Below are 52816 nucleotides of genomic sequence, written 5' to 3'. Positions count from 1 at the left end.
TGCTGTTGGTCCAGGCGCCGCCCACGGTGGGGGTGCCCCAGCCGTCGGTGACCGACCGGGTGAAGGTGTCCCGCACTGCGCTGTCGCAGGCGGTCACCCGCATCACCTCCCCTCCCGTGCGCACGTCGAAGGGGAAGTCGCTGGGGTAGGTCGGCGAGTCGACCCACAGGGAGAGGCCCGTGGTGAAGACGTCGACGCCGGTCTCCGTGGTGTCCAGGGCCTCGGCGAGCCGGCATCCGCCGGTGTCCGCGCGCCCGTAGGTGGCTGAGTCGGTCACGGCCGCGGTCCAGGGCTCGCCGGGCACGCAGTTGAAGGTGATGGTCCAGGCGTCCGGACCCGCACTCTCGGTGTACCCGGCGATCAGGACGTCGACGGCGTCCGGCCCGTGGTCGGCGGGCAGGGTGGTGAGGCGGATCTTGTCGCCGACGTCCAGGCGCAGGATGTCGTCGATCAGCGCGTACACGCGGGTGTTGGCGAGGTTGAGGGTGATGCGGGTGTAGCGCACGCCGGCGTAGGTGCCGAGGTGGACGCGCATCCCGGCGACTTGCCAGGCCTGGGCGTCCGTCTGAAGGCTGTAGGTGTAGGCCTGGTCGTAGCGGCCCACGCCGCCGTCCTCGGGATCCTGGACGTTCAGGTCGCCGGACTCCTGCACGACCCGGGCGGGCACCGATCCGAACTCGCGCTGCACGCTCACGTCGTTCTCGGTGAGCTTGTCGTCGTCGACCGGCTTGAACGGCGGCGAGATCAGGCCCGCGGAGAAGTCGAGGGTGAGCCCGGGCGGCTGGTTCCACAGCGTGGACTGCCCGCGGTGGATGACCTCGGCCCTATCCCGGGCGTCGAGCAGGTAGCCGAAGTTGGTGGCTGAGGCCTCGTTCATGAGGGCGAGCAGCTTCTTCGATCCCTGGATGCCCAGGCGGCGCTGGAAGGTGGACTCGCCGGCCACCGACGCCGTGTAGCCGGACTCGGCGGCCAGCCGGACGATGCGGTCGCCCGCCTTCTCTCCCTGGAAGCCGGTGTACGCGTTGTACATCTGCGCCGCGGTCGGGCCGGTGCCGTCCCAGTAGGTGACGAACCCCAGCTGCTGGTCCGCGGTGCCGACGCCGCCGCCGGAGACCAGGGACCAGCTCACCGCGACGTCGCGGACGGCCTTGACGACGATGCCGGACACGGTGCCCGACGCGCGGGAGACACCATCGAGGTAGACCGCGAAGGTGCTGTCGGTGGCGCCCGGGTCCACGGTGAGCCGGATGTGGTGGGGCAGGCCGTCGTTGAAGATGCCCGCCGAGGAGATGGACGCGATCAGCGAGGACGACGACGAGGTCTCCCCGAGGGAGCCGCGGTAGACGCTGATCGAGTCGGTGTAGGCGTCCATGGACACCTGGAAGCGGATCCGGTTGTCGGCGTCCGTGTACGCCCCCCGATCGTTGATCTCCAACGTTCCGGCCGCACCCTGCCCGCCCCCAGCCAGGAAGACGTCGACCGACCAGGCGGCCGCCGCCGAGGTGCTGTTCGGCACCCGCCCCTTGATGATGCCGGCGGTCTCGGCCTTGAAGGTGATGACGTCTTCGAGCCAGTCGGCGAGCTTGCCGCCCTGCCACTCCGGGTTCACGGTGCCGAGCGTGAGCTGGTAGGTCATGTCGCTGCCGCCGAGCAGGCTGGCGCCGCCCTGGGCGTTGGTCTGCTTGCCGTCGGTCAGCGGCCAGCACTCGATCGGGTCGTGGGCCTTGATGTAGCGCAGCAGCGCGGAGTCGGTGGGCTTGTTGCCCGCGTCCATACGCCGCAGCACACCGGCCGGGGTGACGCTGACGTAGTTGTCCTTGAGCGACAGGTCCCGCGTCGGCGGCCAGGCGGGTACCTCCCCGGACATGCGGATGTGCTTGTTGGTGAAGGCGGCGGCGCCCTGCTTGGTCCACGTCAGGCCGGTGGAGTCGACGAACGAGGTGCCGCCCACGGCGGCCGCCGACACGGCCATGGCCACGACCGCGGTTCCGGCGATGCCGTTGAGCAGCCGCAGCGCGTAGGCCTTGCCGCGCAAGGTGTTCAAGGTGCCGCCAGCCGGGGTCTGGTTGAACTCGGTGCCGCAGCCGAACTCCAGCGGGGCGCTGGTGCCCGCGTAGATGGACGTGATGGACGCGCTCCCGGCCACCGGGTCGCCGAGCAGGTTCCACTCGGTGTCGTTCACGGTGCGGCCGGTGTAGAAGCGGACCTCGTGGCCGCCGGCACCGTTGTTGACGTCGAGAGTGACGCGCACCGCCAGGCGCTGCCCGTTGTACGCCTTGAGGGTCTCGGTGGAGGTGACGTCGAGACGGCTGGCGAGCGTCCCGTCCGGCGACCACATGAACTCCAGCAGCCCGTCGATGATCTCCAGGGCCCAGCACCGGTTGTTGCCGGTGGTGTAGTACCGGCAGGCCAGCATCTGGTCTTCGGTGTAGTCGTCCAGGGCGATGTCGATGCGCAGGTCGAAGTCGCCGGTGACGTGCAGCGCGGCCGCCTCCGGGGTCTCGATGGCGTCCGTGCCGCCCAGGCCCCCCGCCAGGGCAGCCCACGGCGAGCCCGCCGTGTAGCCGAGCCGCATCGGGGTGTTGCGCCCGATCAGCCCGTACAGCGGGGAGGTGGGGTTGCGCGGGCCGTAGCGGTCGTCGCGGCTGTCCAAGTCGCACGCGCACGTGGTGGGTTCGGCATCCGAGGCCGACTCCGACGACAGACCGCGGGTGATCGTCACCGCCGACGTGGCGACCCGGACGTCGTCGGTGATCGTGTTCCAGGCGTTCGAGTAGAACAGCTCCGCCCATACCGGCGGCGGCAGGTTCGGCATGTCACCCCCCGGCGAACTTGACGACGTCGCCGCCCGCGCTGACGCGGACGGACTCCTGGAAGAACTCGCGGAACGCCCGCGATCCGCCGACCAGTTCCATCACGAGGCGGACCTGAGTGGCCTGTGCGCCGGCGGCGGCGCCCGCGATCGGCGCCAGGGCGGACGTGGCTTGCGGGTTGGGCCGGTAGGCGGCCGGGTCGACCAGGCCGCGCATGGCGGTGTCGACGACCTTGGCGTTGTTGTCGATGCCCATGGCGACGCCGGCCGGGATCCAGTGGCCGATCTCGTCCGCGGCGAGCTTGGACGGTGAGCCGATGTGCAGGAAGTCCTGGACCGGGTTGACGATGTGGTCCTTGGCGAAGTTGGACACCTTCGACCACAGCCAGCCGCCCATCGCGGAGATGCCGTTCCACAGGCCCTTCACGAAGTCGAGGCCCATGTTGTAGAAGCGGTAGCTCTGCGAGCCGAGCGCCCCGACCAGGCTGCCGGGCAGGCCAGCTGTCCATTTCACGAACGAGGCGGCCTTGGAGATGGCCGCGTTCTTCATGGACTGGAAGGCGCCGGAGGCGAGGTTGTACAGCATGGTGCCCAGCCCGGACAGGGCGTTCCAGATCTTCGCGGGCAGGGTGAACTGCCACATGACGAGCTCGGTGAGCTTGCGGATCGCGAAGTCCTTGGCCTCCCCGAACCAGCCGGCGAACATCTTGGGCAGGCCGGCGAACCAGCCCAGCGCGATCGAGATCCCCTTCACGGTCGCGTCGAACGCAGTCTGGATGGCGCCCCACACGGCGGACCAGATGGTCTGGAACCAGGTGGTCTTCGTGGCGATGAGGACGATGGCGGCGACCAGGGCGATGATGGCGAGCACGATCCACGTCATCGGGTTGGCGAGCAGGGCCGCCGTGGACGCCCAGATCTCCGCGTTCCAGATGGTCTGCGCGGCGGAGGCGATCGCCGTGTACGTGGCGTAGATCTTCTGGGCGACCGAGACCGCGAGGACGGCGGCGGCGACCCCGCCGAGGATCCCGATGAGGGGTTCGAAGGCGCCCTTGTTGTCCATGGCGAACGACACGAAGGTGCCGCCGACCTCGGCGAGCTTGACGGTGGCCTGCCGCTTGAAGGTCTCCAGGGCGGCCGACGGGCTGTCGCTGACGGTCTTGGACATCTTGTCCGCGGCCCCGCCGACTTTGCCCAGGGCGTCGACCGCGCTCGACGGGTCGAGGCTGTAGAGCGCGGCGCCCAAGTCCTCGGCCTGCGTGCCGAAGAGCTGGGTCGCCACCTGGGCCTGCTTGACCGGGTCCTTGATGCCGCGCAGCCGGTCGAGGGTCTCGTCGAGGGCCTGGGTGGCGCCCTTGCCGCCCTTGCCGATGCGTTCGGCCATGGTCTGCGCGTCCAGGCCGATGGCCTGAAAGCCCTGCGCCGTGGTCGTCGAGCCGTCGATCGCCCGGATCGAGAACTCCTTGATGGCGTCCGCGACCACGTCGGCATCCCGCGCGCCGGCCTTCAGGCCCTGCGAGAGCAGCCCCATGGCGGTCTGCCCGTCCAGGCCGAACTTGCGCCACTGGGTCCCGTACTCGTTCACGGTGTCCAACAAGTCATCGGCCTTGTTGGCGCCGGTCTGGAAGCCGCGGGTGAGGATGTCGAACGCCTCGTCGGCGTTCTTCGCCAGCCCGGTCTTGAGCATCTGCCCGACCGCGGCGGTCGTCGGCCCGACCTCCTGGTCGAAGGTGCTCGCCAGGGCCAGCGCCTTGGACGTGACGCCCTCCAGGCCGCCCTTCACCTTCGAGACGTCCCCGATGTTCTGGTAGACGCCCTTGATGGCCTCGTTGACCTGCTCGGTGGACTCGCCCCAGTTGTTGGCGTAGACGTCCGCGGAGACCTTGGACAGCTTCGCCGCCTCGGCCGGTCCGATGCCGAGCTGCGCGGCGAGCTTGGCGTTGGCCGCCGACATGTCCATGGACGCCGCGACCCCGACGCCGAGGGCGCCGGCGACCCCGGCGGCGATGCCGGTGGCGGCCGCGTCGAACTTCTCCTTGACCTTGCCGAGGGTCTCGGTGACCTGCTCGCGGGCGACCAGGTTGAACACGAGGGAGGTGTCGCTCACCGGCCCGCCTCCCTCCTGGGTAGCGGGCAGTCAGCGCCCCGACTTCAGCTTCTCGTTGGCCTTCTTCTGCGCCTCGATGTAGGCGTCGAGCCAGTCCAGGGCCTGGTCTTCCTGCTCCGCGGTCATCAGGTCCCACTCCCAGGGCCGGATGCCGAGCAGGTGGGCGGCGTCGCCGAGTCGCTTCAGCCGGCGATCGGCAGCTGGGCTTTTCCCTCCTCCTCCGGGTCCTCGAAGGCCGCCGCGATCTCCTCGTCGAACTTGGCGCGCACCGCGTCCAGCTGGCCGGGCGGGACGGAGTCCTCGGTGAGTTGCTCGCGCATCAGCTGCAGTTCGCCCTTGGAGTGCTCCAGGGTGAGCTCGTCCCAGGCGAAGTCGACGTCGTCGAACTTCAGGGTGGGGTGCTGCCGCTTCAGGTAGACGTACAGCAGGGCGCGCCGGCAGCGGCTGTTGCCCTTCTGCACGTCGACCGTGAACTCGGAGAAGTTCCGGCTGGTGAGCTTCTCCAGCAGCTCCCGCTCCACGCTCATGAGCTTCTTGGGCAGGTACTTCCAGCGCTGCGGCTCTTCACTGCCCTCGGGCTGGTAGACGAGATACATGGGTGTCCCCCTCAGCCGGCCCGGTTGGCGATGCGCCGGGCCATGTCTTCCATGGCCGCCTCGACGGCCTCCTTGTAGATCCCCTCGCGCCCGCGGAACGCCCGGTCGAACCATTCGAGCTTGCCGCGCTGGCTCACCCATACCTCGCGGTTGCCGTACACGGGGTGGCGCCAGCCGGAGGCGCGGTTGGTGCGCTTCGGGGCGTTGGGGAAGCCGCGGATGTTCTTGGTCTTGAAGGCCTTCACGCGGGCCCCGGACCAGCGTCCGCCGAGCTTCACTTCCGGCCTGATCTTCTTGGCGATCGACGTGCGCAGGGCGGGCGTCGCCCCGTGCACCGAGACCATGCCCATGATCGAGCCCTTGGCCTGCTCGGCTCCGGGACGCAGAGCGTCACGCATGTTGGCCGCCAGCTCCTTACGGAGCGCCTTGCCGTCCTCCTCGGCGCGGATGGCGCGCACCAGCGCGGCGAGGCCGGTGTGGGTCTCCACGCCCAGGGCGAACGGCGGGCCTCCGCTGGCCATCAGGACGTCGCTCGGGTTACGGCCCCCGACGTCGGGAAGCCGAGCGACACGGTCGCCTCGTCGCCGACCGACCCCGTCAGCGGGTTCCAGCCGTTGATCAGGATGTTGCCGGTGTACTTCGGGTTGGAGACGCCGACCGCGGCCTGGTCGGCGCGCACCTCGAACGGCACGACCGTCCCGAGCAGGGGCCACATGATGGCGTCCAGCTGGGTGGTGGCGAAGTCCTGGAGGAACTCGCAGCCGAGCTCAGCGGACTTGAGACCGCCGATGACTTCCTTCCAGCCGAGGCTGGCGTAGTTGGTGACGTCCTTGTCCTCGACCTCGACGGTGAGCTCGGCCTTGCGCGTGAAGGTGTTCAGGACGTTGGCGTTGATGGACAGGTACTCGGCGAGCAGGACCATCTTGGGCACGGCGGGCCCCCTTTCAGGGCATGACGGAGGGCCCGGGAGCGGGCCGGGGTGAGAGGCGTTACTGGATGCCGAGGGCGGCGGCGAACAGGAACGACGGCGTGGTGCCGGAGATCGTCCATGCCACGCGCCACCACGTATCCGTGATGGCCGTGCCCGCGGTGCGCATGATCTGCCCGCCGACCGCGGTGGCCGCGGTGAACGTCAGGCGGGTGGTAGGGCTCGCGAACGTGTTGTCGACCGAGGACTCGACGCGCGCGGTGATGGTCGGCGTGCTGGTGCCGGCCACGGACAGCACGTGCAGCGAGGCGTACATCCGCTTGTTCGCAGCGACGGCGCCGAGGTTGAGGCCGGTGCCCGTGCCGGTGGCGGTGCGGGCGGTGCCGGGCGGGTGGGCGAACTGGCCGCGCACCAGCGGCCATGCCGACTTCGCCGTACCGGACCAGGGGGCGACCTCGCCGACCTCGCCGAACAGCTTGTAGTCCGAGCGGAGCGCCGACATGAGGTAGGCGAGGCTGCCCACGCTCGCGTCGTTGTTGGCGCTGACCGACCAGGGGCCGACGCCGCCCAGCTGGCTCCAGCTCGCGTCGTCGACCTTGCTGGCGTCGGAGGCCTCCCACTGTCCCTCGCCGGACAGCTCCGCCGAGGCGATGCCGCCGACGAACTCCTTCCAGCCCTGCGAGCCGTAGTTGGTGGACTCCTTGGCCTCCACCTCGGAGGACAGTTCGATCTTGTTGGAGTTGCCGGTGAGGTCGGCGCCGACGGCGAAGCACCGCACGTTGGTCAGGACGGTCTTACTCATCGTCGCCTCCCCTGCGGGCCTTGCGTGTCCGCTTGGCGGTGACCTCTTCGGCGACGCCGGAGGCGACGAGGTGGGCGGCCTGCGCGGTCGGCAGGTCGATCTCGTCTCCCTCGGCGGGCCACGGCTCGCCGCACAACAGGGCGCCCTCGGGGGCACCTTGCAGGATGCGCAGTCTCATCAGGTGCTCCCACTTCCGATGACCTTGAGGACCAGCTCCGCGCCGAGGTACGTGGCTCCGGCGTGGTCGAACCAGCGGTAGCCCTGCACGCGTTGCAGGTGGATGTCGTCGGCCAGGCCGCCCAGGGCGTACTCGCCGGGGCCGCCGCGGGCCGCCTCGATCGCGGCCTTGAGCGAAGCAGGGCCCGCCCCGGACAACATCGCGTCGAGGATGCGCTGGGCGGCCCGGTCGTCCGATCGGCTGGCGTAGGCGCGGCAGGTGAACATCAGCTCGTCCATGCCGCGGCCATGCGCCCGGTCGAAGGTGATCTCGACCTCACCCACATAGAAGCAGGGGGCGACGACCGAGTCCGGGACGTATCCGGTGGACGTCAACTTCCCCACCCCGGTGGGCAGGACGACCGTGCGGGCGGCGTCCGCGATGGCATCGCGGATAGCGGAGATCTGCATGGCGCCCCCTACGCGAAGCCTGGAAGGGTGTACGGCTCGATGAGCGCCCACACGTCGGGGTCCCGACGGGACAGGTTGCGCACGCCCCACTCGGCGGAGCCGATGATGCCCTCGGGGGAGTCCTTGCGCTTGTAGAGGCGGGAGGCCTGGATGAGGCAGGCCTGCGCGATGTCGTCCGGGACGGCGGGCCAACCGAACTTGGCGGTGATCCGGATGCGGGTGCTGGACGTGCCCCAGACGCCGTGAGGCTTGAGCAGGCCGGTGATGGCGTAGCCGTCGGCCAGGGCGTTGTCGGGGGTCGTCTCGTAGCCGGTGAGGGCGGTGAAGGTGCCGCCCCCGGTGGTCCCGCTCTCCACCACCATGCCGGTGACGTCGCCGATGTCGTCGACCAGGAGTACGTCACCATCGCGCTCGCAGACGACGCGGTCCTCCAGCCGGTAGGTGCGCACCGTGGCGGAGGCGTCCAGCCAGAAGCGGCGGCCGGTGGCCCGGTCGATGCCGCGGGACGCCGACTTGAGGGCCTTGGTGAGCAGGGCGTCCCGGGTGGTGTCGTCGGCCTCGATGCCCATCTGCGACTTGAGGTCGGCGAGGGTGGCGTACTCGGCCATGTCAGGTGGTCTCCGTGCCTCGTGCCCTGCGGCCCTTGGGCGGCGTCGACCGGTCCGCCGACTTGGCGGGCTTGTCGTCCTTCGGCGGCTCGACGCCGCGCAGCTTCAGCTGTTCGTCGACCTGGGCGACACGGTCGTCCATGCCGCGGGTCACGTAGCCCTCGCGCTCGCGCAGCAGCGCGGCGACCATCGAGTCTTCCGTCTGGGGTGCGTCCGTCATCGCTCGCTCCCGGGGTTATGGGTGGACCGCGAGGGCCCGCCGGAGTCGTGGCGGGCCCTCGCGGAATGGATCAGACGCCGGTGAAGGTCGGCGCGATGAGGCCCGTACCGGCGATCTTGCGGGCCTGCGTGTAGCGGGCGTGGGTGTACGCGAAGTAGCCGTAGACGACCATCAGCACGCCGAGGCTGGCCGCGGCCGGCTGCTCCGCCCGGATGTACATCGGGGCGCTGGGGTCCTCCCACAGGTGGCACTCGTTGCGGTCCACGAGGTAGATCTCGTCCTCGGTGCCCGCGCCGAGAGTCGTGCCGACGTTGTTGTCGACGATGACCGGAGTGCCGTTGGGCAGGACGCCGCGCACTCCGCTGCCGTAGGTCGTGCCGAGGTTGGTCATGCCCATCTGTGCGGCGATGCCCGGCTGGCTGACCAGCGGCCACGTGGACGACAGGGCGTTCTGCATCCAGTACCAGCGCCGGGAGTGCATGACCGCGAGGTTGTCGCCGGACGCCATGTCCAGCAGCGCGGCCTCGACGCCCGACAGGCCTTCCAGAACCTTCGGGTACAGCTCCGCCACGGTGGGCGTGGCGTCCGTGTAGGCGACCGAAGTGGCCACGTTGGTCAGACCGTTGGTGGCCTGGTTGAGCAGCGTGGAGTCCAGCGTCGTCGCGTAGCGGCGGAACAGGTCGTCGAGGACGACCGGCTCGACGCCGGCGCCGCGCTCGATGGCCTGCCGGGACAGCGTCTGCTGGCCCGCGTTGGTCTGCACGTTGATCGTCATCAGCGTGTCGTCGATGTTGGTCTCGGACACCGCGGTGTTCTCCGCCGCCTGCAGCGCCGTGGACGTCGACGTGGTGATGCGGGACAGGTTGACCGTCATGCCCTGCGCGGGCAGGTCGTGCGGGCGGCACGCGTCCGCGAACGGGCGCCGGGCGGCCGCAGCCGGGGCGTACAGGTCGGTCAGGTACTGCGGCACGACCAGGCCCGCGAACGCGCCCGTACCGGCCGCACGCACCAGCTGGTCGCCGCGCTCGGCGCGCTCCTCGGCCATGTGCCGGGCGAGCCGGTCGCGGGCCTCGTAGTCGCCGAGGAACGCGGCCGCCACGTCCCGCTCGAAGTTGGAGCCGCGCCGGTCCTGGTCGGGCCGGTAGGTGCGCTCTTCCTGCCCGACGCGGTGCCGCTGGTCATACGGCGGCAGAGCCGGAGGGGCGCCCGGGGTGTTGCGCGCCTGCAGCGCGGCGATCTCCGCCTCGCGGGCCTCCTCGGCGAGCAGCTCGTCGAGGGCGCCCTGGCGGCGGGTGACCTCGGCGTCCGCGGCGTCGCGGCGCTCGACCTGCTCGCGCACGGCTTCCTCGGTCAGGTTCTCGTCGGAGCGGAGCGCGACCAGCGCGTCCTGCTCCCTCTGGCGGTTGCCGATCGCCGTGTCCAGCGCGGTGCGCGCCTGGGCGATCAGTTCGGCGAGCGTCATGGCTCGTCCTCCTTGGTCGTGGTGACAGGCGCCCCGTGTCCAGGTCAGACGGCCACCCGAGGCATGGCGCCGGGTGGGCTCGTGCGCGCAGAAGCGCAGGGCAGTAACTCCCGCCGGACGGCGGGAAGATCAGGGGTCAGCGGGCGAGTGCGATCTCAAGGAGCGCGCGGGCCCTGCTGCTCGTCGGCGCGGCCGCGGGCTGGCGCAGGCTCGCCCCGGTGTACGGGTTGGCGCCGTAGCCGACGATCGCGACGTCGCCGCGGTGGATGTCGTACCGGTTGATCCGGTACTCGGTGTAGTCCGGGGACCACTGGCCCGACTCGATACGGAACGCGAACGACATCTCGTCGATGAGGCCCGACCGCAGCTTCGGGGCGATGTACGCCACGTCGTAGTCGCTCGGATCCAGCGCGGGCGCGCGCACGGACAGGCCGGTCGCGTCCTCGCCCAGGATCAGCGTGCCGGTCGTCGTGCGGGCCATACGGCGCAGCTGGTCGTGCCCGAGCACGAGGGGCACGTCGAGGTCGGCGCGAGCGAGCGAGTCGGTGCCCGCACCCTCGGAGACGATCTCCGTGTACGGGCCGAACATGTCCCACATCTCGTAGGCCTGCTCGTACACCGAGGCGTGCCCGAGGAACTCCAGCGTCCCGCCGTCCGCGGAGTCGCGGACCTGGACGCCGGACAGGGTGGCGCGCACCGTGGCGCGGGCGTTGGCCTGCTCCGCACAGCGCCTCTGCGACGGGCGGTCGCCGCGCTGGCGGACGTTGTGGGCTCGTTCCGCCGCGGCCGCGGCGAGCGTGATGGTCATGACGATGCTCCCGGTACGGCGGTCGTGGGTTGCGCGGGGACGGAGCGCGAGCCGAAGAGGCGGTCGAACTCGGCGAGCTGGTCCTCGGTGAAGGGCGCCCGGTCCTCAAGGGCGCGCGCTTCGGACGGCGCCAACGTCCGGCTGTTGATCTGCGAGGCGATCGTCGAGGCCCGCGTCTGCGGGTCCATGCGCAGCAGCGCGTCCGTGTTGAGCTTCACGTAGCGCGGGCCCGAGACGAGCTTCCGGCTGAACGTGTCCTCGCGGCGGCCCACGGCCGGCCCCAGATGCATGATGAGGAACTGCAGGTTGCGCTGACCGATGTTGGCGTAGGTGACGCTGCTGCCCGAGACAGCCGCGTCGATGAGGTCGCCCGGGCAGCCGAAGAACCGGGCGATGTCCGCATTGCTGTACTGCTGCGCCTCGATGAACTGGGCCTGCTGGTTCACAGCCTGGATGGGCTTGTACTCCCAGTCGACGCCATGGACGAACAGGTCACCGTTCGAGACGGCCGCCCGGAACCCGTCCTTGACCTCCCGGGCCTGCCGCTTGTCGACCGTCTTGTTCGTGTTCTTCAGCGTGCCCGAGGGCACGATGCCGGCGCCGAACCAGTCCCGGGCGAACTGCTGGGCGTTCAGGGACTCTTCGATCGACCAGGCGGCGTAGGCCACGGGGGACAGGCCGAGCGGCAGACCGGCGACGGTGTACTGCTTCTCGTGCCACACGTCCCACGGGTCGTAGTCCTTGCCCCCGATCTTGAACTTCGTGATCTGTGACCCGGTCGCGCGGACGGTCACGGTGCCCAACTCCACCAGGTCGATGCGCCCGGGCAGGCCCCGCCCGTCCGGGCCGATCACCCCAGACCGTTCGGTGATGATCCCGAAGCAGTTGCCCGCCCGGTCCAGGTCGAACTCGGTGGAGTACATCCACTCCTTGATACCGACCTCGCTGCCGCCCGGGGTCACCAGGACGGGAGGCTTCGGCACCTCCACCTGCAGGCCCTGCACGCGGCGGTACACGTCGATCGGGAACGTGGACACCAGGTCGGCCCGCAGCCGCAGGCACGCCCACACCGCGGACTGCCGCAGCGCCGAGTCGTTGGTGACGTGCACGCCCTTGCCGCCGGTGCGTTCCCCGCGGGCCAGCGCCAGCAGATCCTCGGCAGTGACGATGTTCGCGTCCCGCTGGGTGAAGGCGCGTCGCATCCTGTCCCAGACGCCCATGCCGTGCCTCCCTACGCGAACGAGTCGCCGATGTCGTAGTCCTCTTCGACCTGCGGGCCCCGGATGAGCAGCGCCCAGCGGGCGAAGGTGACGGCACACAGCGGGCTGATCTCGGTCAGCGAACTGGTGCGGTCGAGCGTCCAGGCGTCGCCGTTGCGGCGCGTCCGTGCGCCGTTCACCGCGGCCGTGAGCGGCACCTGGTCGAGGTGGACGACCGTGCCCTGGTTCATGGCGTCGGCCATCTGCCCGCACGCCTCGGTGATGTCGCCGGAGCGCATCACGGCCAGGTCGCCGCGCTCCGGGTGCTCCTTGTCCTTGGGCACGTCGATGCCCGCGGCGGTCAGGTCGTCGATGAGCGAGCCCGCCGGTGCGCCCGCGGAGGCGACGGCGACGGCCACCGGCTTCCACAGCTTGTGCAGCCGGACCATGGCGGGCACCACCCAGTCCGTACCGGCACGGCGGGCGACGACCTCAAGGTGCACCGTGCCGTCCGGCCGCAACGAGGCCGCGGCGATGGACGCGTGCTTGCGGTCCTGCGACACGTCGAGCGCCAGGGCGACGCTGGACGCCACCGGCTTGCTGCCCTTGTCGACCAGGCCCGGCCACTTGCCCTTGGGCACGTTCGGGTCCGTGGGCGGGGTCGGCTTCCGCGTCCGGTTCAGGTAGGCCCGGTCGAACTCGGCCGGGTCCATCTTCTCCAGCTCGGCCTGGATGATGGCCTCGGTCACCGTGTGCCCCAGCGCGGGCAGCGTCGCCCGCCACGTCGCCGGGTCCGAGCGGTCCATGTCCTCCGGGGCGAACCACTCGAAGTACGCCGCCCGCGGCCGGACGGCGGCAGCGTCCTCGGCGAGCGCAGCCCACAGGGCTTCGATCAGCGCGCGGCCGTTCTCCCGCTTCTTGTTCAGCCACACCGACTTCGTGGTGCCGCCCGCGGACGCCCACCACAGCTGAGCCATGGCCCGGGTCAGCATGGCCGGGCTGAACGCCTGCTCCAGCCGGTCGTCCTCGTGCGCGAACGCCTCGTCGATGAACCCGAGGTCGAGTGGCGGCCCGTGGCCGGCCTTCTCCGTGTTCGCGGTGATGCCCATCTTGGAGCGCGTGCGGCCCCACAGGATGGCCTCGTTGCCGTTCGACTTCCGGATGCGGGCCAGCTTCGCCAGGTCCGAGCCGCTGATCTTCTCCCAGAACTCGTCTTCCCACCGCTGCCGGGCCATGCCCCGGGTCTGCGCGGCGTACACGATGTTCTGCCGCTGCCAGGCGAGCGCACGGTGCACCTGGGCGCCGAGGCACAGCTCCGTCTTGCCCTGCTGCCGGGAGACGGACAGGCCCACCTCACGGTGCGCGAACAGCCCGGTCTCCGGGTCGATCTCCAGGGCGACATCGGACACGTACTTCTGCCACGGCATCGGCGGGGCGCCGAGCTTGGCCATGACCTTCCACAGCTTCGGCCCGAGCGACGGCCGGCCCGGATGACGGGGCGTCCCCCAGCGCGGCGGGCAGGTCAGCCCGTACCGCTCGTACAGGTCCTCGGCGAACTCAGTCGGTGGAGCCCAGGTCTCCGAGGTCGTCGTCATCGTCGGGCGCCCGTCCCTCCAGGAGCTGGGCGAGCGTCTGACGGAGCTCGCGGTTCAACTGAGGGAGGAGCTTGTCCTCGACGGCCACGGCCTCCCCGCACGTGTCGCACTGGCCGGTCGACGCAGCGTCGATCCGCTTGGCCAGCGAGTACGCCATCTCGGACAGGGACGGCTCGATGCCGACGAGGTCACCGAGCTGCTCGACGTCGTCCCGGACGGCCTTCTCCACGGGCCCCATGCCGGCCCCCTTCCATGATCATCCGGACGCCATCGGGCCGGGGGGAGAAAAATGAAAGCTGGGCGCGGGGTTGAGAAGTGGATCTTCCCTAAAGATCGCCCGGAGATCCCGGCCGGATCGATCTGATCAACTCGGATTGATCGAGCTTGCAAGCCTCTGACCTGCATGTTTGTCCCGTTCTGAGGCAGGCTCGCGTGTTGCGCATCGTGCCTGGTCAGAGCGTTGTGATTGCCGCGCCGAGGCGTCGATTTGGCGGCCGCCCGGGCATGTGCTGGTGCACTCATCAAACCGTGCGCCGCGCGCGGGAGTCGCAAGCCTCTGACCTGCACGTTTACGCAGTCGCCTGCATCGTCGCAGGTCAGAGCCATGTGGTGCCGATGAGTCTGGGGGTGGCGTGCAGATCGACCCAGTCCGGGTCGCGCCCCTGGTCTGGGCCCGCTCCGGGAGTTGCACGTTTGTGCAGGTCAGGGCGTTGCGGATGTCGTGCGGTGTGCGTGATTTGGCCTCGCGTCCACCATGTGCGGAGCAGGCGGGCAAACCGTGCAGGGTCGCGCGCCATCTGCACCGTCCCTTCCTACGGGCCGGCGAACCAGTCGACGCTGGTGTGCAGCTGCACGACCTCGGCGAGCGGCCGGTTGCCCTTCTCCGAGTTGCACTTGCGCAGGCACACCAGACATCCGGCCACGCCGTGGATGGGTGCGAGGTTGTCGGGGTCGCGGCGGGCGCCGCCCTTGCTGGCGGGGTGGATGTGGTCGACGGCGTCGGAGGCTCCGTGGCCGCAGACGATGCAGACGTCGGAGGCGGCGAGGATGCGGGCGCGTGTCTGCCGGTAGTCGTAGCTGGTGAGTTCGTCTCGCTCGGTGGCCACGGTCACCCCCTGGGCACGACGAAGCCCCGGCCGGGGGGACCGAGCCGGGGCTTCGTCGTGCGTCTGTGGTGCCGATTGAGGGCACAGCTGTTCACCGAGATCGTGACACTCGCTGTGACCTGCGGTCAAGCGGCGTTGCGGGTGCGTCGTTCGGCCTGCAGCTCGGCGACGTCCCGCCAGGCGTACCAGGGTTGCCGGGGCGTGCCGCCGGAGCGCTTCAGGCGGCCGCGTCGGACGAGTTGGCGGACGCCGTCGAGGCCGATGCCGAGCTGCTGGGCGGTCTGGTGCGCGGTGAGGTGGCCGGGCCGGATCATGTGCGACTCCATGGGCCCATGATGCGGCAGGGAGGGAGGCGGCGAAGGGGAGGCGGACACCCCGTTTGCGGCCGAGTCCGGCTCGGTCGCAACATGCCTCCCTTGCCTCCCTGACTGGCCATTTCTGCAGGTCATGTACAGGGAGGCAGGGCAGGGAGGCGGGTAGGGAGAACTCCCTCAGTCTTCGGCGCCTCCCTCGTCGTCGGGATCGTCTTCGTCGCGGGCTGTGATGGCGTCAAGGATGCGGTCGAGGGCGACGTGCATCTTGCCGCCGGTCTTGTAGTCGCCGTGGCCGGCCTCGTCCAGGACGCGCTTGAGGTCCCGGAATGACCAGCTGCCGTACTCGGCCGCGTTGAGGTCCTGGAGGCCGCGAAGTACGTCCTGCGTGAGCATCCGTGGCTCGTGCCCGAGCACCTTGGCGATGTCGGCGAGATGGTCGACGGGGGTGAAGGCGGGGGCGTCCGCCGGGCCTCCCTCGTACATCTGCATCGCCCGCGCGACGACCGGCGAGATCTCGTCGATGCCTGCCTCTTTCCGCACGAAGTACGAGCGGATCAGTCCGGGCGTCTTTCCGAAGCCCGCGGCCATGGCGGTGCCGACGTCTTCACCTGCGACGAGAGTGGTCGCCGAGTAGCCGTTCTTGTGCATGCCGGTGCCGAGGATCGCGTCGTTGCCCTGGTGGTCGTTGATCGCGAACGCCACCCGGTGGGAGACGGTCTTGGAGATCCCGCGCGGGAGGCTCGCCGCATCCGCGTCCGGGGTGATCCACAGCAGCATGATGGCCGTCTTCCTGGCCTTCTTGGTGACCTTCAGCGCCAGCTCCTTGGCCTCCTTGCCGTGTTCCTTGTGGGTGAACAGCTCGTGGACCTCGTCGAACACGACGATCCGGGGCCGCATCGACGGGTCGCGTTCCGCCATCTCGCGAGTGACCTTGGTGTCCGTGCCCAGGCGTTCCAGTTCCTGCCCGCGGCGGGACACCTCGCCGGCGAGGGCGCGCAGGGTGTCCATGGCCGCGACCACGTGCTCGTCGTCGTCGCCCTTGACCAGGCTCCGCAGGCGGGGCCGCATCGGGTCGTAGTCGGAGTTGTAGGCGAGGACGTGCACGTCGATCTCGACGAGCGGGTCGAGCATCGCGCCGAGGAGCAGGGCGATGACCAGCGACGACTTGCCCGATCCCATGATTCCGGCGACCAAGTAGTTGGCGGCCATCAGGCGGCCGATGACCTGGTCGCCGCGGGCGTTGAGGGCGACGGGCACGCCCTTGAAGAAGTCGGTCGTGCCCTCTGTCAGGAGCGGCCAGGGCGGTACGGGCTTGGTGAGGACGCCGGGGTCGGCGACCCACAGGTCGAGGACGCCGGCCTGGTCGCGTGGTTCGGTCGGCCACACCTCGATGGGCTTGCGCATCAGGTTGTGCGCGAGCACGTGCTTCTTGTCGGCGATCATCTCGACGGGCACGCCTTCGGGGAGCTGCAGTTGGGCGTGCCAGCCGTTCCCGGAGCGGGTGGATGGCTGCACCCAGCGGGCCTTCCAGCCTTCCTTGAGGGCCGCGTTGAGCGGGGCGATGCCGAGCTTGCCCAGGGCGCGCATGATGGCGTTCTCGTCGGGTACGACGTCCCGCTCGTCGCCGTCGTCGGGCAAGGCCCAGCCGGGTGCGGTGCGCTGGTTGTGGCCGACTGCCCACGCTCCGGCCAGGGCGACGAATGGCAGGGCGTACAGCAGCGGGTCCCAGATGACGGAGGCGAGGAAGCCGAGCCACCACACCAGCCGGACCACGGCGTTGAGCGGCGCGAGGATGTCGGCGACGTCGTGGTTGTGCCAGGCCAGCAGGACGCCCAGGAACAGCAGCACGCCGGCCGCGCCGGCGACCGCGTTGAAGATGGCTTTGGGCAGGTTGAGGGCCAGCTGGAGGAGGTCCATGCGCCGCTTGTGGCGGGCGAACCGGTAGGCGTAGGCCCGCTGTTCCCACTTGGTCACCATCTCTTCGTTGCCCGCGGCCTCGGCGATGCGCATCATCCGGTGGTGCATGGCCGTGGTGCGGGCCTCCCACGCGCGGCGGGAGAGGATGCGGGCGCCGCCCCAGATGTAGGAGCCGTGCCGGACGGCGGTCCTGTAGGCGGGGTTCTGGCGGGCTTCGACGATGATGCGGCGGATCCTGGCGAGACGGCTGGACGGTGTCGCGTCCTGGGTGGGGCGTGACGCCTCCGTGGTGTCCTGGGCTTGAGGGGTGGCGTCCTTGGTGAGGTTGACGGTGTCGCTCATCGGTGGCCTCCGCGGACGTCGCGCCATATGGAGCGCAGGACGAGCAGGCAGGCGGTTGCGCAGGTGCCGCCGACGGCGATGGCGGTGGCGGCCAGGGCGAAGGCGAGCGCGAGAGCGCAGGCCACGCAGCCGCCGACGGTGACGAGAGCGCCGATGGTCCACCACTTCTTCGCGTTGAACTCCGGCTGTGGGGCGTGGTGCTGGCAGGTGTGGGCGGGCTGCTGGCCGGCGAGCTTGGCGAGTTCGACGGCGGCGAGGGCGACTTGTACGGCGGCGGTGTCCGTCGCGGCTTCTTTCGCGGCGGCCTCGGCTTTCTGGAGGGCGTCGCTCATGTCGCCCACCTGTGGAACTTGCGGGTGATGGCTGGCCGGAGGGCGAAGCCGAGGGCGAATGCGATGACGAGGGGGTTGGCGGCCGCGGTGAGCAGCAGTTCGGGGCAGAGGACGAGGAGGAGGCCGAGCAGTGCGCCGAGGGCGATGTACCTCACGAGCGGGCCTCCTGGGGGAGCTTGTCGGGGTGGAAGAGGTTGTGCCCTCGGGGCGTCTTCTCGTGGACTTCGAGCGTCCCGCTGGCGACCCAGCTGCGGACGGTGGAGGGGTCGACGCCGAACCGGTCGGCGACGTCCCGGGACGTGAGAAGACGCGGCGCGCCCTCGACGTCCTGGCCCGTCCCGGGCGGGAGTTCGGGCGTCTCGGTGGCGTCCTGCTCGGTCATGCGGTCGAGGGTGACCTCGGCGCCCCCACTCGTCTTCTCGGGAAGACCACTGGACGGCGGTTGGACGGGCGGGACGGTGGCGGGCCGGGTGGCGGCCCGTGGCGTCTGCCTGGCGAGCGCATGCGTCCGCCAGAGGCTGATGGGGACGAGGAGCGAGACGACGGTGACGAGGTTGAGGCTGACCTTGAGGACACCCGCCTCCAGCGCGTGAGCGGCGACCTGCGCGGCACCCATGAGCGTGAGGCTCAGGAAGATGTCGAACGCGCGGAACCAGCGCAGGGCTGCGATCACGTAGCAGTCGAGGGCGAGCGGCAGCATGACCGCGATCGGGGGCTTGGCGCCGAGGCGGCGGGCGAGTTCGTACTCGGCGGTGGCCGTGAAGGCGATGCCGGCGGCGAGCGAGCCTCTGCGTACCCAGGTGCCGACCTGGTTGAGGTTGCTCACGCGGTGCCTCCGTCGAGGATCTCGGCGAGGTTGCGGCCGAGGGTGCGGAGCCGGGTGGCGGTCTCGGTGAGGGCGTCGGCGAGTTGCTCGACCTCGTCGGGGGTGTACGAGCCGGTGATGTCGCCGTCTTCGACGTACAGGACCGGGGCCGGGCTGGAGGTCTCGGAGTAGGGCGACTGGGCGAGCATGGCGCGGCAGGTGGTGATGCCGTTGATCTCGATGGAGTGCTCGGGCCCGTAGTGGGTGATGTCGACCTTGAACTCGGCGCGGTCGCCGGCGTGGCCGACACACCAGTCCGGTTCGTCGATCTTCAGGCTCTTCGTGACGAGCACTTTGACCTGCGCCGTGCGGTGGTCGTCGGGCATGGCAGAGTGAGCCATAGCCGTCCTCCTGGTTGTGTCAGGGGTGGCGGTCAGGGCCTCGTTCGGTGTTGGTAGCACCGGCGGGGCCCGTCTTCATTTGTGAGTACAGATTAGAGCTTGCCATAGGATCTGGCGGTTCGTACAGGTCTGTTATGGAATCAGCGCGTTCAACTCGCCTGCGTCTGTGGCGCGTTGCCCGCGTCCTGGTCCGTCCAGGCGCCGGACGCGAGGGCGAGCCACGACTCGGGCGGGTACACGGTGTTGCACCACCGGCACTCGACCTTGGTGGTGCCGTGCGGGACGCGCAGGACGGCGCCGCACACCGTGCCGTCCTCGTACACGGCCGGGCAGTTGCCGAGCCGCAGCGACGGGACGGGCGGGTTGACGATGGATGCGACGTCGCGTTCGAGGTCGCGGATTTCCTCGGCGAACGCGCCGGCCATCGGCCAACTGGCGGCGATCCAGTCGAGGTTCATGGACAGGGCTCGGGCGGCGACGGTGATGCGTCGCTCGGTGTTGCCTGCGATGGCGGGCTCGCCCCAGCCGCGATCGGCCTGCATGGCGGAGCGCCAGTCTTCGAGGACGCCGACGATGCCGCCGGGCCCGCGGAGGTTGAATGCGGGCTCGGCGATCGGCAGGGGTGCCTCGGCGGGCCGGGACCGGCCGAGTTCGGGGCGGCGGCCGCTGGGGTGGAGGAAGGCGGCGAGGGCCTCGTACAGCTGCGGCGCGCGGTCGAGGCGTTTGGCGGTGCCGAGCGTGCACCCCGGGCACAAGTAGCTGTCTGGGATCTCGCGTTCGCACAGGCCGCAGGAGGCGCTCATACCCGGCTCCGGTGCTGCAGCTGGTAGATGCGGAGGCTGTGGAGGTAGCGGTCGCCCGCCGAGCGCTTCATGTCGGCGCGGGTCCGGGCGGCGGACCGGCGATCGTCGCGCCAACCCCAGTAGGCGTGCATGGCGTTCATCAGATGCATGCCGAGGGTGAGGCCTACGGCGAGCATCAAGAGTTCGTTCGAGGTCACGTCGATCTCCTTGATCAGAACGGGGGCTCGTCGGAGTAGCCGGCGCCCTGGGCGGCGGGCTGCTGCTGGCCGCCACCCCATCCGCCGCCCTGCGTCTGACCGTTGGCGGGCTTGGCGCCGGCCCACGGGTCGTCACTGCCCTTCCGCTGGGAGGGCTGTCCGCCGCCCGCCGGATTCTTGGTGATCTTGGCGGTGGCCCGGGCGAGGGTGGGTCCGACCTCGTCGACGTCGAGCTCGTACACGGTGCGCTTGACGCCCTGGCCGTCCTCGTAGCTGCGCTGCTTGAGGCGGCCCTGGACGATGACGCGCGTGCCGCGGGCGAGGGATTCAGCGACGTTCTCGGCGGCCTGGCGCCACACCGAGCAAGTCAGGAACAGGCTCTCGCCGTCCTCCCACTCGTTGGTGGTCCGGTTGAAGCGGCGTGGGGTGGAGGCGATGCGGAACTTGGCGACGGCGGCGCCGGCCGGGGTGAAGCGGAGTTCGGGGTCGTCGACGAGGTTGCCGACGACGGTGATGACGGTCTCTCCGGACATCAGTGGGTCTCCTTCGAAGTGGTGAGGTTGAGGGCTGCGGTCGATGCGCCGGGGTCGTGGTTGGGCCGGTAAACGACGTGGCGGGCGTAGCTCTTGAACGAGGCCTCGTCGAGCACGAGGGGCAGGCAGTAGCTGCCGCCGTCGACGACGGGCAAGAGGGTGTCCTCGCCGCCGCTGGTGACGGCGGGCTTCCATGCGAGGACGGGGTCGAGGTCGATCTCGCCGTCGATGTACTCGGCGACGTACCAGCCGGGTGCGGCTGGGATGTACTCGGGCATGGGGCGCCTCCTGTGGCTGGTGGTGTGACCTCGTCCCGGCGGCTTGCTCTCTCGTGGGGCCGTTGGGTGACCTCGTCCTCGTCCCACCTAAAGGAGTGGGACGAGGGACGAGGTCACGCCACCTCGTCCGGGACGAGGTCGGACGAGGTCGGACGAGGTCATTTACGGGGGGTGTGGATCACGAGCGATAGTCAAAGGTGGACGGATTCGGACAATCGACCTCGTCCCATGCCCGGGACGAGGTCAAGCGGCCTCCGGTTCGGGTGGGTTGTCCGCTTCTGTTCCTGCGGTCGGCAGGCTGTGAAGCGTGGCTCCGCGAGCGCCTCGCTCGGTGTTGATCCGCCCCTCGTCGACCAGGGCGGCGACGGCCTGGCGGACGTCCACTGCGCGCCCGCTCACGCGGTCCTCGATGCCCTTGCCGGTGAGCGGCTCCCGCGCGCCAGCCAGGGCGTCCAGCACCTTGCGCTTGAGGGCGTTGAGACGCCGCAGCTCCTCGTCCGCCTCCCGGTCCTCCTCGTCACGCTGGATGGGCGCGTACAGGTGGGCCTCGGCGAACTCGGCGGACTCGGACTTGACGACGAGGTCGGCGTACCAGTGCATCCCGCTGGAGTGCGACAGGCCGTTCTTGCGGATCTGGCCGGGCCGGTCCTTGGCGACGCGGATGGTGGACTTGCCGGTGACGCCGATGCCGAAGGGGCGCCGGTTCTCCAGCATGTACATCACGCCGTTGAGGCCGTTGAGCTTGTGGACGCCGCCGATGCTGTACCGGCCGCGGTTCTCGCTGGACTTGACGACGTGGTCGAGGGTGACGACGGCGGCCCCGGAGTTCATGAGCGGGCGCAGCAACTGGCGACCGAACTTGGCGACGTCGGTGTTGTCCTTGAGCTCCAGGCCGAAGAGGCTCATGCCCTCGGTGACGCCGTCGACGATGGCGAGCGTCGGGCTGTACTCCAGCACCATCGCCAGGTCGAGCAGGTCGATGTCGCTGGGGCTGTTCTCCGGGCGGACGTAGTGGAAGCGCTCCAGGACGTCGTCCGGGCGGGCGCCGAGGCACAGCAGCCGGCCGACGACGCCGCCCGCATCGTCCTCGAAGTCGAGGTACAGGACGTGATGGCCGTCGTTGATCTCCTGCAGGCAGGCGATGAGCGCGAGCCACGTCTTGCCCGCCTCGGACTCGCTGGCGACGCTGTTCATCCGTCCCGGGTAGAACAGGCCGACGCCGTCGTCACGGCGGCCCACGGTGGGCTGCGGCGGCCGGTAGCTGCCGTCGAGGACCGACGTCAGGTCTTGGGCCGCCCACGTGCGCGGCGCCGGCTCCTTCTCGGCGGCAGGCGCCGCGTCGACGTCCTGCCAGTCGACGGGCGGCTCCTCGCCGTCCGGGCCGAAGTAGGCGTCCATGGCCTGGTCGAAGTCGGTCGTCACGCCACCCACCCCCGGTCGCTGGGGCGGGTGGATGCGCTGTCGAACGAGGCGCGGGTCTCGGAGTCGGTGAGCCCCATGGCGGACGCCGCGGACAGCAGACCCATCTCGGCCTCGGCGAGGTCGATGAGGTTCTGCTCGGCGAGCTCGTGCGCGCGGCATGCGGCGAAGAAGAAGGCGTTGTTGCGGTTGCCCTCGTGTGAGTCCATGACGTGCTGGACGAGGTCAGCGACGGTCCACATCCGGCCCCCGCCGGGCCGCTGCTGGCGCCGCTCCTGGAGGGGAAATCGGTGCCGGGGCGTGGCGCGTGGCGGCGGCAGCAACTGACGGCGCTGCTTGCGCGGCAGGAGCGCCTCGGGCCAGGCGACGCTGGGCGCGATGTACGAGCCGTCCCCCGCCCACTGGTAGCGGCCGCCGGAGGAGTGCCCCGACGGGGCGAGCAGGATGTAGCCGTTGTGCTTGAAGTCGATGCCGGGTCCGCCGAGGCCGGGCAGGTCGAAGTCGGGGGAGCGGTACAGCATGTGCAGGCCGCCGCCGCCGGTGAGCTGCATGGTGGTGCCGGGCAGAACTCCGACGCGCTGTTCCAGGGCCTGGTACGACTCCTTGCCGCCGTTGCGCGGGTCGACGTCGACGACGGCCCAGCCGTTGAGTTTGCAGGGGGCGCCGATGTTGGCGTCGGGTTCCTCGCGCCACCAGCGGCGGACGAGGTCCAGGTCTGTGCTGGCGGCCCAGAAGCCGTGACAGGTGGGCACGCCGCACTGGCAGTCCTCGGGCCGGTGCTTGACGTACAGGCTGGACTGCCGGTCGCAGCGCGGGCAGTTGGCGTAGGGGGTCTTGTTCCGGCGGACGCGAAACACCTTAATGCCCGCCTCGGCGTAGACCTCGGCGGCGGCCGGGAGTTTGGCGGGGATTCGGAGGCCGACGGTCACGAACGTGCTCTCTTCTACGAGCTGGATCAGAAGTTCGCGGAGGTGCTGGCCGGGCGCGGCGGGGGGATGGCGGCGCCCGGCCAGCGGCTCATGCGGTACTTCGCTTCGCGCGGGCGATCTCCTCGGCGGCCGCGGTGATGCGTGTGCACCAGTTGCGGGCCGCCGTGACGACCGTGAGCGGGCTGGGCTGCTGCTGAAGGTCGTGCCGGATGGAGTCCATGACCATCTCGTGCAGGGCTCGCTCTTCGGAGCGGCGTACATACAGGTCATCGAGGACCTGGTGCGGCAGATCCACGACCTCAAGAACGCCGTCGAGGTCGACGGGCTCATCGACCGGCCACTGGCCAGGGCCGCGCTCGGTCATAGCCCCTCCTCGCGATCTTCCGCGCGCTGGATGCGGACGAGCTCGACGTAGGCGCCGAGGATCTCGTTCGTGTACCGGGCCTGCTGCTCGCCGTCGAGGAGGCCCCACATCCGTACGCCGGCCACGACCGGCAGTTCGCCGGGGTAGCGCTGCTCGACCTGGAGGAATGCCGCGTACAGGTCGGAGTGGTGGAAGGCGTCAACCACGTTCGCGAACTGCGTCTCGTCATCGGCGGGCAGGGCGCGCGCGATGGCGGTGTCACCTTGGATGCGCCGGCCGTCCGGGGAGTCGGGGACCGTGGTTGCCGCGCCCACGAGGCGCAGCAGGTTGCGGATGATCGCCTTCGTTTCGGCGTTGTTGAACCGGGACGGGGCGCGCTCCAGCTGGTGGGCGAGGGCGAGCCAGGCCTCGTCGGCGGCGGTCGAGCGGAGGTAGGCGGCGCCGCAGGTGGCGTGCCACCACACGTAGAAGATCTTGGTGATCTTCTCTCCGGCGGCCGGGACCTTCTCGCAGCCGGGGCAGGTGCTGCCCCAGCCGACGGTCTCAAGGATGTTGCCGCCCGTCGACTCGACTGTGCCGCCGGGGATGGGGCCCTGGGATTCGGAGATGGCAATGCGGATCGGCTCGCTCACGCCGCCTCCTTGATCGTGGGGGCGCAGAAGGCGGTCCTGATCACGGCCCGCTGGTAGTCGTCGAGCGGGGGAGCCTGGTTGACGATCGCGTCGACGCGCTCCCAGTACCCGGCCGGGCGGGCCGGGCGGCCGGGGGTGCCCACGAGCTGTGCACCCCTGGCCGTCGCGGTGGCGGTGCACGTTTTCACGACGTCGCTCCGGCCGGCATGGCGAGCAGCTGCTCCGCGGTGGCGCCGCCGAGGGCCGCGAGGATGATGTTCATGCAGCGCATCGGGTCGTGAGTGACGCCGAGCAGTAGCACCATGTCGTCGACGAACTTCTCGACGGTGGGCGTCGCCTGGCCGATGGCCCGCATCTGGGAACGGAAGTGCTCCATCGTCGCGATGTGCGGAGCCGCCAACTGTTGCCTGTCGTGCCAGGCCTTGCAGTCGGCGCACAGGCCGTAGCGGGCACCTGCTCCGCCCGTCACCACGGCGGCCGCGGGGCCGCATCCGTAGACGCACACGGTGGTGTCGTAGGTCGTCATGCCGTCACCTCGGCCTTGTTTTGGCGGAGGGCACTGAGGACCTGTTCGGCGGCGTAGTCCGCGCGGGCACGGACCAGGTCGGCGTGCGTGCGGCGCAGAGCGTCCAGCCGCTCGGCGAGCGTGTTGATGACCATCTCGAGGCCGTCGGGGTCGAGGCCGCCGATCCAGTGCTCGTCGACGACCTCGACGACGGCGAACGGGAGACGGTGCGAGAGAGCCCTGGCGAACGGGTGGACCTCGATGCGGCTGCTGAGCACGCGGAACTCTTCGGGGGTCCCCGTGGTGTCGATCGGCAGCGTGACATCGTCGCTCTCGCCGATCCAGCAGTAGATGTCTACGGGGTGCGAGGGCGTCTCGGCGTCCCGGGTGTGGTCGATGGTGCAGCCGGGCATGCAGGTGATGGCCACCTGTTCGCCGGTCACGCTGCTGGTGAAGGACCAGGTGCGCGGGGTGCCGGCAGATTCGTGGGTCGACGGCGCCGTTGCCGTCGTGGCACTGTGGGTCATGAGCTGTTCCGTTTCTTACTTGCTGGTAGTGGCGGATTTGCTCGACAGAGGCGACCCGGCTGGACCCCGGGTCGCCTCGTCGTTTCCGGCGGGCGCTTCCGGCTGGACCCCGAAAGCGGTGCCGGTCTCCTGCGGGACGAGCCCGAGGAAATTCCAGACGTCGACCGTGCGCACGTAGCGCTTACGGCCCAGGCGGATGACCTCCATGGGCAGACGCCCCTGTGCGGCCAGCTGATAGATCGTGGACTCGGCCTGCCCTGTCATCCGCCCGAAGGTGGGCAAGTCGGTCAGGGCCGACTCGTGGCCGAGGATCTCGGCGATGGTCAATGCCGGGGCGGTCATGCCGATTCCCTGGCTGAACCTTCGGCGAGCTCCTTCTCAAAGCGCTGGATCTCGGCAGGTGCGTAGAGGATGCGGCGCCCGACCTTGATGCCCTTGGGGCCGTACCCGATGTGCCGCCAGTAGCGGACTGTGCTGGGCGCTGTGCGGTACCTGGCTGCCACATCCTTCGTGGTCAGGTACCCATTCGCCTCAGAAGCGAGCAGCTCTGACACCGCTCAACCCCCTCACGGTGTTGGCGTTGAACACCATGAGTATGTACCCGGTGGCGGTGTATCGCAACAACAACATCAGGATGTAGCGTGTTCTGCATGAAGGACGTTGATTGCGTTGGATGACGACGAGCTGGTCGGCGCCGGCCACATGGCCGAGGACATCTTCGTGCGGCAGATGAAGCGCCTGCGGGTAGCGCAGGGGCTATCCCAGGCTGAGCTTGCGGACCGGGTGGGAGAGCTTGGCGGGAGTCTCTACCAACAGACGATCGCGAAGATCGAGTCAGGGCAAAGGGCGCTGCGCCTACAAGAAGCCGACCTCATCGCCAAAGCGCTCAGGTCGTCTGTTTCTGAAATGCTGGCTGCCGCAATCGATAAGGCCGAAGCGGACCCAGAAGCAAATCCCGAAACGATGGACATAGAGAATCTACTCACCCGAGTGAAAGCGGTCCAGCGCCGCCGAGACGGACTCGCGGCGAACCTTCATGACGCTCGGCGTGCTGAGACAGAAGCCCGGTTCGCACTGGAAGCCGCAGAAGCTAGGGCAGCCGCCGCCATGGCCGAGGCGACGCGGGCTCAGGCACATCACGACGAAGCGCAGGCGGAGCTTAACTACTTGACTAGAATCTCCATTAACCGGCAAGCGGAATTCAACCGGGTATATGGGCCGCAGTGGCGACAAAAGTTGAGCAACAATCCCCCAATCACCGTAGAAGAACTGACCCGGCACTTCGAGAAAGAACCATCCGACCCAAGTGAGGATGATGGTTGATGAAGGGTTCGACGTACCGCCGTTGCTACTGCCGCGACGCCGACGGCAAGGCGCTGAACAAGTCGTGCCCGCAGCTGTCCAGCCGGCGGCATGGGGTGTGGGCGGTACGGCAGGAGCTGCCGCCGCGTGAGGACGGGAGCCGACGCTCGTTCTCTCGCTCCGGCTACGACACCGCCAAGGACGCCCAGGGCGACCTCGACAAGGTCCGCGCCCTCCTCGACCTCCCCGACAGCGACGACGCTGAGGGGCAGGTCCGGATCGGTGATCTCCTGGAGGAGGTGTCGAAGAATAAGAAGGCGTCCCTGCCGAGCCTGGAGGAGACGCGCCGCCGGTTCCGCAGCGGGCAGAAACTCACCGACGTGATGACCGTGTCCGACCTGCTGGACGAGTGGCTGGAGGCCAAGTCCAAGTCCCGGCGGGCGACGACCGTCAACGGGTACAGGTCGCGGGTCAACTACCACCTGCGCGACGGCCTCGGACACCACCGCCTCGACCGTCTCAGCGTCGGGCACGTGCAGGCCTTCTTCGACGGGATCGACGACCGCAACGAGGTCATTCGGGCGGAGAACGAGGCACGGCGCGAGCAGGTCGCGCGGGCCACCTGGGGTAAGCGGTCCCGGCCGCCGGCCGCCGAAGCTGAGCGGCTGGCCGAGGAGAAGGCGAAGCTCGCGGAGATGCCACCGTTCCGCCGGATCACCGGGCAGTCGACGAAGCACGACATCCGCCGCGCGCTGCGGACCGCGCTGAACTTCGCGATCGGCCGCCAGTACATCACCTTCAACCCGGCGGCCCACGTCGACATCGGGTCGGCGAAGCGGCCGAAGGGGATGCTGTGGACGGCGGAACGGGTGGCTCGCTGGCGGGAGACCGGGCAGAGGCCGGGCCCGGTGATGGTGTGGTCGCCGCAGCAGCTCGGGCAGTTCCTCGACGCGGCCGAGGGGCACCGGTTGTACGCCTTCTACCACTTGATCGCGCATCACGGGCTGCGCCGCGGCGAGGGGGTGGGCCAGGACTGGACGAACGTCGACTGGGAGGCCCGCACGATCGCCGTGGCGAAGGAGATCGTGACGGACGGGTGGACGCCGATCGAGACGGACCCGAAGACGGACGGGTCGGCGGCCGCTGTGAAGCTGGACCGGGAGACCGTGGCGGTCCTGCGTGCGCACCGCGAGCGGCAGATAGCGGAGCGGGCCGCGCGGATGGAGGCGCGGCTGCCGTGGACGGACACCGGGAAGATCTTCGTGCAGGAAGACGGGACGTGGCTGCACCCGGAGATGGTCAGCGACGCGTTCCGGGAGATCGTCGCCGAGGCGGATCTGCCGCCGATCAACTTGCGGGACTTGCGCCACGGGGCGGCGGCCCTGGTGAAGGCCGGCGGCGGTGACATCCATGACGCGAAGGCGAAGCTGCGGCACGCTTCGATCAGCCTGACCAGCGACACGTACATGGAGTTGTTCGAGGAGTACGAGGAGGATCTGGCGGAGCGGTCGGCGGCGGCAGTCCCTCGTGCCCGGAGGCCGGTCTCTGACACGTCCGCTCACGCATCGCTCACGCAGGAGGGCGAAGAAGAAGGGCAGACCGGGGGCGAAACGCCTCCTGACCTGCCCTCTAGCTGAGCCCCCTGTCGGATTCGAACCGACGACCTACGCATTACAAGTGCGTTGCTCTGGCCAGCTGAGCTAAGGAGGCCTGCGCGTGGTGTGAGCTACGCGCCCGTGCAGTGTACCCAGGTCCCGACGGGCCCCTGTCGAAAATTTCCGCGAAGTTCACATGCCCACAGGTACTGACAGACCGGGAAACGCCAGGTACCGTCCTGACCCAGTTCGCTCATGTGGACTACACCAACCACCTTCCTACAACGGATCGTCCGGCACGTTCCTGCCGGTAGAAGGGGGCCCATCACCATGGCCACTGTCTCGTTCGACAAGGCGACCCGGATCTACCCGGGTTCCGAGAAGCCCGCCGTCGACTCGCTGGAGATCGAGATCGAGGACGGAGAGTTCCTCGTTCTGGTCGGCCCGTCCGGCTGCGGCAAGTCCACCTCGCTCCGGATGCTCGCGGGGCTCGAGGACGTCAACGCCGGCGCCATCCGCATCGGTGAGCGCGACGTCACGCACCTCCCCCCGAAGGACCGGGACATCGCCATGGTGTTCCAGAACTACGCGCTGTACCCGCACATGACCGTCGCCGACAACATGGGCTTCGCGCTCAAGATCGCCGGCGTCAACAAGGCGGAGATCCGCAAGAAGGTCGAGGAGGCCGCGAAGATCCTCGACCTCACCGAGTACCTGGACCGCAAGCCGAAGGCCCTCTCCGGTGGTCAGCGCCAGCGCGTGGCCATGGGTCGCGCCATCGTCCGTGAGCCCCAGGTCTTCCTCATGGACGAGCCGCTGTCGAACCTCGACGCCAAGCTCCGCGTCTCCACCCGTACGCAGATCGCCTCGCTGCAGCGCCGCCTCGGCATCACCACCGTCTACGTCACCCACGACCAGGTCGAGGCCATGACGATGGGCGACCGGGTCGCCGTGCTCAAGGACGGTCTGCTCCAGCAGGTCGACAGCCCCCGCAACATGTACGACCGCCCCGCCAACCTCTTCGTCGCCGGCTTCATCGGCTCCCCCGCCATGAACCTGGTCGAGGTCCCGATCACCGACGGCGGTGTGAAGTTCGGCAACAGCGTCGTCCCGGTCAACCGCGACGCCCTGAAGGCCGCCGCCGACAAGGGTGACACCACGGTGACCGTCGGTGTCCGCCCGGAGCACTTCGACATCGTCGAGGAGAACGGCGGCGCCGCGAACGCCCTGTCCAAGGACACCGAGGACAAGCCGGCCGGTCTCGCCGTCTCCGTGAACGTCGTCGAGGAGCTCGGCGCCGACGGCTACGTCTACGGCACCGCCGAGGTCGGCGGCACCACCAAGGACCTGGTCGTCCGTGTCGAGGGCCGCCGCGTCCCGGAGAAGGGCTCCACGCTGCACGTCGTGCCGCGGCCGGGCGAGACCCACGTGTTCTCGACCTCCACGGGCGAGCGCCTCACCGACTGACGGCGTCACCGACGGACACCACAATCCCGGGTAATTCACCCAGGTTGACGAAGAGGGCCCCGCAGAGCGCTGCGGGGCCCTTCTCGTTGTCGACAAATACCCCGGCAGACCGGTCATTTCGAGCACCGTACGTCAACGCGCTACCCAAAAAGCGGCACCACTTCATCCCCCGAACCGGTGACTAAATGTCGCCAAATCATTACCGGGCGCTACCCTCACTCGCGTGAAGCACTCCACTAACCAACAGACGCGACGCGGCCGGGGCCCCGCCCGCCGGATCGGCCGCACGCTCGCCCTTGTCCTGCCCGTCGTCCTGGTGCTCTCCGGGACCCTCGCGGTCACCCGGGTCAACTGGACGGGGAACCCGTCCGGCTCGGTGCTCACCGCCTCCGACGCGATCGACGACGCCAAGGGCGCCGCGGCGGTCCACCGCGCACCGCAGGACGTGCTGCGCGACCAGCTGCTGGCCGAGCTCCAGGAGGACGACCCGGGCGTCGTCCTCACGCACCTCCAGCAGGCCGTCACGGAGCGGCCGTCGCTCGCCGGGCACTGCGCCTCCATCGCCCGCGCCCTGGGCCGCGCCGCGGTCCGCGTGTACGGGCCGTCCAAGGCACAGTCGTACGCCCGCCCCGTCTGCGACACGGCCTTCGCCTCCGGCGTCGCCGCGGCGCACAGCTGAGGGCACCCGCCGGCCCTCCTCCGGACCGGGTTCGGAGGAGGGTAACGGCTGGTTAAGGATCGGTTGCCGGGTTCGGTGGCGCACAGGACGCGCCGTACAGTTCGGTCATGACCGATCCGAACGCCGCATCCCGCCCCGTTCAAGCCGTCGTCCTGGCCGGAGGCCAGGGCTCGCGGCTGCGCCCGTACACCGACGACCGGCCCAAGCCGATGGTCGAGATCCCCGGTACGGGGACGCCGATCATCGGCCATCAGCTCGTCTGGCTGGCCGAAGAGGGCGTGACGGACGTCGTGGTCAGCTGCGGGCATCTCGCCGAGGTGCTGCAGGACTGGCTGAAGTCGGCGGATCTGCCGGTGCGGGTGACGACGGTCGTGGAGACCGAGCCGCTGGGCCGCGGTGGCGGCCTGCGGTACGCGGCCGAGCATCTGCCCCACCCCGACAAGCCCTGGTACGCCACCAACGGCGACATCTGGACCCGCTTCTCCCTGCGGGACATGGCCGACTTCCACACGGAGCGGGACGCGGTGGCGACGCTGGCCCTCGCCCGGCCGCGGATCCCCTGGGGCGCCGTGCAGACGGACGGCTTCGGGCACATCACCGACTTCATCGAGTCACCGCCGTCGACGTTCGAGATCAACGCCGGTGTGTACGTCTTCTCCCCCGAGTTCGCCGAGCTCCTCCCGGAGCGCGGGGACCACGAGCGGACCACGTTCCCGCACCTGGCCCGAGAGCGGCGCCTGGCGGGCTTCCCGCTGCCGCAGGGGGCGTACTGGCGGGCGATCGACACGGCGAAGGACCTGACGGAGGCCGCGAAGGAACTGGCGGCTCTGGGCCGCTGAGAGACTCTCCGAATCCGACACCCTCTCCGGCTCCGAAGACCTTTCCCGTACGACGAAGGGGTCCCGTACATCCATCTGTACGGGACCCCTTCGTATGGGCCGGGTCTCTCTCAGCCGGTGGGCTTGCCCAGGATGCTGCCCACCGGCTCGGCTACCCCAACAGGCCGCCCACCAGGCCCGGTTGGCCGGAGGAGGAGCCTCCGGAGCCGGTGCCGGATGTCGAGCCGCCGGACGTGGAGCCGCCCGACGTGGGGCCCGCGGTGGTGGTGGGGGCGCCGCCGGTCGGGGAGGACTGCTGGGGCGGCGTACGGCCCGCGCTGCCCTGCGTCTGGCTGGGCGCCCCGCCGGTCGCGGTGGCCGCGCCCGGTGTCGTCGCCGCGCCGGACGGCGAGGAGCCGGCCGTGGCGCCCTGGGTGGGCGAGTTCGCGGCGGACGGCGACTGCTTGTGCCGCTTGCCGGGCTCCTGCGGGAGCGGGGAGCCGGGGAGTTCGTTGCGCGGGGCCTCGCCGGGCCCGGGGACGACCACGCGGTCCGCGTCCCGGACGGCGCCGCCGAGGAGCGAGCCGATGAGCAGGGTGAGGCCGGTGACGATGGCCGTGATCAGGGCGCCGCGGCGCAGTACGTAACGGCGCAGCTCCCAGATGTCGGCGCGCGGTCCCAGGCGCCGCCAGGCGCTGCCCGCGAGGCGGCCGTCGACGGAGTAGACGGGGGCACCGGCGATGATCAGCGGGGACCAGGCGGCCAGGTAGATGATGTCGGGGGCGTCGTAGGCGGGGACGGTCTTCCAGCTGACGGTGACGATGAGCGCGGCGGAGAGCAGCGCGCCGAAGACGGCGGCCACCCGCTGCCAGCAGCCGAGGACCGTGAGGACGCCGACGACGACCTGGGCGAAGGCGATGACGAGGCCGGAGCCGACGGGGTGGTGCAGCGCGAACTGGCGCAGTGGCTCGGCGACTTCCCAGGGGTGCAGGGTGTTGAGCCACTTCACCATGGAGCCGCGCTTGCCGCCGTCGAAGTAGACGGGGTCGCAGAGCTTGCCCATGCCGGCGTAGATGGAGATGAAGCCGAGGAAGATGCGCAGCGGGAGGAGGACGACGCCGAGGTTCATACGGCGGCCGGGGTAGTACGCGTGCCGGGCCGGGTCGTCGCCGTGGCGCCTGGCGGTGCGGTCGTCCGGGTCCGTCCCGTGCGGGTCGAAGTCCTCGAACTGCTCGCCGCCGTAGGCCTGTTCCTCGTCGTAGGCGCTGCCGACGGTGCGCATGTCGGGGAGGAGGCGGGTGCCGGCCGTGTCGTCGTGGCGGCGCTGGGCGCCGACGACGGGGGTCTCGACGGTCGCCTCCAGCTCGTCGTAGATCTCGTCGTAGCTGCTGCCGCCGACCTCGACGCGCGGGATGACCTGGGTGGCTCCGGCGTCGGCGGACGGGTCCTCGCCGTGCCGGACGCTGCCGCCGCGCACGGCCTGGAGCAGGCGGTGGGCGCCGGTGTCGTCGGGCGCGGACTTGCCGCTCCACACGACGGGCCGGCGCCGGGCCGCGCCCGCGGCGGGCATCCGGGCGGTGTCCTCGGTGGCGGGCAGGTGCCGAGCGATCCGCGGGGACTGGGCGCGCGTCGACGCGCCGAGCTGCACGCGGAAGCTCGCATGATTCACGATGACCTGCGCCGGATCGCTCGGCACCTTCACCATGCTCAGCGCGGGGGCGTCGTCGAGCCCGGAGTCGAATCCGGAACCGAATCCGGGGTTGAATCCCGGCGAGCGGCCCCCCGTGGGTGTGCGGGGTGTTCTGGTGTCCACACTCATCTAACCGAGTGACGTGTGTTTAAGACACTGCTTTGACCTGCCGGATGTGTCCGGACCCCGTCAAGCTTGTCCGTGACGCCCAGATTGACCCGTACGAGTGAGGATGGGCACGCGTGTTCAGCCGCGCCGGCGAGCCGCCTCGACCCCTCCTTTCTGCCGCCCTCGCAGCTTCGCGCTTCGGACGGCTGCGCCGGCCTCCGACCGGCGGGCTCCACCTGGCCTGTGCCGATCGCCGATGCGGCGCGGCGAGCTCCTCAAGCTCGTCGGCGAGCCGCCTCGTACAGCACGATCCCCGCCGCCACACCCGCGTTGAGCGACTCGGCGCCGCCCGGCATCGGGATGCGGACGCGGAAGTCGCAGGTCTCGCCGACCAGTCGGGACAGGCCCTTGCCCTCGCTGCCGACCACGATGACGACCGGGCCGTCCAGGGCCTCCAGTTCGCCGATCTCGTGCTCGCCGTCGGCGGCGAGGCCGACGACCACGATGCCCGCCTTCTTGTACGACTCCAGCGCGCGGGTGAGGTTGGTGGCGCGGGCGACCGGCGTGCGGGCCGCCGTGCCGGCGGACGTCTTCCAGGCGCCCGCGGTCATGCCGGCCGCGCGCCGCTCGGGCACGACCACGCCGTGGCCGCCGAACGCGGAGACGGACCGCACGACGGCACCGAGGTTGCGCGGGTCGGTCACGCCGTCGAGGGCGACGATGAGGGGGTCCTCGCCGTCGTCGTAGGCGGCGTTCGCCAGGTCCTCGGGGTGGGCGTACTCGTACGGCGGGACCTGGAGGACCAGGCCCTGGTGGTTGAGGCCGTTCGTCATGCGGTCGAGCTCGGGGCGGGGGGCCTCCATGAGGTTGATCCCGCCGCGCTCGGCGGCGAGCTGGAGGGCCTCGCGCACGCGCTCGTCGTTGTCGATGAACTGCTGGACGTAGAGGGTGGAGGCCGGTACGCCCTCGCGCAGCGCCTCGACCACCGGGTTGCGGCCGACGACCAGCTCGGAGGAGGACTTGCCGCCGCGGCCGCGGGGCGCGGGGCGCCGTACCGTCTGCTTCGCCTTGGCGTTGGCCACGCGGTTCTTCTTGTGGCCCTTGCGCATCTCGGCGGGCGGGGTCGGACCCTTGCCCTCCAGGCCCTTGCGCCGCTGGCCGCCACTGCCGACCTGCGCGCCCTTCTTGCCGGACATGCGGCGGTTGTTGGTGGCCATGACCTACCCGTCTGTCGTGAAGCGTGCGTGGTTACGTCTATGAAGTGTGCCGCCCGGAGGCCCGGACGGCACAATCGATCTTCCGTTCGGCGACCGGGCTCAGCGCGGGCCGAGGCTCCAGCGCGGACCCTGGGGGCCGTCCTCGATGGCGAGCCCGGACTGGTTGAGCTGGTCGCGGATGGCGTCCGCGGTGGCCCAGTCCTTGCGGCCGCGGGCGGCCTCGCGCTGGTCGAGGACGAGCCGTACGAGGCTGTCGACCACGCCGTGCAGGTCCTCGCCCTTCTCGGCCTCGCCGGCCCAGTGCGGGTCGAGCGGGTCCAGACCGAGGACGCCGAGCATGGCCCGGACCTCGGCGAGACGGGCGACGGCGGCTTCCTTGTCGTCGGCGGCGAGGGCGCTGTTGCCCTGGCGGACCGTGGTGTGCACGATCGCGAGCGCCTGCGGGACGCCCAGGTCGTCGTCCATCGCCTCGGCGAACGCGGGCGGCACCTCGGCGGAGGGCTCGACCACGCCGGCCTTCTCGACGACGCGCTGCACGAAGCCCTCGATGCGGGCGAACGCCGACTCGGCCTCGCGCAGGGCCTCCTCGCTGTACTCGATCATCGAGCGGTAGTGCGGGGTGCCGAGGTAGTAGCGCAGCACGATGGGCCGCCACGCCTTCACCATCTCGCTCACCAGCACACTGTTGCCGAGCGACTTCGACATCTTGTCGCCGGCCATGGTCACCCAGGCGTTGTGCACCCAGTACCGCGCGAACTCGTCGCCGAAGGCCTTGGCCTGGGCGATCTCGTTCTCGTGGTGCGGGAAGATCAGGTCGAGGCCGCCGCCGTGGATGTCGAAGGCGGAGCCCAGGTACTTGTGGGCCATCGCCGAGCACTCCAGGTGCCAGCCGGGTCGGCCGCGGCCCCACGGGGTCGCCCAGGTCGGCTCGCCCGGCTTGGCGGACTTCCACAGGGCGAAGTCGCGCGGGTCCCGCTTGCCGGCCTCGCCGTCGCCGGCGGGCAGCAGCTTGTCGAGGTCCTGCCGGGACAGCTCCAGGTAGCCCGGGAAGGAGCGCACGTCGAAGTAGACGTTGCCGTCCGCCTCGTAGGCGTGACCGCGCTCGATGAGGCCCTGCATCATCTCGACCATCTCGGTCACGTGCCCGGTGGCACGCGGCTCGTAGGTCGGGGGCAGGCAGCCGAGGGCGGTGTAGCCGTCGTTGAACGCCCGCTCGTTCTCGTACCCGATCGACCACCACGGGCGGCCCTGCTCCTGGGCCTTGGCGATGATCTTGTCGTCGATGTCGGTGACGTTCCTGATGAAGGTCACGTCGTAGCCGCGGTACTCGAACCACCGGCGCATGATGTCGAAGTTGAGCCCCGACCGGATGTGCCCGATGTGCGGGGCCGCCTGCACGGTGGCACCACAGAGGTAGATCGAGACACAGCCCGCTGTGAGCGGGACGAAGTCACGGATCTGCCGGGCGTTGGTGTCGTACAGGCGAATAGTCACGAGACCTAGGGTAGTGGGCCGGAGGGGGTGCGTGGAGCAGTCCCTTCGTTCAGCCCGCGCGCACCACCAACGCCGTCGCCACCGCCATCAGTCCCTCCCCGCGTCCCGGGAAGCCGAGGCCGTCCGTCGTCGCCCCCGACACCGACACCGGTGCGCCCGCGGCCTCGGAGAGGAGCTTCTGGGCCTCGTCGCGCCGCTTGCCGATCTTCGGGCGCGGTCCTACGACCTGTACGGCGATGTTCCCGATCCGGAAGCCGGCGTCGCGGACGATGCGCGCGGCCTCGGTGAGGAGCGTGACGCCGGACGCGCCGGACCACTCGGGGCGGCCCGTGCCGAAGTGTTGGCCCAGGTCACCCAGCCCGGCGGCGGAGAAGAGGGCGTTGCAGGCGGCGTGCGCGACCACGTCCGCGTCGGAGTGTCCGGCGAGACCGGGCCCCTCCCCCTCCCACTTCAGGCCCGCGCACCACAGCTCGCGGCCCTCCTCGAAGGCGTGGATGTCGGTGCCGATGCCGACCTGGGGAAGCAGGCCACCCGGCGGCAGCCGGACATCAGATGCCTCAGAAGCCATCGTTTAGCCTCCTGCGGGCCAGGACCGCCTCCGCGAGGACCAGGTCCAGCGGGCGGGTGACCTTGAAGGCCTCCTCGTGGCCGGGGACCAGGAGAACCGTCTTTCCCAGCTTCTCGACCATGCTCGCGTCGTCCGTGACGTCCTCGGTGACCTCCTCGTGGGCCCGGACCAGCGTGGCCCGGTCGAAGCCCTGCGGGGTCTGGACGGCGCGGAGGCGGGCGCGGACCGGGGTGGCGACGACGGGTTCCGGCTCGCCGGGGGCCGACGCGGGCTCGACCTCCTTCACCGTGTCGGCGAGCGGCAGCGCGGGCACCACGGCCGGCGCGCCCTCCCGTACCGCCTCGATCACCGCGTCCACGGTGTCCACCGGCACCAGCGGCCGGGCGGCGTCGTGGACCAGCACGATGTCGTAGTCGGGCGGCAGCGCGTCGAGGCCGAGCTTCACGGACTCCTGGCGGGTCTCGCCGCCGGGCACGACCAGGAAGTCCGTGCGGTCGGGCAGCGCGTGCGCGTCGAGGAGCGACTTGACCTCGGGGGCGCCGTCGGGCGGGGCCACGACGACGACCAGGGAGACGGCGCGGGACGCGGCCATCGCGCGCACCGCGTGGATGAGCATGGGGGTACCGCCCAGCGCACGAAGCGCCTTGGGGGCGCCCGGACCAAGCCGTACGCCCCGTCCGGCGGCCGGGATCACGGCCGCGGTGCGGGTTCCCGCAGGCGAAGGGCGCGAATCGTCAGACATCGGTTCCTGTCAGGTTTGTGTGCTCGGCCTACTTGGGTATGGCCTGGGAAGTGCCGGGCGCGACGCCCCGACCGGACCCTTCCGTGACGCCGGTCGCGCCAGCTGCCCGGGCCCGGCACGCCAAGTATCGGGGGTTTCCCCGAGAGATCGCGTACGTACGGGGTTCGAGTACGAGTGTTCCGCGTACGAACATGCCGCAGCGCCCGGCGACAGTGGAGATGTCATCGGGCACCGCGGCATTTCGATGTACTGAGTGCTGAGCGGGCGGGTGCCTGCTTCAGTGGTTCAGGACGCGAGAACCTCGTCGAGCAGGGCCTCGGCCTTGTCCTCGTTCGTGTTCTCCGCGAGGGCGAGCTCGCTCACCAGGATCTGGCGGGCCTTGGCGAGCATCCGCTTCTCACCGGCGGAGAGTCCGCGCTCGCGCTCACGACGCCACAGGTCACGCACGACTTCCGCGACCTTGATGACATCGCCGGAGGCGAGCTTCTCCAGGTTTGCCTTGTATCGACGGGACCAGTTCGTGGGCTCCTCGGCGTACGGCGCGCGCAGCACCTCGAAGACCCGGTCCAGCCCGTCCTGACCGACCACATCACGCACGCCGACGAACTCCGCATTGTCCGCTGGCACACGTACCGTCAGGTCACCCTGGGCGACCTTCAGCACCAAGTAGGTCTTGTCCACGCCTTTGATCTGGCGAGTTTCGATGGCCTCGATCAGCGCGGCCCCGTGATGGGGATAGACCACGGTGTCGCCAACCTTGAACGTCATGTGACAGGTACCCCTTCCGTGGCTATCCAGGGTAACACGGAAACGGCGGTTCCTGAATGGCGTTTTCGCAGGTCAGGGCATATCTCGGGGCTTGACAACAGCAACACGAACGTGCTTCGCACACCCAGTGGAGGAAGGTATTCGCAGGTCGGAGCGGCTGTCCGGGGGAGGTGAAACGCGCACGTTACACACATCCGGAGCCCCCTCCAACTGGACGAACGTCCACATATGTCTGGTTCCAGGTGTGCGACTTCCGCTACTCCGTTCGGTGCCCCGAGTGACTTCCGCGCCGAATCCGGAATTGATCACCGACGGCCGGCCGGGTGGCCGGATGATCCTTTTCCGGAAGGGCCGCGCATTCCTTCACGGAAAATTTGCGCGGCGCTGCCCCGTCCGTCATGCGCGAAGGACTTATTTGAATCCTCCCCCTCATGGATGAGGGGGATTCCTGGCTCAGGCAGCCTCCGGGAGCGGCGCTCCCGGGGGTCTTGTGCCGTCGGCGCCGGCCGGGTTGAGACCAGCCCGGTGGAGCATGACGCGGGCGGAGTTTTTGTCTCTGGGGGAGACGGTTCCGCACGCGGTGCACGTATAGGTGCGTGTCGACAGCGGCAGGGCGTGCTTGGTTCTCGCTCCGCACCGTGCGCAGTCCATGGTGGTGTGGGCCGGGTGCACCAGGTGTGCGATCCGGCCGTGTTTGCGGGCCATCTCCAGCAGCGCCTGCTTGGTGGCGCCGATGGCCGCGTCGGCGGCCTTGCGGGCCATCGACGACTTGGCGAGGAACCGAGGATCGAAGTCCTCCACCGCCAGCGCATCGTGGTCGCGGACCACTTTCTTGGCCCACTTGCGGGCCGTGTCCTGGCACTGCCGGGCAATCTTCGCGTAGATCTTCGCCCGGCCCTGCTTCGCCTGGCGGTAGCCGTTCGAAGCGGCCTGGCCCTTCTTCGGCTTGCGGCGGGCCATCATCCGGTCGTACCGACCCAGCCGGGCCTGGGCCTTCTTCCCGTGCTGCGGATGCGGCAGGTCGTGGGCGTCGGACGTGGTGGTAGCGATCTCCTTCACGCCCCAGTCCACACCGATCACCCGGCCGGTCTCAGGCAGCGGCTGTACCCCGGCCGGGACCACGAAACTCGCATTCCAGCGCCCCAAGCCGTCCTGATACACGCGCACCGAGGAGGGCTCGGCAGGCAACTCACGGGACCACACCGGCGTCACGACGATGCCCCCGGCCAGGTGCAGACGGCCGTCTTGCAGACGGAACCCGCGCTTCGTGTAGTTCAGGCTCGCCAGCGCCTCGCGCTTGGTCTTCCAGCCCGGCATCCCGGCCCGCTGCCGCTGCGGCAGACGTTCCTTGATGTCCTTGAGCGCCTTCGCCCGGGATTTGCCGAAGTCCCGGATGACCTGCTGCTGCGGCACCGAGCTGCCCGCCCGCAGCCACGGGGTGCGGGCGCGGGCCTCGGTCAGCATCCGGTCCAGCTGTGCCGGACCGCACGTCTGCTTGTCAGCGCCGTCAGGCCGGGTCCTGTTCTGCGCGTGGACCTGCCGGGACTTGGCCACACTCTCGTTCCACACCCACCGGCACCGGTCCCACTCCGCCATCAGCGCGGCGCGTGCGGTCGACGACACCCGCAGCCGGAACGTCCACCGGGCATGCCCGGCATCCTCCGTCGCCCCCCCCGCGCCACACCCTCACCTCTTCCACGCCCCCCGGACCGAAAATCCGCAGCCTGCCGACACCTCGCGACGGGACCGTACGTGCGACAGCCGCACACCCGTACCCCGATCACGCGACCACCACCCCAACCAGTGATCACCGGCACACTTGTTCGCATTTCCTGGCTCCGCGGCAGCCATGCGGGCGTGGAGCGCCCGCATGGCCGGAGGCGAATGCCAGACGGGTGCCCGGTCCACCCCCCTGCTGAGGGAAGCCGGGGCCACGGGGGAGGGTCGGGTGCGGTGCCGCGGGAACGGCTCGGTAACCTAAGGCCGCTGACAGACACTTAGGGCGGCTTTATGAGTCGCCACGCTCGAGTCAAGGAGTTGCCGCCGCCGTGAGCAGCAGCCTTCGACGCGGCGCACTCGCCGCCGCCGCCATCGCGTTCTCGATCGCCTCGCTCGCCGCGTGCGCCGCCGGCAGCGACGCTCAGACGCTGCAGGTCAAGCCCGACAACGCGGCCGTCACGGTCGGCGACATCAAGGTGCAGAACGCCCTGATCATCACCCAGCCCGACCGTGAGGCGACCGGTCCGGCCGTGATCTCGGCGACCCTCTTCAACAACGGCGCCACCGCGCAGACCGTCGACTCCATCACCCTCCCCAACGTCAGCGAGACCGCCGAGGTCAAGCCGGCCAAGGGCAACGGCAAGCTGGTCGTCCCGGCGCACGGTTCCGTGGTGATCGGCGGCAAGGGCAACGCCAGCGCGGTGCTGCCCAACGGTCGGGAGGCGGTCCAGGACGGCAGCGTCCGCCAGGTCACCTTCACCTTCAGCAAGACCGGTGACGTGAGCCTGCGCGCCTTCGTGGTGCCGGCCGACAGCTACTTCGAGAAGTGGGGCCCGAGCGAGATCCCGACGGCCACCCCCTCCACCACCCCGAAGCCGGGCAAGAGCGGCGCTACGGGCTCCCCGAACCCGAGCAACTCGGCGTCCACCTCGGCCACGCCCACCAGCTCGGCCTCCGAGAGCGCGACGACGAACCAGTGACACACGCCGAAGGGCGGGACCTCACGACGAGGTCCCGCCCTTCGGCACAGCTACGGGCTGTTCGGTCTACGGCTCGAACTTGTACCCCAGGCCGCGCACCGTCACCAGGTACCGCGGCGCGCCCGGGTCCGGCTCGATCTTGGCGCGCAGGCGCTTGACGTGGACGTCGAGGGTCTTGGTGTCGCCCACGTAGTCGGCGCCCCAGACCCGGTCGATGAGCTGCATACGGGTCAGTACCCGGCCCGCGTTGCGCAGCAGCATCTCGAGCAGGTCGAACTCCTTGAGGGGCAGGTCGACCTTGGAGCCGGAGACCGTGACCACATGGCGGTCCACGTCCATCCGGACCGGGCCGGCCTCCAGGGCGGCCGGGGTGACCTCCTCGGGCTCGCCGCGGCGGCGCAGGACGGCCCGGATACGGGCGACCAGCTCACGGGACGAGAAGGGCTTGGTGACGTAGTCATCGGCTCCTATTTCCAGGCCGACGACCTTGTCGATCTCGCTGTCCTTGGCGGTCACCATGATGACCGGGACGTTGGAACGGCCGCGCAGCTGGCGGCAGACCTCCGTGCCGGGCAGGCCCGGCAGCATCAGGTCGAGGAGGACGAGGTCGGCGCCGTTGCGCTCGAACTCGTCGAGTCCGTCGGGGCCCGTGGTCGCCACGGCGACCTCGAAGCCCTCCTTGCGGAGCATGTAGGACAGGGCGTCGGAGAAGGACTCCTCGTCCTCGACGACGAGCACTCGGGTCACGGAAGGACCTCCGGGGCGGGAAGCGGTTCGTACGGGGATGAATCGGGGGTGGGTTCGCCGGCCTCGTCGTCGAGGTCGTCGAGGTCGGGGTGCTGCTGGGCGCGGTCGCGGGCCGCACCCGCCTCCGGCAGCCTCAGGGTGAACGTGGAGCCCTGGCCTTCCGCGCTCCACACCGTGACCTCCCCGCCGTGCGAGGCGGCCACGTGCTTGACGATCGCGAGCCCCAGGCCCGTACCACCGGTGGCACGGGAGCGGGCGGGGTCCACGCGGTAGAAGCGCTCGAAGACGCGCTCCTTGTCCTTCTCGGAGATGCCGATGCCCTGGTCGGTCACGGCGACCTCGATCAGGTCTCCGCCGGGCGCGGTCACCCGGCGGGCGGCTATGCCGACCCGAGTGCGGGCCGGCGAGTAGTTGACGGCGTTCTCGACCAGGTTGCCGAGGGCGGCGGCCAGCTGGCCGCGGTTCCCCCAGACGTGCAGGTCGGCGGTGCCGCCGGCGGCCATGGTGATCTGCTTGGTGCCGGCCTGGTGACGGCAGCGGTCGATGGCCTCGGCGACCAGCTCGTCCACCCGGACCGGCTCGGCGTCCTCCAGCGGGTCGTCGTTCTGCACCCGGGAGAGGTCGATGAGCTCCTGCACCAGATTGGTGAGCCGGGTCGCCTCTATCTGCATGCGCCCGGCGAAGCGCTCGACGGCCTCCGGGTCGTCGGAGGCGTCCATGACGGCCTCGGAGAGCAGGGAGAGCGCGCCGACGGGGGTCTTCAGCTCATGGCTGACGTTCGCGACGAAGTCGCGCCGCACCGCCTCGATCCGCCTGGCCTCCGTCAGGTCCTCCACCAGGAGCAGCACCAGCCGGGAGCCGAGCGGCGCCACGCGCGCGGACACGGCGAGGGCCTCGCCCCGCCCGGTCCCGCGCCTGGGCAGATCCAGCTCGACCTGGCGTATCTCTCCGTCCCGCCGGGTGTCCCGGGCCATCTGCAGCATCGGCTCGACCGAGAGGCGGCCGCCCCGGACCAGGCCCAGGGCGTACGCCGCGGAGCTGGCCTTGACGACCGCGTCGGCCTCGTCGAGGACGACGGCCGAGGACCGGAGCACGGACAGAACGGTGTCCACGCCCGGCGGAAGCACCGGGTCCGTGTGCAGAGAGGTGCGGGTCGGGCGCTTCTGCTCCCGCTCGCTCCAGCGGAACGCCAGCATGGCGATGACACCGGTGAGCACCCCGGCGATCGCTGCCGCTGCGGCGACCGCCGCGTTCACGTCCATGCAAACAGGTTAAGCAGGGGGTACGACATCCCCACAGCCGTCGAGGTGCGAGCTCGAACACTCGTCGCCCAGAGTTCACCTAGGAGCCAGTGATGGTTCATTTGGGGTGACGGAAACCGACGCGTTCCGGCCGGATCGTGGGAGCGTGGGGTGCGAAGCGCCTGTTTTCACGGCGGGCACCGGCCCCGGCAGCCCCCGATGAACACGTACGAGAGGGAACCGAAGATGCGGGACGCGTACCACGAGGAACTTGACTCGATCGGCGACAGCCTGGTGGAGATGGCCCGGCTGGTCGGGTCGGCGATCGGGCGCGCCACGACGGCCATCCTCGACGCCGACCTGAAGCTGGCCGAGAACGTCATCGAGGCCGACCAGAAGATCGACGAGCTCCACCACGACCTGGAGGCCCGCGCCATAGCGCTGCTGGCGCGCCAGCAGCCGGTGGCGACCGACCTCCGTATCGTCGTCACCTCGCTGCGGATGTCCGCCGACCTGGAGCGCTCCGGCGACCTCGCCCAGCACGTGGCGAAGCTGGCGCGGCTGCGCTTCCCGGGCACGGCGGTCCCCCGCGACCTGCACGCCACCATCCTGGAGATGGGCCAGCTCGCGCAGCGCCTGATGGCGAAGGCCGCGGAGTGCATCATCACCAAGGACGTCGACCTCGCGCTCCAGCTGGAGCAGGACGACGACGAGATGGACCTGCTGCACCGCACCCTGTTCCAGCACCTCATCGACGACCGCTGGAAGCACGGCATCGAGACGGCGGTGGACGTCACGCTGCTCGGCCGTTACTACGAGCGGTTCGCCGACCACGCGGTGGCGGTCGCCAAGCGCGTGGTGTTCCTGGTGACGGGTGAGCACGCGGACGACCTGCAGCCCGACGTCCAGCCGGAGATCGCGCCGACGACGGGCGCCGAGGGGGCGTAAGGCCTTCAGCGGGGGCGCTCAATCGCCTCTGTGCGCCGTTGATGCGCCCAGCCGGGCGGGCATGCAATGGGCGAAGGCACCACCTCGAAAGGCACCAGCCTCCAGGAGGACCCATGGCCGAAGCCCCCACCACGCCCGACCCGACGCAGGAGCGCGAGACGGACCAGCCCGCCGAGATCAAGAGCCTCCCGCTCTTCGGCGCGTGCGGCTGCGGCTCGGGCTGCGGCTGCGGGTGCCAGTCGGGCAATCCGTGTCAGTGCGGCTGATCGCATACCTGAGTGATCGCATACGTGAGTGAAGGGCCCTGGTGCCACAGTGCACCGGGGCCCTTCGCTGCCGGGGCCCTCCGCTGCCGGGCTCAGCCCCGGAGGGGTGCGTTCCGTACGGTGATCAGGACGTTCGTCGGGGTACGGATGCTGCCCGGGAAGTCGTCGGAGAGCTGCAGGGCGATGTCGACGTACTCCTCGGCGCCGCCGAGGTCCACCTTCTTCTCGATGTCGGCGGCGGGCCCCAGGATCACCGGCACTCCCCCGCACAGCCCCAGCGTCTTCGGGTCCGCGCCGACGTCCCCGTTCTCGAAGCGTCCGTCGTCCAGGGCGTCGAGGTCCTTCGTCACGATCCGGTTCTCGCTCAGATACGACTGCATCGCCCGCCGGGTGCTGCGGAAGGCCACCGCCACCCGGACATCGCCCTCGGGCGCGGACGAGTGCGTGACGTAGTGCACGTCCTCGGCGTCGGCCGGAAGCCCGAGCCGCACGCCGTCGAGCGCCTGCCGCAGCGGTACGTCGCTTCCCGCGCAGGCCCGCTCGTCGCCGAACGGATGCCCCTGGTCGCCGTACGCGATCCACCAACCGCCCACGAGCAGCACCCCGACGACGGCCGTACCGCCGACCGCCCGTCGCATCCGACGCATCTACGTCCCCTCCCCGTGATCGCCAGGTCACGGTAGCGCTCGCCGCGGTCGGTGGAGGGGCGCAGCATGGAGGGGGAAAGGGCTAGGTGGAAAGGAGGTGCGGGTCATGGCTCAGTTCATGGACGTGCACCACGGGATGAAGGGCATCACGGCCGACCAGCTGCGGGAGGCGCACCAGGCCGACCTGGCCATAGAGAAGGACGAGGGCGTGCACTTCGAGAAGGCCTGGGCGGACCCGGAGTCCGGCACGGTCTACTGCCTCTCCGAGGCACCGTCGGCCGAGGCGGTGCAGCGCATTCACGAGCGGGCGGGGCATCGGGCGGACGAGGTCGTGCCGGTGCCGCTGACGGTATGACGGCATGAGACGGCATGACGGTCTGATGGTCTGACGCCGAGCAGCCCCCCACCCACCCTCGGCGGGCGGGGGGCTGTCGGCTGTTGTCACCAGATGCCCTGCTGCCGGGCCGCGGCGCGTACCACCTGGGGGGCCTCGCGGGAGACCTTCTTGTTGGTGGCGAGGATCGAGGCCTGTGCCGCGGCGACCGACGCCGCGTCCTTGAACTTGGCCGTGGGCCAGAGGTTCTGCAGTGTCTGGTACATGATCAGCGTGCCCTCGTCGATGCCGATCTCGCGGCAGACGAGATAGAACCAGCGGTTGGTGATGCCGGACATCAGGTGCGGGTCCGCGGGCTGGAAGTAGCCGCTCATGTCGCGTGGCTGCGGGTCGCGCCCCATGACGGGGTTGTCGTACGCGGTGCCGGGCTCGGCCATGTTGCGCAGGGCCTCGCCGGTCAGCTTCGGGGCCATGATGTCGTCGCCGATGAGCCAGTCGTGGGTGTCGGCGTCCTTGCCGTTGACCCAGGCGTCGATCGCCGAGCCGAGCATGTCGCTGAACGACTCGTTGAGGGCGCCGCTCTGGTCGTTCGTGTAGTTCAGGGCGCTGGTGAACTGGGTGACGCCGTGGGTGAGTTCGTGGGCGGCGACGTCGATGTCGGCGGTGAGGTCGCGGAAGACGACATTGCTGCCGTTGCCGAAAACCATGAGGAGGGCTGCCGGGTCGAAGAACGCGTTGTCGAAGCCGACGCCGTAATTTACGTTGGCGATGACGTTCAGCCCTGAATTGTCGAGGGAATTACGTCCGAGCTTTTCCCGGTAGTACGCCAGCACCCTGTGCATGTGATCGTAGGCGTCGTTGGCGTTCTGCCCCGGGACGGCGGGGTCGCCCTCGCCGCGGACGGCCTTGACGTTGTACTTCCACTGGTTGAGATCGTCGTATACGACGACGCCTGCGGTGGCGGGCTTGGGGATCTGTATCCCCGCGACCAGGCCTTCCCGCAGCTCGTGAATCTCTGGCGGGGCGGGCGAGTTGGGTGCGAGCACGGGGGCCTGGAGCCGGGCCCTGCGGAATTGCTCGGACACGACGGCGGACCGTTGGGCATCGGTCGGATCGAGTCCTTCGCGCGCGTGGACCTGCGCAATGTGATCCAACACATGAGCGGGAACGAACGAACACACATACCGCATGAAGAATCCTCCCCCAAGAATATGGACTGCCTCCTGGCTTACACCCCGCACCACCCCCTGTCGACGCCGTCCCCCACCACAAAATTGACCGACTTTCCGGAATTCAGAACTCCTACGCCCTGACACCCGGTGGTGGTGGGATCATGCGGGAATGATGGAGGGGGCGCTGGCCCTGCTCCAGATCCTGATGCTCTGCCTCGCCATTTCGGGAGCGCTGTACGGCGGTGCCATCCGGGCAAAGCTGTACGGCCTGGCCGGCTTCGCGGTGCTCCGCCTGCACCGAGGGGAGGTTGAGAGACGTGGGTCTTCCTGCCGTAGTCGGCATCCCGCGTCTGATCAGATCATCCTCACCGCCGCCCGCTAAGTTGCCTGCCATGAGTGAACTCGGTCCCGTCGCCTGGCCGCCCGCGCCGATCAAGACGGAACGGCTTGTGCTCCGGGAGTCCGAGGCGTGGGACCGGGCGGCGTACATCGAGTTGTTCGCCTCGGTGGAGGTGGGGGTCTATCTCGGGGGGTCCAGGTCGCGCGACGAGCTTGAGCGGGTCGTGCCCGAGGTGCCGGGGCGGCGGCCCGGCGTGTTCGTGATCGATCTCGGCGGGGCGATGATCGGCACGGTGAGCATCGACCGGCGCGACGCGGCGCGTCCGGGGCATGTCCGGCCGGGTGGCGGGGAGGCCGAGCTGGGTTACATGCTCCTGCCTCGGGCGTGGGGGCACGGGTACGCCGCCGAGGCGTGCGCGGCCGTACTGGAGTGGTTCGCCGAGACCGCCCCCGCCGAGCCGGTGGTCCTCTGCACCCAGTCCGCCAACACCCGCTCGATGCGCCTCGCGGCCGGGCTCGGGTTCACCGAGGTGGAACGCTTCGAGGAGTTCGGCGCCGAGCAGTGGTTCGGCGTGCGGGACGCGGGCGCGCCGTACGGCGCAGCACGGCCGTGAGAACGCCCCCGACCACGCGCCATTGTGCGCAGGTCAGGGGCGTTGTCAGGAAACCTACTTCTTCTTGCCCTGGGTTTCGACCGCCCGTATTTTGGCGCTGATCAGCGGGGCGGATACTTCAACTGACCTGCGGTCGATTGGTTGTTGGTGGTTGTTGTCTGTCGTTGCTTGTTGACCTCGGAGGTTCCAGACAGGTTCCGGGCCCTGGCTCGCTCATGATCTGCGGCCGATGAGGCTATCCGCCTCTCCGCCCCTCATGTGTCTGCCTGAAGGGCATCGGCTCGGGATAACAGGGCGAGGTTTCCGACCGTGTGCCGCTACCGTCTTCGACATGACGACCGGCTCCCGCCCGCGCTTCTCCGTCCGTGTCGGGCTATCCGAAGCGCCCGAACACGACGGCCCCTTTGAGGACGTCCCCCGGCACCTTCTCACGCCGCTCCAGACCTGGGTCAACGACTCACTCCGCTACCAGGGGTATGCGCAGGAGAGTGAGGCTCGTGCCATCTGCCTGCGGCTGCGCATCTCTGCCGACCAAAGCGTGCATTCCCATTACGACTCGGCTTACCTCCGGTCGCTTAGGGAGGCGGTTGGCACCCAGTTGCTGGACGTGGTGGACGAGATTCTGCGCCTCCCGGACCTGGAGGGGTGGAAGGTTGACGGGCTCAGCAGCATCCTCGACGACGCCGGATCGGCATACCGGGTCAACCAGGCCGGTGATGGGCTGGAGGAGCGGGTAACGCCAGCCGTGCGTGACGCGGTCCACCAGACGATCGCTGACGCTGCGACTGGGTCTAATGCTGGGTCGGCCGCCGACCATCTCAGAGAAGCCTGGCAGGCAGCCTACGGGCGTGGCCCGGACCCGGTGCGCGCGTACAGCGAGGCGATCAAGGCGGTGGAGTGCGCGGCACACGCCGTCATCCAGCCCAACCACGCCAAAGCCACCCTCGGCACCATGCTGGGCGAGATCAAGAACGCCCGGCACAAGTTCAGCGCGGCAATCCCCTCCCCGACCGGTGATTCGATCGTCCCGGCGGAGGCCATGATGCGGGCACTGTGGGAGGGACAGACCTCACGTCACGGCGCCCAAACCGCGACCGTGCCCGAGACCCTGGAGGCCGCCCGAGCCGGAGTCCACCTCGCCGCAGCCCTGGTGCAGTGGTTCGTCTCCGGATCCGTCGTCCGCACACCCTGAGGTTTTGTGCTGAGACGCGGCTCCCCTGCGTCCACGCTGTTGCCCCCTACCGGGCTGCCCGCCGCGCACAAGCAAGAGGAGCACCCGCGCACGGCGTGCTCCTCTTGCTTGTGCGCGGCGGCCGAGCCGCCACCGCGAGTCGTTAGGCCCGCTAACGTTAGCGGCTCCGCTAGCAGGCATCCCTTACATTTGAGCCGCTATCGCTAGCGGCGAGGGTTGCTAACGATAGCGACCCTGATAGCGACCAAAATCGCAGGTGACCAGGGCGTTAGCAGATAGCGGCCGATCGTCACACCCCCCGAACCGGCCCGATGCGGGCTCCCGAGAGGGCGGCCCGCGCTGCTATCGCCCGAGGCTTTCTCCCGACGACTCAGGCATCGCTCTGGGCTGCCCGGTACGCCTCGTACTGAGTCCAGGCGCGTTCGAGCGTCTCGATGGCCCGATCAATGGCGCCGCAGTCTTCAAGGTAGTCAAGTTGGCCCTGCCGTCCCTTGCGTGAGGGCCAGTCTGGGTCAGCGGAGACGTCCCGAGCGAGATCCCCGATGGCGTTCTGCTGGTCGGCATGGGTCTTCAACCACACTGTGAAGCTCTTCGGCTTGGGCATGTCGGCATCCTTCCGCCGCCGTGCCGCAACAAACCCAATGAGGAGCGGCTTACGGCCGCGCATCCCGTGGCGCTCGCTCCGCTCGCGCGTCGGCCGCCGTCGAAGGCGAGCACCGTGCGCGACTCCGACACCCTCCCACGCAGCCGCGTTCGGTCAGGTCGAGGACGGCCAGTTCAAACCTCCGGCATACGCACGTCTCAGGGCTGCGTTGGCATCCGCGTAGACAGACTTCTTGCGACCCCAGCCGTATTCGACGATGTAGCCGTTTCCGTCCACGATCGTCCAGGACAGGGTGTTGAACCACCAGAACGGCATCCACGCCAGAGTGCGCACTTGTAGGTCGATGTGGAACCAACCGACCGGCGGCGAGGAGTCGGGCGCCGCATCTTCCACGGGGATCGTTCCTTTCGGACGGATCGGCGGGCGCCTATAGGCGGGGGCCCGATACGCCTTCTCCCATGGTCACTCTGAGCAGGCGACGAGAGGGAGGGGCGCGCCGTCGTAGTCGCCGTGGATGCCCAAGACGAAGGAAGGCGCTCGGCAAGGCACTCCGGCCCCAAGATCGGTCGGGCTGAGGTTCCAGGGAGGTTCCAGGGCACGAAAATGCCTCCCATCCGCGCCGTATACGCAGGTGGGAGGCATGATCACAAACCCTACTTCTTCTTGCCCTGGTTCTTGACCGCCTCGATCGCCGCCGCGGCCGCCTCCGGGTCCAGGTAACGGCCGCCCGGGGTCAGCGGCTTGAAGTCCGCGTCCAGTTCGTAGTACAGCGGGATGCCCGTCGGGATGTTCAGGCCCGCGATGTCCGCGTCCGAGATGCCGTCCAGGTGCTTGACCAGGGCGCGGAGGCTGTTGCCGTGGGCCGCGACCAGGACCGTGCGGCCGGCCAGGAGGTCGGGGACGATGCCGTCGTACCAGTACGGGAGCATGCGGACGACGACGTCCTTCAGGCACTCCGTGCGGGGGCGCAGCTCCGGGGGGATGGAGGCGTAGCGGGGGTCGGCGGACTGGGAGAACTCCGTGCCGTCCTCGAGCTGCGGGGGCGGGGTGTCGTACGAGCGCCGCCACAGCATGAACTGCTCCTCGCCGAACTCCGCGAGGGTCTGCGCCTTGTCCTTGCCCTGCAGGGCGCCGTAGTGGCGCTCGTTCAGGCGCCACGAGCGGTGGACCGGGATCCAGTGGCGGTCCGCGGCCTCCAGCGACAGCTGCGCCGTGCGGATCGCGCGCTTCTGGAGGGACGTGTGGACCACGTCGGGGAGAAGGTCGGCGTCCTTCAGGAGCTCGCCACCGCGGACTGCCTCCTTCTCGCCCTTCTCGTTCAGGTTCACGTCCACCCAACCGGTGAACAGGTTCTTCGCGTTCCACTCGCTCTCGCCGTGGCGGAGGAGGATCAGCTTGTACGGTGCGTCGGCCATGGGTCAGAGCGTAATCCACGCATTCGCCCCCGTGGCGGGCCAGCCCAGCAGCCGGACGATTGACGGCATCTGTTAATTCAGTGGCCAGGGACGACCCCGTCTTCGTAAGTTCGTCGTAAGTCACGCTTGCCGCGCCTGCCACTTACACCAGCCGAGCCGTCCGGGGGTCCTCCATGTCCACAGCCAGTCTCAGACGCGCCGCCCGCGAGACCGTATCCGGGCTGCCCCGGGCCTTCTGGTGGCTGTGGACCAGCACCCTCGTCAACCGCCTCGGCGCCTTCGTCGCCACCTTCATGGCGCTGTATCTGACCCTCGACCGCGGCTACTCCGCCTCCTACGCCGGGCTCGTCGCCTCCCTGTACGGCCTCGGGGGCGTGGTCTCGTCCATCGGCGCGGGTGTGATGACCGACCGGCTCGGGCGGCGGCCCACCCTCGTCATCGCCCAGTCCTCCACCGCCGCCTCCGTCGCGCTGCTCGGCTTCGTGCGGGATCCGGTCGCCATCGCCGCGGTCGCGTTCCTGGTCGGCATGGCCTCGAACGCCTCCCGGCCCGCCGTGCAGGCGATGATGGCCGACATCGTGCGGCCCGAGGACCGGGTGCGGGCGTTCTCGCTCAACTACTGGGCCATCAACCTCGGCTTCGCCGTCTCCTCGGCGGGCGCCGGCTTCATCGCCGAGTACAGCTACCTCGCCGGCTTCCTGATCGAGGCCGGCATGACCGCCGTGTGCGCGCTGGTCGTGTTCCTGAAGCTGCCCGAGTCAAGGCCGCAGCGCACGGCCGTCGAGAAGGCGGCGGATCACCGGGTCGGGCTCGGGACCGTGCTGCGCGACGGGCGCTACATGAGCGTCGTCGGCCTGTCCTTCCTCATCGCCCTCGTCTTCCAGCAGGGCGCGGTCGGACTGCCGGTCGCGATGGGCGACGCCGGGTTCACACCGGCCGACTACGGCATGGCGATCGCCGTGAACGGCGTACTGATCGTCGCACTGCAGATCCCCGTCACGCGCTTCATCGAGCACCGGGACCCGCGGCGGCTGCTGGTCGTCTCGGCGCTCCTCGCGGGATACGGCTTCGGGCTCACCGCCTTCGCCGGGTCGGTCGGCGTCTTCGCGCTGACCGTCTGCGTCTGGACCCTGGGCGAGATGATCAACGCGCCGACCCAGACCGGCCTCGTCGTCCGCCTCTCCCCCGTGCACGGGCGCGGCCGCTACCAGGGCATGTACACGCTCTCCTGGTCCGTCGCCGCCCTGGTCGCGCCGCTGATGTCCGGCTTCGTCATCGACCGGTTCGGCGCGGAGTGGCTGTGGGGGACCTGCGCGGCGGTCGGGACGGTCGCGGCGGTGGGGTACGGGGTCCTGATGCGCCGGCTGCCGGACGAGGAGCCGGCCGCGGAACAGGCCGTACCGGCAGCCAGGGCCGAGATGGCCACGGGCTGACCGAGCGGACCACTTGCACTACGGGGACGGGTTGAAATACGGCGACGGGCCCCTTGCCGAACTTCTCCTTCGGCAAGGGGCCCGCTGCCCTGGCTACGGCCGGAATCAGATGCTGACGTGCACGCCGACCTCGTGCGGCAGGACGCCGAGCGTGCCGCCGAGGGCGCCCAGGGCCGTGGCCTTGACCGAGTCGACCTCGGCCAGGAGGGCGTCGCTGCTGAGGGCCGTCGAGCCGGCGGTGACGGTGGCCGAGGGGCTAACGCCGCCGGCGACGGTGTCGAGCTCGGCGTCGGAGATCTCGACGGTGTGGAGCTGGGGAGCGGAGTTCATGACGAAACTGCCCTTCGCGCGGTGTTTCACATGGGGGAGGCGGCCGCGCTGAGTGGGGGGACAGACGGCGGGCCGCGGTGCGCAGGATCAAACCACGCGGCGTGCCGGGCAGCCAGTCCGGATCCGTGCGGGACAGGGCAGTTGGGCGGGTCGGCGACCGAAGCGTGGTGGCGTGCACACGAGTTGGTGCCGGGTTCTCTACACGCGGCGCCGCACAGCGGGCGTACAGCTGTTGCCAGGGTGGACGCGAACGGGACAACTCCGCACCAACGGAACCCGCCCGTCGCACGGTTGCGCATTGACTGTGCAGATTCGGGGGCGGACACCGTCACGGGTGCATCCGCGCCCCCTTGATCGCCTTGTCCACGGCGTTCTTCGGCCCGTAGAGGGCGATGCCCACCAGGTCCAGCTCGCCCGTGCCGACGGCCCGTACGGCCGCCCGGTTGTCGCGGTCGTTGCCCGTCGCGAACAGGTCGGAGGTGAACACCGCGCGCGGGAGGGAACGGGAGAGCACGCGCGCGTGGGCCGCGGTCAGCGTCTCCTTCGTGCCCTCGAAGACCAGCACCGGCTGCCGGAACATCGGCAGGTACCGGACGCCGTCCGCGTCCTCGTAGGGCTCCCCGATCACCTCGGGGACCTGGCTGCCCAGGCCGCTGACCAGGAACGCGGTGACGTTCAGGCGCTGCCAGGGCTCCAGGTCCTCGCGCAGCAGCACGGCGATCTTGGTGTCGAAACGGACGGGTGCGTCGGGGGCGTCGGGTGCATCGGGTGTGTCGTTCATACTCCGAGACTGGCGGGCGTCGTACGGGCCGGTCTTGTACGTTCTTTGCATGGCCGGTCAGCGTCCCCAGCAGGAGGTCTCCGCCTGGCGCCCCCGGATCCCCGGTGTCGTGGAGGTCTTCCACGCGCACTTCACGGAGTACGCCTATCCGATGCACGTGCACGAGGCGTGGACGCTGCTGATCGTGGACGACGGGGCCGTACGGTACGACCTCGACCGGCACGAGCACGGCACCCCGCACGACACGGTCACCCTGCTGCCGCCGCACATCCCGCACAACGGCTCGCCCGCCACGCCGCACGGCTTCCGCAAGCGGGTCGTCTACCTCGACGGCACCCGTCTCGCCGAGGACCTGATCGGCCCCGCGGTCGACGGCCCCGACCTGCGCGACCCCGTGCTCCGGCGCCGGGTCGCCCAGCTGCACACGGCGCTCGCGCA

General features: G+C 69.8%; 64 protein-coding genes and 1 tRNA gene (2 of these 65 running past the window's edge). 13 read left to right on the top strand and 52 right to left on the bottom strand.

Translation table 11 applies throughout. The features are described 5' to 3' along the window. The 35 genes from MQP27_RS13620 to MQP27_RS13450 form a co-directional block, all read right to left on the bottom strand. Window positions 1-2815, bottom strand: partial view of a hypothetical protein gene (locus MQP27_RS13620; RefSeq protein ID WP_242765320.1) — the 5' portion only. The gene continues 641 nt to the left of window position 1, outside the view; only the first 2815 of its 3456 coding nucleotides appear in the window; its start codon is at window positions 2813-2815; the stop codon falls past the left edge of the window. A 1-nt stretch (window position 2816) separates the two neighbouring features. Continuing rightward, window positions 2817-4919 (bottom strand): phage tail tape measure protein, encoded by a 2103-nt coding sequence (locus MQP27_RS13615; RefSeq protein ID WP_242765319.1) that lies wholly within the window; start codon window positions 4917-4919, stop codon window positions 2817-2819. Between the two features lie 182 nt (window positions 4920-5101). Then, window positions 5102-5515, bottom strand: coding sequence for a hypothetical protein (locus MQP27_RS13610; protein WP_242765318.1), 414 nt, complete (start codon window positions 5513-5515; stop codon window positions 5102-5104). Window positions 5516-5526: 11 nt separating this feature from the next. Beyond that, window positions 5527-6036, bottom strand: coding sequence for a hypothetical protein (locus tag MQP27_RS13605; protein ID WP_242765317.1), 510 nt, complete (start codon window positions 6034-6036; stop codon window positions 5527-5529). Beyond that, entirely contained in the window at window positions 6036-6437 is a 402-nt protein-coding gene (locus MQP27_RS13600) for a phage tail tube protein (RefSeq protein ID WP_242765879.1), read from the bottom strand. The genes MQP27_RS13605 and MQP27_RS13600 overlap by 1 nt, the downstream gene beginning before the upstream one ends. Window positions 6438-6504: 67 nt before the next feature. Then, window positions 6505-7245, bottom strand: a complete 741-nt coding sequence (locus MQP27_RS13595) for a hypothetical protein (RefSeq protein WP_242765316.1) — start codon at window positions 7243-7245, stop codon at window positions 6505-6507. Further along, window positions 7238-7423, bottom strand: a complete 186-nt coding sequence (locus tag MQP27_RS13590; protein WP_242765315.1) for a hypothetical protein — start codon at window positions 7421-7423, stop codon at window positions 7238-7240. The genes MQP27_RS13595 and MQP27_RS13590 overlap by 8 nt, the downstream gene beginning before the upstream one ends. Further along, window positions 7423-7872 carry a hypothetical protein gene (locus MQP27_RS13585; RefSeq protein WP_242765314.1) on the bottom strand — a complete coding sequence of 150 codons (450 nt, stop codon included), beginning with the start codon at window positions 7870-7872 and terminating at the stop codon, window positions 7423-7425. Before MQP27_RS13585 ends, MQP27_RS13590 begins: the two co-directional genes overlap by 1 nt. Before the next feature lie 8 nt (window positions 7873-7880). Then, window positions 7881-8480, bottom strand: coding sequence for a head-tail connector protein (locus MQP27_RS13580; RefSeq protein ID WP_242765313.1), 600 nt, complete (start codon window positions 8478-8480; stop codon window positions 7881-7883). Window position 8481: 1 nt separating this feature from the next. Then, window positions 8482-8700, bottom strand: coding sequence for a hypothetical protein (locus MQP27_RS13575; protein ID WP_242765312.1), 219 nt, complete (start codon window positions 8698-8700; stop codon window positions 8482-8484). A 70-nt stretch (window positions 8701-8770) separates the two neighbouring features. Next, window positions 8771-10162 (bottom strand): hypothetical protein, encoded by a 1392-nt coding sequence (locus MQP27_RS13570; RefSeq protein WP_242765311.1) that lies wholly within the window; start codon window positions 10160-10162, stop codon window positions 8771-8773. Window positions 10163-10298: 136 nt separating this feature from the next. After that, window positions 10299-10970 (bottom strand): HK97 family phage prohead protease, encoded by a 672-nt coding sequence (locus MQP27_RS13565; protein ID WP_242765310.1) that lies wholly within the window; start codon window positions 10968-10970, stop codon window positions 10299-10301. Beyond that, on the bottom strand, window positions 10967-12190 hold the full coding sequence (locus tag MQP27_RS13560; protein WP_242765309.1) for a phage portal protein: 1224 nt from the start codon (window positions 12188-12190) through the stop codon (window positions 10967-10969). Before MQP27_RS13560 ends, MQP27_RS13565 begins: the two co-directional genes overlap by 4 nt. 11 nt (window positions 12191-12201) lie before the next feature. Beyond that, window positions 12202-13764, bottom strand: coding sequence for a terminase large subunit domain-containing protein (locus MQP27_RS13555; protein WP_242765308.1), 1563 nt, complete (start codon window positions 13762-13764; stop codon window positions 12202-12204). Beyond that, complete coding sequence (locus tag MQP27_RS13550) at window positions 13727-14002, bottom strand: hypothetical protein (protein WP_242765307.1); 276 nt, start codon at window positions 14000-14002, stop codon at window positions 13727-13729. The genes MQP27_RS13555 and MQP27_RS13550 overlap by 38 nt, the downstream gene beginning before the upstream one ends. A 574-nt stretch (window positions 14003-14576) precedes the next feature. Then, window positions 14577-14870 carry an HNH endonuclease gene (locus MQP27_RS13545; protein WP_242765306.1) on the bottom strand — a complete coding sequence of 98 codons (294 nt, stop codon included), beginning with the start codon at window positions 14868-14870 and terminating at the stop codon, window positions 14577-14579. 125 nt (window positions 14871-14995) lie between these two features. Continuing rightward, on the bottom strand, window positions 14996-15196 hold the full coding sequence (locus tag MQP27_RS13540) for a hypothetical protein (protein ID WP_242765305.1): 201 nt from the start codon (window positions 15194-15196) through the stop codon (window positions 14996-14998). A gap of 165 nt (window positions 15197-15361) precedes the next feature. Beyond that, on the bottom strand, window positions 15362-17443 hold the full coding sequence (locus tag MQP27_RS13535; protein ID WP_242765304.1) for a cell division protein FtsK: 2082 nt from the start codon (window positions 17441-17443) through the stop codon (window positions 15362-15364). After that, on the bottom strand, window positions 17440-17775 hold the full coding sequence (locus MQP27_RS13530) for a hypothetical protein (protein WP_242765303.1): 336 nt from the start codon (window positions 17773-17775) through the stop codon (window positions 17440-17442). Before MQP27_RS13530 ends, MQP27_RS13535 begins: the two co-directional genes overlap by 4 nt. Next, window positions 17772-17930, bottom strand: a complete 159-nt coding sequence (locus MQP27_RS13525) for a hypothetical protein (RefSeq protein WP_242765302.1) — start codon at window positions 17928-17930, stop codon at window positions 17772-17774. Before MQP27_RS13525 ends, MQP27_RS13530 begins: the two co-directional genes overlap by 4 nt. Continuing rightward, window positions 17927-18601, bottom strand: a complete 675-nt coding sequence (locus MQP27_RS13520; RefSeq protein ID WP_242765301.1) for a MerR family transcriptional regulator — start codon at window positions 18599-18601, stop codon at window positions 17927-17929. The genes MQP27_RS13525 and MQP27_RS13520 overlap by 4 nt, the downstream gene beginning before the upstream one ends. After that, complete coding sequence (locus MQP27_RS13515) at window positions 18598-18981, bottom strand: DUF6907 domain-containing protein (RefSeq protein ID WP_242765300.1); 384 nt, start codon at window positions 18979-18981, stop codon at window positions 18598-18600. The genes MQP27_RS13520 and MQP27_RS13515 overlap by 4 nt, the downstream gene beginning before the upstream one ends. 149 nt (window positions 18982-19130) lie before the next feature. Beyond that, window positions 19131-19784: a hypothetical protein gene (locus tag MQP27_RS13510; protein WP_242765299.1), complete on the bottom strand. Its 654-nt coding sequence runs from the start codon at window positions 19782-19784 to the stop codon at window positions 19131-19133. Then, a complete protein-coding gene (locus tag MQP27_RS13505) occupies window positions 19781-19981 on the bottom strand; it encodes a hypothetical protein (protein ID WP_242765298.1) in 201 nt (66 codons plus the stop codon). The genes MQP27_RS13510 and MQP27_RS13505 overlap by 4 nt, the downstream gene beginning before the upstream one ends. Window positions 19982-19995: 14 nt before the next feature. Further along, complete coding sequence (locus MQP27_RS13500) at window positions 19996-20514, bottom strand: single-stranded DNA-binding protein (protein ID WP_242765297.1); 519 nt, start codon at window positions 20512-20514, stop codon at window positions 19996-19998. After that, window positions 20514-20792 carry a hypothetical protein gene (locus MQP27_RS13495; protein ID WP_242765296.1) on the bottom strand — a complete coding sequence of 93 codons (279 nt, stop codon included), beginning with the start codon at window positions 20790-20792 and terminating at the stop codon, window positions 20514-20516. The genes MQP27_RS13500 and MQP27_RS13495 overlap by 1 nt, the downstream gene beginning before the upstream one ends. Window positions 20793-21035: 243 nt before the next feature. Further along, window positions 21036-22214: an AAA family ATPase gene (locus MQP27_RS13490; RefSeq protein WP_242765295.1), complete on the bottom strand. Its 1179-nt coding sequence runs from the start codon at window positions 22212-22214 to the stop codon at window positions 21036-21038. Continuing rightward, window positions 22211-23140 carry a bifunctional DNA primase/polymerase gene (locus MQP27_RS13485; RefSeq protein WP_242765294.1) on the bottom strand — a complete coding sequence of 310 codons (930 nt, stop codon included), beginning with the start codon at window positions 23138-23140 and terminating at the stop codon, window positions 22211-22213. Before MQP27_RS13485 ends, MQP27_RS13490 begins: the two co-directional genes overlap by 4 nt. An 88-nt stretch (window positions 23141-23228) precedes the next feature. After that, the gene (locus tag MQP27_RS13480; RefSeq protein WP_242765293.1) at window positions 23229-23504 is read right to left on the bottom strand and encodes a hypothetical protein; all 276 of its coding nucleotides are present in this window, start codon (window positions 23502-23504) and stop codon (window positions 23229-23231) included. Beyond that, entirely contained in the window at window positions 23501-24136 is a 636-nt protein-coding gene (locus tag MQP27_RS13475; RefSeq protein ID WP_242765292.1) for a hypothetical protein, read from the bottom strand. Before MQP27_RS13475 ends, MQP27_RS13480 begins: the two co-directional genes overlap by 4 nt. Further along, window positions 24133-24324, bottom strand: coding sequence for a hypothetical protein (locus tag MQP27_RS13470; protein ID WP_242765291.1), 192 nt, complete (start codon window positions 24322-24324; stop codon window positions 24133-24135). The genes MQP27_RS13475 and MQP27_RS13470 overlap by 4 nt, the downstream gene beginning before the upstream one ends. Further along, a complete protein-coding gene (locus tag MQP27_RS13465) occupies window positions 24321-24662 on the bottom strand; it encodes a hypothetical protein (protein WP_242765290.1) in 342 nt (113 codons plus the stop codon). Before MQP27_RS13465 ends, MQP27_RS13470 begins: the two co-directional genes overlap by 4 nt. Continuing rightward, entirely contained in the window at window positions 24659-25168 is a 510-nt protein-coding gene (locus MQP27_RS13460; protein WP_242765289.1) for a DUF6907 domain-containing protein, read from the bottom strand. Before MQP27_RS13460 ends, MQP27_RS13465 begins: the two co-directional genes overlap by 4 nt. Before the next feature lie 15 nt (window positions 25169-25183). Continuing rightward, window positions 25184-25510, bottom strand: a complete 327-nt coding sequence (locus MQP27_RS13455; protein WP_242765288.1) for a helix-turn-helix domain-containing protein — start codon at window positions 25508-25510, stop codon at window positions 25184-25186. After that, complete coding sequence (locus tag MQP27_RS13450; RefSeq protein WP_242765287.1) at window positions 25507-25722, bottom strand: helix-turn-helix transcriptional regulator; 216 nt, start codon at window positions 25720-25722, stop codon at window positions 25507-25509. The genes MQP27_RS13455 and MQP27_RS13450 overlap by 4 nt, the downstream gene beginning before the upstream one ends. A gap of 115 nt (window positions 25723-25837) precedes the next feature. Between MQP27_RS13450 and MQP27_RS13445 the strand changes: the two genes are divergently transcribed. Then, window positions 25838-26491 (top strand): helix-turn-helix transcriptional regulator, encoded by a 654-nt coding sequence (locus tag MQP27_RS13445; RefSeq protein WP_242765286.1) that lies wholly within the window; start codon window positions 25838-25840, stop codon window positions 26489-26491. Then, complete coding sequence (locus MQP27_RS13440; RefSeq protein WP_242765285.1) at window positions 26491-28107, top strand: site-specific integrase; 1617 nt, start codon at window positions 26491-26493, stop codon at window positions 28105-28107. Before MQP27_RS13445 ends, MQP27_RS13440 begins: the two co-directional genes overlap by 1 nt. Here MQP27_RS13440 and MQP27_RS13435 read toward each other — a convergent pair. After that, window positions 28107-28180, bottom strand: a tRNA-Thr gene (locus MQP27_RS13435). The two genes, MQP27_RS13440 and MQP27_RS13435, sit on opposite strands and share 1 nt — an antisense overlap. Before the next feature lie 215 nt (window positions 28181-28395). Here MQP27_RS13435 and MQP27_RS13430 point away from each other — a divergent pair. The 3 genes from MQP27_RS13430 (at window position 28396) to MQP27_RS13420 (ending at window position 31050) form a co-directional block, all read left to right on the top strand. Further along, on the top strand, window positions 28396-29532 hold the full coding sequence (locus tag MQP27_RS13430; protein WP_242765284.1) for an ABC transporter ATP-binding protein: 1137 nt from the start codon (window positions 28396-28398) through the stop codon (window positions 29530-29532). Between the two features lie 223 nt (window positions 29533-29755). Beyond that, entirely contained in the window at window positions 29756-30211 is a 456-nt protein-coding gene (locus MQP27_RS13425; RefSeq protein ID WP_242765283.1) for a hypothetical protein, read from the top strand. 107 nt (window positions 30212-30318) lie between these two features. Continuing rightward, complete coding sequence (locus MQP27_RS13420) at window positions 30319-31050, top strand: nucleotidyltransferase family protein (protein WP_242765282.1); 732 nt, start codon at window positions 30319-30321, stop codon at window positions 31048-31050. Between the two features lie 151 nt (window positions 31051-31201). Here MQP27_RS13420 and MQP27_RS13415 read toward each other — a convergent pair whose 3' ends face one another. From MQP27_RS13415 to MQP27_RS13385, 7 genes are all read right to left on the bottom strand, one after another. Then, window positions 31202-32848 (bottom strand): DoxX family membrane protein, encoded by a 1647-nt coding sequence (locus tag MQP27_RS13415; RefSeq protein ID WP_242765281.1) that lies wholly within the window; start codon window positions 32846-32848, stop codon window positions 31202-31204. Between the two features lie 254 nt (window positions 32849-33102). Beyond that, window positions 33103-34044 (bottom strand): 23S rRNA (guanosine(2251)-2'-O)-methyltransferase RlmB, encoded by a 942-nt coding sequence (rlmB, locus tag MQP27_RS13410; protein WP_242765280.1) that lies wholly within the window; start codon window positions 34042-34044, stop codon window positions 33103-33105. A 99-nt stretch (window positions 34045-34143) separates the two neighbouring features. After that, window positions 34144-35538 (bottom strand): cysteine--tRNA ligase, encoded by a 1395-nt coding sequence (cysS, locus tag MQP27_RS13405; RefSeq protein ID WP_242765279.1) that lies wholly within the window; start codon window positions 35536-35538, stop codon window positions 34144-34146. Window positions 35539-35587: 49 nt separating this feature from the next. Further along, a complete protein-coding gene (gene ispF / locus MQP27_RS13400; protein ID WP_242765278.1) occupies window positions 35588-36106 on the bottom strand; it encodes a 2-C-methyl-D-erythritol 2,4-cyclodiphosphate synthase in 519 nt (172 codons plus the stop codon). Next, the gene (gene ispD, locus MQP27_RS13395; protein ID WP_242765277.1) at window positions 36096-36848 is read right to left on the bottom strand and encodes a 2-C-methyl-D-erythritol 4-phosphate cytidylyltransferase; all 753 of its coding nucleotides are present in this window, start codon (window positions 36846-36848) and stop codon (window positions 36096-36098) included. The genes ispF and ispD overlap by 11 nt, the downstream gene beginning before the upstream one ends. 285 nt (window positions 36849-37133) lie before the next feature. Further along, window positions 37134-37616, bottom strand: a complete 483-nt coding sequence (locus tag MQP27_RS13390; RefSeq protein WP_003953493.1) for a CarD family transcriptional regulator — start codon at window positions 37614-37616, stop codon at window positions 37134-37136. Between the two features lie 453 nt (window positions 37617-38069). Continuing rightward, the gene (locus tag MQP27_RS13385; RefSeq protein ID WP_242765276.1) at window positions 38070-39239 is read right to left on the bottom strand and encodes an RNA-guided endonuclease InsQ/TnpB family protein; all 1170 of its coding nucleotides are present in this window, start codon (window positions 39237-39239) and stop codon (window positions 38070-38072) included. A 425-nt stretch (window positions 39240-39664) separates the two neighbouring features. On the opposite strand from MQP27_RS13385, the gene MQP27_RS13380 reads away from it, so the two are divergent. Beyond that, window positions 39665-40315 carry a copper chaperone PCu(A)C domain-containing protein gene (locus MQP27_RS13380; protein WP_242765275.1) on the top strand — a complete coding sequence of 217 codons (651 nt, stop codon included), beginning with the start codon at window positions 39665-39667 and terminating at the stop codon, window positions 40313-40315. A gap of 66 nt (window positions 40316-40381) precedes the next feature. On the opposite strand, the gene phoP is transcribed toward MQP27_RS13380, so the two are convergent. Both phoP and phoR read right to left on the bottom strand, forming a co-directional pair. Next, on the bottom strand, window positions 40382-41053 hold the full coding sequence (gene phoP, locus MQP27_RS13375; RefSeq protein ID WP_004000192.1) for a two-component system response regulator PhoP: 672 nt from the start codon (window positions 41051-41053) through the stop codon (window positions 40382-40384). Window positions 41054-41058: 5 nt separating this feature from the next. Then, complete coding sequence (phoR, locus tag MQP27_RS13370) at window positions 41059-42324, bottom strand: two-component system sensor histidine kinase PhoR (RefSeq protein WP_242765274.1); 1266 nt, start codon at window positions 42322-42324, stop codon at window positions 41059-41061. 225 nt (window positions 42325-42549) lie between these two features. On the opposite strand from phoR, the gene phoU reads away from it, so the two are divergent. Continuing rightward, complete coding sequence (phoU, locus tag MQP27_RS13365) at window positions 42550-43251, top strand: phosphate signaling complex protein PhoU (RefSeq protein WP_242765878.1); 702 nt, start codon at window positions 42550-42552, stop codon at window positions 43249-43251. Between the two features lie 113 nt (window positions 43252-43364). Beyond that, on the top strand, window positions 43365-43517 hold the full coding sequence (locus MQP27_RS13360) for a hypothetical protein (RefSeq protein WP_185124092.1): 153 nt from the start codon (window positions 43365-43367) through the stop codon (window positions 43515-43517). A 92-nt stretch (window positions 43518-43609) separates the two neighbouring features. Here MQP27_RS13360 and MQP27_RS13355 read toward each other — a convergent pair whose 3' ends face one another. After that, window positions 43610-44164: a hypothetical protein gene (locus MQP27_RS13355; protein ID WP_242765273.1), complete on the bottom strand. Its 555-nt coding sequence runs from the start codon at window positions 44162-44164 to the stop codon at window positions 43610-43612. Window positions 44165-44270: 106 nt separating this feature from the next. Between MQP27_RS13355 and MQP27_RS13350 the strand changes: the two genes are divergently transcribed. Further along, complete coding sequence (locus MQP27_RS13350) at window positions 44271-44519, top strand: SCO4226 family nickel-binding protein (RefSeq protein ID WP_242765272.1); 249 nt, start codon at window positions 44271-44273, stop codon at window positions 44517-44519. Between the two features lie 86 nt (window positions 44520-44605). Here MQP27_RS13350 and MQP27_RS13345 read toward each other — a convergent pair whose 3' ends face one another. Further along, complete coding sequence (locus tag MQP27_RS13345; RefSeq protein WP_242765271.1) at window positions 44606-45583, bottom strand: M4 family metallopeptidase; 978 nt, start codon at window positions 45581-45583, stop codon at window positions 44606-44608. 479 nt (window positions 45584-46062) lie between these two features. Between MQP27_RS13345 and MQP27_RS13340 the strand changes: the two genes are divergently transcribed. Beyond that, window positions 46063-46623 carry a GNAT family N-acetyltransferase gene (locus MQP27_RS13340; protein WP_242765270.1) on the top strand — a complete coding sequence of 187 codons (561 nt, stop codon included), beginning with the start codon at window positions 46063-46065 and terminating at the stop codon, window positions 46621-46623. Between the two features lie 331 nt (window positions 46624-46954). Continuing rightward, entirely contained in the window at window positions 46955-47815 is an 861-nt protein-coding gene (locus MQP27_RS13335) for a hypothetical protein (RefSeq protein WP_242765269.1), read from the top strand. Between the two features lie 370 nt (window positions 47816-48185). On the opposite strand, the gene MQP27_RS13330 is transcribed toward MQP27_RS13335, so the two are convergent. From MQP27_RS13330 to MQP27_RS13320, 3 genes are all read right to left on the bottom strand, one after another. Beyond that, the gene (locus MQP27_RS13330; RefSeq protein ID WP_242765268.1) at window positions 48186-48419 is read right to left on the bottom strand and encodes a YozE family protein; all 234 of its coding nucleotides are present in this window, start codon (window positions 48417-48419) and stop codon (window positions 48186-48188) included. A 153-nt stretch (window positions 48420-48572) separates the two neighbouring features. Further along, complete coding sequence (locus MQP27_RS13325) at window positions 48573-48812, bottom strand: hypothetical protein (protein WP_242765267.1); 240 nt, start codon at window positions 48810-48812, stop codon at window positions 48573-48575. Window positions 48813-49072: 260 nt separating this feature from the next. Beyond that, on the bottom strand, window positions 49073-49834 hold the full coding sequence (locus tag MQP27_RS13320) for a phosphoglyceromutase (protein WP_242765266.1): 762 nt from the start codon (window positions 49832-49834) through the stop codon (window positions 49073-49075). Window positions 49835-50007: 173 nt separating this feature from the next. Here MQP27_RS13320 and MQP27_RS13315 point away from each other — a divergent pair, with 173 nt between their 5' ends. Beyond that, on the top strand, window positions 50008-51267 hold the full coding sequence (locus tag MQP27_RS13315) for an MDR family MFS transporter (RefSeq protein ID WP_242765265.1): 1260 nt from the start codon (window positions 50008-50010) through the stop codon (window positions 51265-51267). A 105-nt stretch (window positions 51268-51372) separates the two neighbouring features. Here MQP27_RS13315 and MQP27_RS13310 read toward each other — a convergent pair whose 3' ends face one another. Together MQP27_RS13310 and MQP27_RS13305 are read right to left on the bottom strand one after the other, a co-directional pair. After that, complete coding sequence (locus tag MQP27_RS13310; protein ID WP_242765264.1) at window positions 51373-51597, bottom strand: hypothetical protein; 225 nt, start codon at window positions 51595-51597, stop codon at window positions 51373-51375. Between the two features lie 328 nt (window positions 51598-51925). Then, entirely contained in the window at window positions 51926-52378 is a 453-nt protein-coding gene (locus MQP27_RS13305) for a DUF2000 domain-containing protein (RefSeq protein WP_242765263.1), read from the bottom strand. Between the two features lie 49 nt (window positions 52379-52427). Here MQP27_RS13305 and MQP27_RS13300 point away from each other — a divergent pair, with 49 nt between their 5' ends. Then, a protein-coding gene (locus tag MQP27_RS13300; protein ID WP_242765262.1) for a helix-turn-helix transcriptional regulator crosses the window boundary here: on the top strand, window positions 52428-52816 show its start. Its footprint extends 442 nt past the window's final position; only the first 389 of its 831 coding nucleotides appear in the window; it begins with the start codon at window positions 52428-52430; its stop codon lies beyond the right edge, outside the window.

This window comes from Streptomyces cylindrosporus (genome assembly GCF_022698165.1).
GTDB lineage: Bacteria > Actinomycetota > Actinomycetes > Streptomycetales > Streptomycetaceae > Streptomyces > Streptomyces cylindrosporus.
This window is presented reverse-complemented; position numbering and strand designations above follow the sequence as displayed.

Coding starts and splice junctions, on each gene's coding strand:
- MQP27_RS13535 (WP_242765304.1), bottom strand. CDS start 17,443: ATGAGCGACACCGTCAACCTCACCAAGGACGCCACCCCTCAAGCCCAG.
- MQP27_RS13595 (WP_242765316.1), bottom strand. CDS start 7,245: ATGAGTAAGACCGTCCTGACCAACGTGCGGTGCTTCGCCGTCGGCGCC.
- MQP27_RS13570 (WP_242765311.1), bottom strand. CDS start 10,162: ATGACGCTCGCCGAACTGATCGCCCAGGCGCGCACCGCGCTGGACACG.
- rlmB (WP_242765280.1), bottom strand. CDS start 34,044: ATGGCCACCAACAACCGCCGCATGTCCGGCAAGAAGGGCGCGCAGGTC.
- phoR (WP_242765274.1), bottom strand. CDS start 42,324: ATGGACGTGAACGCGGCGGTCGCCGCAGCGGCAGCGATCGCCGGGGTG.
- MQP27_RS13390 (WP_003953493.1), bottom strand. CDS start 37,616: ATGACGTTCAAGGTTGGCGACACCGTGGTCTATCCCCATCACGGGGCC.
- MQP27_RS13605 (WP_242765317.1), bottom strand. CDS start 6,036: ATGGCCAGCGGAGGCCCGCCGTTCGCCCTGGGCGTGGAGACCCACACC.
- MQP27_RS13480 (WP_242765293.1), bottom strand. CDS start 23,504: ATGACCGAGCGCGGCCCTGGCCAGTGGCCGGTCGATGAGCCCGTCGAC.
- MQP27_RS13360 (WP_185124092.1), top strand. CDS start 43,365: ATGGCCGAAGCCCCCACCACGCCCGACCCGACGCAGGAGCGCGAGACG.
- MQP27_RS13560 (WP_242765309.1), bottom strand. CDS start 12,190: ATGGGCGTCTGGGACAGGATGCGACGCGCCTTCACCCAGCGGGACGCG.
- MQP27_RS13350 (WP_242765272.1), top strand. CDS start 44,271: ATGGCTCAGTTCATGGACGTGCACCACGGGATGAAGGGCATCACGGCC.
- MQP27_RS13575 (WP_242765312.1), bottom strand. CDS start 8,700: ATGACGGACGCACCCCAGACGGAAGACTCGATGGTCGCCGCGCTGCTG.
- ispF (WP_242765278.1), bottom strand. CDS start 36,106: ATGGCTTCTGAGGCATCTGATGTCCGGCTGCCGCCGGGTGGCCTGCTT.
- MQP27_RS13500 (WP_242765297.1), bottom strand. CDS start 20,514: ATGTCCGGAGAGACCGTCATCACCGTCGTCGGCAACCTCGTCGACGAC.
- MQP27_RS13305 (WP_242765263.1), bottom strand. CDS start 52,378: ATGAACGACACACCCGATGCACCCGACGCCCCCGACGCACCCGTCCGT.
- MQP27_RS13495 (WP_242765296.1), bottom strand. CDS start 20,792: ATGCCCGAGTACATCCCAGCCGCACCCGGCTGGTACGTCGCCGAGTAC.
- MQP27_RS13330 (WP_242765268.1), bottom strand. CDS start 48,419: ATGCCCAAGCCGAAGAGCTTCACAGTGTGGTTGAAGACCCATGCCGAC.
- MQP27_RS13555 (WP_242765308.1), bottom strand. CDS start 13,764: ATGACGACGACCTCGGAGACCTGGGCTCCACCGACTGAGTTCGCCGAG.
- MQP27_RS13510 (WP_242765299.1), bottom strand. CDS start 19,784: ATGAGCGCCTCCTGCGGCCTGTGCGAACGCGAGATCCCAGACAGCTAC.
- MQP27_RS13455 (WP_242765288.1), bottom strand. CDS start 25,510: ATGACCGCCCCGGCATTGACCATCGCCGAGATCCTCGGCCACGAGTCG.
- MQP27_RS13420 (WP_242765282.1), top strand. CDS start 30,319: ATGACCGATCCGAACGCCGCATCCCGCCCCGTTCAAGCCGTCGTCCTG.
- MQP27_RS13540 (WP_242765305.1), bottom strand. CDS start 15,196: ATGGAGTCGCACATGATCCGGCCCGGCCACCTCACCGCGCACCAGACC.
- MQP27_RS13465 (WP_242765290.1), bottom strand. CDS start 24,662: ATGACGACCTACGACACCACCGTGTGCGTCTACGGATGCGGCCCCGCG.
- MQP27_RS13430 (WP_242765284.1), top strand. CDS start 28,396: ATGGCCACTGTCTCGTTCGACAAGGCGACCCGGATCTACCCGGGTTCC.
- MQP27_RS13315 (WP_242765265.1), top strand. CDS start 50,008: ATGTCCACAGCCAGTCTCAGACGCGCCGCCCGCGAGACCGTATCCGGG.
- MQP27_RS13600 (WP_242765879.1), bottom strand. CDS start 6,437: ATGGTCCTGCTCGCCGAGTACCTGTCCATCAACGCCAACGTCCTGAAC.
- MQP27_RS13320 (WP_242765266.1), bottom strand. CDS start 49,834: ATGGCCGACGCACCGTACAAGCTGATCCTCCTCCGCCACGGCGAGAGC.
- ispD (WP_242765277.1), bottom strand. CDS start 36,848: ATGTCTGACGATTCGCGCCCTTCGCCTGCGGGAACCCGCACCGCGGCC.
- MQP27_RS13440 (WP_242765285.1), top strand. CDS start 26,491: ATGAAGGGTTCGACGTACCGCCGTTGCTACTGCCGCGACGCCGACGGC.
- MQP27_RS13515 (WP_242765300.1), bottom strand. CDS start 18,981: ATGGCTCACTCTGCCATGCCCGACGACCACCGCACGGCGCAGGTCAAA.
- phoU (WP_242765878.1), top strand. CDS start 42,550: ATGCGGGACGCGTACCACGAGGAACTTGACTCGATCGGCGACAGCCTG.
- MQP27_RS13460 (WP_242765289.1), bottom strand. CDS start 25,168: ATGACCCACAGTGCCACGACGGCAACGGCGCCGTCGACCCACGAATCT.
- MQP27_RS13415 (WP_242765281.1), bottom strand. CDS start 32,848: ATGAGTGTGGACACCAGAACACCCCGCACACCCACGGGGGGCCGCTCG.
- MQP27_RS13530 (WP_242765303.1), bottom strand. CDS start 17,775: ATGAGCGACGCCCTCCAGAAAGCCGAGGCCGCCGCGAAAGAAGCCGCG.
- MQP27_RS13580 (WP_242765313.1), bottom strand. CDS start 8,480: ATGGCCGAGTACGCCACCCTCGCCGACCTCAAGTCGCAGATGGGCATC.
- MQP27_RS13335 (WP_242765269.1), top strand. CDS start 46,955: ATGACGACCGGCTCCCGCCCGCGCTTCTCCGTCCGTGTCGGGCTATCC.
- MQP27_RS13310 (WP_242765264.1), bottom strand. CDS start 51,597: ATGAACTCCGCTCCCCAGCTCCACACCGTCGAGATCTCCGACGCCGAG.
- MQP27_RS13550 (WP_242765307.1), bottom strand. CDS start 14,002: ATGGGGCCCGTGGAGAAGGCCGTCCGGGACGACGTCGAGCAGCTCGGT.
- MQP27_RS13355 (WP_242765273.1), bottom strand. CDS start 44,164: ATGCGTCGGATGCGACGGGCGGTCGGCGGTACGGCCGTCGTCGGGGTG.
- MQP27_RS13585 (WP_242765314.1), bottom strand. CDS start 7,872: ATGCAGATCTCCGCTATCCGCGATGCCATCGCGGACGCCGCCCGCACG.
- MQP27_RS13590 (WP_242765315.1), bottom strand. CDS start 7,423: ATGAGACTGCGCATCCTGCAAGGTGCCCCCGAGGGCGCCCTGTTGTGC.
- MQP27_RS13610 (WP_242765318.1), bottom strand. CDS start 5,515: ATGTATCTCGTCTACCAGCCCGAGGGCAGTGAAGAGCCGCAGCGCTGG.
- MQP27_RS13340 (WP_242765270.1), top strand. CDS start 46,063: ATGAGTGAACTCGGTCCCGTCGCCTGGCCGCCCGCGCCGATCAAGACG.
- MQP27_RS13565 (WP_242765310.1), bottom strand. CDS start 10,970: ATGACCATCACGCTCGCCGCGGCCGCGGCGGAACGAGCCCACAACGTC.